Consider the following 56,888-nt stretch of genomic DNA (forward strand, 5'->3'; position numbering starts at 1 on the left):
GCCTGGCTGGGCCAGGCCCTCGGCCCGTGCAGCGACTGGCAGCAGAAGGGCCAGACCTACAAGTGCAAGGCCGGTAACGTACCTGTTACCTGGCTGCCCAAGGCTGTGGGCAAATGGAACAGCCTGTACCTGGAAAGCGACCAGACCCCGTGGGAGGACGACATCGCCTGCGCCCGCGCCGCATTCGCCGCACTCAATGTCGAAGTGCGCTGCGCGCCGGGTAGCTGGGTGGAAGAGGAAGGTGAAGAAGACGCCGACCGCTGGATCCGCATCAGCGCCGATGGCGAGGAAGAGATCACCTGGCGTACCAGTTGAGCCGTTGACCGGCTTTGCTTAGGCGCCAGCCTTGCTGGCGAAGCCCGGCATCGCCGGGCCAAGGGGCTGCTGCGCAGCCCATCGCCAGCAAGGCTGGCGCCTGCCGCTTTACAGCCCCACTACGTCTTCGGCCTGCAGGCCTTTCTGGCCCTGGGTCAGGTTGTACTCGACCTGTTGCCCTTCCAGCAGGGTGCGATGCCCTTCACCGCGGATCGCGCGGTAATGCACGAACACATCCGCACCGCCCTCACGCTGAATGAAGCCATATCCCTTGGCGTCATTGAACCACTTCACACTTCCAGTCTCACGAGACGACATCTGAACTACTCCGGATTTTTATTTTGGAATCGCCTTGTCGGCAGGGCCTCACCAGGCCCCACCTACGCCGCTTGCGGATTTGTCCTGCAAGTGGCGGACCGACTATAACGCAGCCATTCAACAATTTTCATGACCGGGGCGCTTTTTGCTGAACTTGCGCGGATACGGCACACTAACCTACTGAGCATCTGCTCGAATCCCATTACCCAGGGCACCTACCGAATGACCCGTTCCCCCTTGCGCCGCCTGATCTTCGGCGCCCTGCGCCGACTGCTGTACCTGTGGGTGCGCTCCGAAACCATCAACCAGTCATCCTTCTCGCTGAACCTGGACCGCAGCCGTCCGGTGTTCTACGTGCTGCAATCACCCGCGCTCACCGATCTGGCCGTGCTCGACCGCGAATGCACCAAAGCCGGGCTTCCGCGCCCGGTGCTGCCCGTGGCGGTAGGCCCGGTGATGGAGCCGGCGGCGTTCTTCTACCTGACCCCCGAGCCCGACTGGCTGGGCCGCCACGACAAGCGCGGCGCACCGCCGACGCTGACGCGCCTGGTCAACCTGGTCAGCCAGCACGCCGAACAGGACGCGCAGATCATTCCGGTCAGCGTGTTCTGGGGCCAGTCGCCGGCCAGCGAATCGAGCCCGTGGAAGCTGCTGTTCGCCGACAGCTGGGCCGTCACCGGGCGCCTGCGCCGGTTGCTTACCGTGCTGATCCTGGGGCGCAAGACCCGCGTGCAGTTTTCCGCGCCGATCCATCTGCGTGAGCTGGTCGAGCACAACAAGGGCCACGAACGCACCGTGCGCATGGCCCAGCGCCTGCTGCGGGTGCATTTTCGCAACCTCAAGACCGCCGTCATCGGCCCCGACATCTCGCACCGGCGCAACCTGGTCAAGGGCCTGATCCACGATCCGCTGGTACGCCAGGCCATCAGCGACGAGGCCCAGCGCGAGAACATCCCGCTGGCCAAGGCCGAGGCCCAGGCCCTGCGCTATGGCAACGAGATCGCCTCGGACTACACCTACACCGCCATCCGCTTCCTCGAAGTGGTGCTGAGCTGGTTCTGGAACAAGATCTACGACGGCATCAAGGTCAACCATATCGAACAGGTGCAAGGCATCGCGCCGGGGCACGAGGTGATCTACGTGCCCTGCCACCGCAGCCACATCGACTACCTGCTGCTGTCGTACCTGCTCTTTCGCAACGGCCTGACGCCGCCGCACATCGCCGCCGGCATCAACCTCAACATGCCGGTGATCGGCAGCCTGCTGCGCCGCGGAGGTGCGTTCTTCATGCGCCGCACCTTCAAGGGCAACCCGCTGTACACCGCGGTGTTCAACGAGTACCTGCACACCCTGTTCACCAAGGGCTTCCCGGTGGAGTACTTCGTCGAGGGCGGGCGCTCGCGCACCGGGCGCATGCTGCAGCCCAAGACCGGCATGCTGGCGATCACCCTGCGCAGTTTTCTGCGTTCCTCGCGCACCCCGATCGTGTTCGTGCCGGTGTACATCGGCTACGAGCGCGTGCTCGAAGGCCGCACCTACCTGGGCGAGCTGCGCGGGGCGAGCAAGAAGAAGGAATCGATCTTCGACATCTTCAAGGTCATCGGCGCGCTCAAGCAGCGCTTCGGCCAGGTGGCCGTGAACTTCGGCGAGCCGATCCGCCTGGCCAGCTTCCTCGACCAGCAGCAACCGGGCTGGCGCGAACAGGACCACAGCCCGCAGTTCCGACCGGCCTGGCTCAACGAAACCACCTCGCGCCTGGGCGAGAAGGTCGCGCAGCACCTGAACGAGGCCGCCGCGATCAACCCGGTCAACCTGGTGGCCCTGGCGCTGCTGTCCACCAGCCGCCTGGCCCTGGACGAACGCGCCCTGGCGCGGGTACTGGACCTGTACCTGGCGCTGCTGCGCCAGGTGCCCTACTCGGCCCATACCACCCTGCCCGAAGGCGACGGCCTGGCGCTGATCGGCCACGTGCGCGGCATGGACCTGCTGGCCGAGCAGCAGGACGCGCTGGGGCGCATCCTGTACCTGGATGAAAACAACGCGGTACTGATGACCTACTACCGCAACAACGTACTGCACATCTTCGCCCTGCCGGCGCTGCTGGCAAGCTTCTTCCAGAGCAGCTCGCGCATCAGCCGCGAACTGATCGGCCGCTACACCCACGCGCTGTACCCGTATCTGCAGTCGGAGCTGTTCATCCGCTGGGATGCCCAGGAGCTCGACGGGGTGATCGACCAGTGGCTGGAGGCATTCGTCGAACAGGGCCTGCTGCGTTTCGAGAACGGCGTGTACCTGCGCCCGGCCCCGAGTTCGCGCCAGTTCGTGCTGCTGACCCTGCTGGCGCGGGCCATCGCCCAGACCCTGCAGCGCTTCTACATGGCCACCGCGCTGCTGCTCAACAGCGGCCAGCACACCCTCAGCGCCGAAGAGCTGGAAGACCTGTGCGTGGTCATGGCCCAGCGCCTGTCGATCCTGCATGGCCTGAACGCCCCGGAATTCTTCGACAAGAGCCTGTTCCGCCACTTCATCCAGACCCAGATCGAACAGGGCGTGCTGCGCCCGGATGCGGCGGGCAAGCTCGGCTACCATGAAAAACTCAGCGAGCTGGCCGAAGGCGCCGCCAAGCGCGTGCTGTCGGCCGAGGTGCGCCTGTCGATCCGCCAGGTGGCCTTGCAGCGCAGCGACGAAACCACCGAACACACCGAGCAACAAGTCTGAACAGGAGTACACGATGAAGAAATTGACCCTGGCTGTGCTGGGCAGCCTGCTGGCCGCCTGCAGCAGCACCCCGTCACCCTCCAAGGCCAGCCTGGACGGCGAGGTGTTCTACCTGCAGCGCATCGCCCTGCCACCGGCAGCCACCCTGAGCGTCAGCCTGCAGGACGTGTCGCTGGCCGATGCGCCAGCCGTCACCCTGGCCAACCAGAGCGGCCCGGTAAAAGGCCAGGTGCCCCTGCCGTTTCACCTGAGCTACGACCCGGCACAGGTCAAGCCGGGCCACCGCTATGCCGTGAGCGCGCGCATCGAGCTGGACGGCAAGCTGCTGTTCATCAACACCGAACACCACGGCGTGCAGCTGGACGGTAGCGACGCCCAGCCTGTACGAATCAAGGTCGACGCCGTTCGCTGATCCCCTTTTTGCCTTTGGATAAGGATGCTGCCATGTTCCGCCCTGCTCTTACCTTTACCGGCCTGTGTGCCGGCCTGCTGTTGTCGGCCAGTGCGCTGGCCCTGTCACTCGGCGACCTGTCGCAGAAGGACGCCACCGGCGGCCTCAAGGATGCCCTGACCCAAGGCGCGCAGATTGCCGTCAAGCAACTGGGCACCCCAGGCGGCTTCAGCAACAACCCGGACGTGCGCATCGAGCTGCCGGGCAACCTGGGCAAGGCTGCCAAGGCCATGAAGAAATTCGGCATGGGCGCCGAGGTCGACCAGCTCGAGGCCAGCATGAACAAGGCGGCCGAGGCGGCAGTACCGCAGGCCCAGGCGTTGCTGGTGGATGCGGTCAAGAAGATGAGCGTGGCCGACGCCAAGGGTATTCTCAGCGGTGGCAACGATTCGGCCACCCAGTACCTGAACAAGACCAGCCGCGAGCAGATCCGTGCCAAGTTCCTGCCCATCGTCAAGCAGGCCACCGACCAGGTCGGCCTGGCCAAGCAGTACAACAGCTTTGCCGGGCAGGCCTCGTCGCTGGGCCTGCTGGACAGCAAGAACGCCAACGTCGAGGGTTATGTGACCGAGCAGGCGCTGGATGGCCTGTTCGAGATGATCGGCAAGCAGGAAGCGACGATCCGCCAGAACCCGGCGGCCGCGGCTACCAGCCTGGCCAAGAAGGTCTTCGGCGCCCTCTAGGGCCCTTCGCCGGCAAGGCCGGCTCCTACAGGATGCGCAGTGCCCCCGTAGGAGCCGGCCTTGCCGGCGAACGCCTTCTCAGGGCTTGCGCACCTTGAACCACGCCGCATACAGCGCCGGCAGGAACAGCAGCGTCAACGCCGTGGCCACGATCAGCCCGCCCATGATCGCCACCGCCATCGGCCCGAAGAACACGCTGCGCGACAACGGAATCATCGCCAGCACCGCCGCCAGCGCGGTCAGCACGATCGGCCGGAAGCGCCGCACCGTGGCCTCGATGATCGCCTGCCAACGGTCCAGCCCGGCCGCGATGTCCTGCTCGATCTGGTCCACCAGAATCACCGAGTTGCGCATGATCATCCCCGACAGCGCAATGGTGCCCAGCATCGCCACGAAGCCGAACGGCTGGCGGAACACCATCAGGAACAGCACCACCCCGATCAGCCCCAATGGCGCGGTGAGGAACACCATCACCGTGCGCGAGAAGCTGCGCAACTGCACCATCAGCAAGCTCAACACCACCACGATGAACAGTGGCACCCCGGCATTCACCGAGTTCTGCCCGCGGGTCGAATCCTCCACCGTACCGCCCACTTCCAGCAGGTAGCCATCCGGCAGCTCGGCACGCACCGGCTCCAGGGTCGGCAGTATCTGCTTGACCAGGGTCGCCGGCTGCTCCTTGCCATAGATGTCGGCACGTACCGTCACCGTCGGCAGGCGATTACGGTGCCAGATGATGCCTTCCTCGAAGCCGTACTCCAGCGTCGCCACCTGCGACAGCGCAACGCTGCGCCCATTCTCGGTGGGCACCGCCAGGCTCGACAGGTTGGTCAGCTCGGTGCGTTCCTGGCGCGTGCCGCGCAGCAGGATCTCGATCAGCTCGTTGTCTTCGCGGAACTGGCTGACCGACGAACCGGTCAGCGAGCTTTGCAGGAACTTGGCCAGGTGCGCGGTGCTGATCCCCAGGGCCCGGGCACGGTCCTGGTCGATACTCAGGTAGATCACCTTGCTCGGCTCTTCCCAGTCCAGGTGCACGTTCACCACATGCGGGTTCTCGCGCACCCGGGCCGCCACCTTGCGCGCCAGTGCACGCACTTCCTCGATGTGCTCGCCGGTGACCCGGAACTGCACCGGGTAGCCCACGGGCGGGCCGTTTTCCAGGCGCGTGACCCGCGAACGCAGGTCCGGGAACTGCTCGTTCAGGGTCTCGATCAGCCAGCTGCGCAGCGCCTCGCGCTCCTCGATGGTCTTGGCCAGCACCACGAACTGGGCGAAGCTGGTTGCCGGCAACTGCTGGTCCAGGGGCAGGTAGAAGCGCGGCGAGCCGGTGCCCACGTAGGCCACATAGTTGTCGATGCCGGCGCGCTCCTTGAGCAGGGCCTCCAGGCGCGTGACCTGCTCGGCGGTGTTGCTCAGCGAGGCGCCCTCGGCCAGCTTCAGGTCGACCATCAGCTCCAGCCGTCCGGAGGCCGGGAAGAACTGCTGGGGCACGAAGCGAAACGACAGCACGCTGAGCACGAACAGGCCCAGGGTCGCCACGATCACCGTCTTGCGGTGCGCCACGCACCAGCCCACCAGCCGCCGTACACGCTGGTAGAACGGCGTGCCATAGGGGTCGGTGGCGCCATCGGTGGTGCCGTGCTTGGCCGCGTGCAGCTTGGCCAGGTCTGGCAGCAGCCGCTCGCCCAGGTACGGCACGAACACCACGGCGGCGATCCACGAGGCAATCAGGGCAATGGTCACCACCTGGAAGATCGAGCGGGTGTACTCGCCCGTGCCCGACTGCGCCGTGGCAATCGGCAGAAAGCCCGCCGCGGTGATCAGGGTGCCGGTGAGCATCGGGAAGGCGGTGCTGGTCCAGGCGTAGCTGGCGGCCTTGAAGCGATCGAAGCCCTGCTCCATCTTGATCGCCATCATCTCCACCGCAATGATCGCGTCATCCACCAACAGCCCCAGCGCCAGCACCAGCGCCCCCAGGGAAATCTTGTGCAGGCCGATCCCGAGGTAATACATCGCGGCAAACGTCATCGCCAGCACCAGCGGAATCGCCAGCGCCACCACCAGGCCGGTGCGCATGCCCAGCGAGAAGAAGCTCACCAGCAGCACGATGGCCAGTGCTTCCACCAGCACCTGCACGAACTCGCCTACGCCGGTTTTCACGGCGGCCGGCTGGTCGGACACCTTGCGCAGCTGCATGCCGGCCGGCAGATTGGCCGAGATACGGGCAAACTCGACCTCAAGGGCCTTGCCCAGCACCAGGATGTCACCACCGGCCTTCATCGATACCGCCAGGCCGATGGCGTCTTCGCCCATGAAGCGCATGCGTGGCGCGGGCGGATCGTTGAAACCGCGGCGCACATCGGCCACATCGCTGATACGGAAGGTGCGCTCGCCCACCCGAATGGGGAACTGCTCGATCTGCTCCACCGTCTCGAAACGCCCGCTCACGCGCAGTTGCAGGCGCTCGCTGGGAGTTTCGAAAAAGCCTGCGGTGGTCACCGCATTCTGTTCCTCCAGCGCCTGCTGCACCGCTTCAAGCGGCAGGCCCAGGGTCGCCAGCTTGAGGTTCGACAGCTCGATCCAGATCTTCTCGTCCTGCAGGCCGAGCAGCTCGACCTTGCCCACATCCTTTACCCGTTGCAGCTGGATCTGCACGCGGTCGGCGTAGTCCTTGAGCACCGCGTAGTCGAAGCCTTCACCGGTCAGTGCATAGATATTGCCGAAGGTGGTGCCGAACTCGTCGTTGAAGAACGGCCCCTGGATACCCGGCGGCAAGGTGTGGCGAATGTCCGCGACCTTCTTGCGGATCTGGTACCACAGCTCGGGAACATCCTTGGAATGCATCGAGTCGCGGGCCATGAAAGTGACCTGGGACTCACCAGGGCGCGAGAACGAGACGATCTTCTCGTACTCGCCCGTCTCCATCAGCTTCTTCTCGATGCGTTCGGTGACCTGGCGCGAGACTTCCTCGGCGCTCGCCCCCGGCCAGTTGGTCTTGATCACCATGGCCTTGAAGGTGAACGGCGGGTCTTCGCTCTGGCCCAGCTTGGTATACGAAAGCGTGCCGACCAGGGCCAGCAGCACCATCAGGAACAGCACGATCTGGCGATTGCGCAGCGCCCAGGCGGAAAGGTTGAAACCCATCGGGACTTACTCCTTGGCCGCCAGATTCACCACGCGATTGGACCGGTCCACCGGTCGTATCTGCTGCCCCTCGTGCAGCACATGACCGCCAGCCGCCACCACCCAATCGGTGGGCTTGAGGCCTTCGAGCACCGGCACGCTGGCCTGGCCGTAGGCGCCAACCCGCACCACGGTGCGCTTGAGCGTATTGTCAGGCTCCACCCGCCACACGTAGGTCTGGCCGTTCTCGGCGCTCAGGGCCGACAGCGGCACCGCCAGCGGCACCTGCTCGGCGTGCTGGATGAACACCCGTGCGCTCTGCCCCAGTTCTGCGGGCACCTTGCCGGCCGCGAACGCGATGCGCGCAGCGAAGGTACGTGACCGCGGGTCGGCGGCCGGCGACAGCTCGCGGATGCGACCCTCGAAGCGCGTATCCGGTTGCGACCACAGCTCCACCGACACCGGCTGGCCGACCTTGAAGCGCCCGAAGTTCTGCTCCGGCAGGCTGATCAGCACCTCGCGCTCGCCATCGGCGGCCAGGGTGAACACGGTCTGCCCGGCAGCCACCACCTGGCCCACCTCGACCTGACGCTTGGCCACCACCCCGTCCTGTGGCGCGCGCAGCACCGAATAGCCGGCCTGGTTGCCGGCCACATCGAATTCGGCGCGCACCTGGTTGGCTCGCGCCAGGCCTGCGCGGTACAGGTTTTCGGCGTTGTCGAACTGCGAGCGGCTGACCATCTGGCGTTCCAGCAGGGTCTGGTAGCGGTCGCGCTCGGCCTTGACCAGGCTCAGGTTGGCCTGGGCCGCTGCCATCTGCGCGCGGCTGGCCTCCAGCTGCAGGCGCACGTCCTGCGGGTCGAGCTCGGCCAATGGCTGGTCGGCCTTGACCCGCTGGCCCTCCTCCACCAGGCGCTTGCTGACCTTGCCGGGAATACGAAACGCCAACTCCGGCTCGAGCCGGGCGCGCACTTCGCCGGGGTAGCTGTCGACCGCCGCCGTGGACAGCTGCGGCTGCACCACCATGGCCGGGCGCAGGGTGCTTGGCGGGGGACTCTCCTGCCCGCAGCCGCTCAGCAGCAAGGCAAGGGTAAGCGGGAATGCAAGGGGCAAGGCATGGCGCAACATGATCGAGAACCTTCCGTGAGTAGCGCATCTAATATTTATACCGGCGGGTATAGTAAATCAGCGCAACGGCGCCGGGAAGCGATTGTCGGACAGAAATTTCAGGGTCGTCGCACGCATCGAACTGACACCTGGACCTGCCGCTCGGGCCCTCCGTGGAGCCGAAAAAGCCACCTCCACCCGCCATCACTGGCGCTGATAGGCGTTCAAAGCGCAGATTGCAGCCCCCCGGTGGCGACCACGGTGTACCCTGTACCCCTTAACGAACCTGTACGTGTCATTCATGCCAAACGAAACCAGCGCCCCCAACGGCCCCGGCCGGCCCAAGGACCTCGCCAAGCGCCAGGCCATCCTCGAGGCGGCCAAAGCCCTGTTTCTCACCCACGGTTACGCCAACACCAGCATGGATGCGGTCGCGAATGCGGCAGGGGTTTCGAAACTGACGGTCTACAGCCACTTCAACGACAAGGAGACACTGTTCTCCTCGGCGATCGTGGCCACCTGCACGGCCCAGTTGCCCGAACTGTTCTTCGAACTGACCGAAGGCACGTCGGTGGAGCAGGTCCTGCTGAACATCGGGCGCGGCTTCCAGGCGCTGATCAACAGCGATCAATCGGTCAAGCTCAGCCGCCTGATCATGGCCCTGGGCACCCAGGACCCCAAGCTCAGCCAGATCTTCTTCGAAGCCGGCCCGTTGCGCGTGCTGCGCGAGATGGAAGCACTGCTGCAGCGCGTCGACCAGCATGGCCTGCTGCGTATCGAGCAGCCGGCCAGGGCGGCCGAGCACTTCTTCTGCCTGCTCAAGGGGGCGCCGAACTATCGCCTGCTGCTCGGCTACTCCCCGGCGCTGGACGCCGAGGCTGCCGAGGCACATGTGCAGGACGTGGTGGCGGTGTTTTTGCGGGCCTACCGCCCCTAGTCAGGGCTTGAGGGCTTTCTTGGGGTAGATGTCGTAGCGGCTCGACTTGCCTTCCAGGCTATGGCTGGGCTTGGGCCCGTCGATGATCGGCGCCTTGCGCGGGCGCTTGACCACCACCCGGTGGCTGGCCAGGGCCAGGGCGGCCTCCAGCAGTGCCGGGGCATCCAGGTCATCGCCCACCAGCGGGCGGAACACGCGCATCTCCTTTTTCACCAGGGCGCTCTTGTCGCGGTGCGGGAACATCGGATCGAGGTAGATCACCTGCGGCGGTTCGCCCTGCCAGTCGCGCATGCGCTCGATGGAGTTGCCTGCCAGCAGCTGCATGCGGGCCACGATGGGGCCCACCTCGGCATCCGCTGCCGCACGCGCCAGGCCATCCTCGAGCAGCGCCGCCACCAGCGGCTGGCGCTCGATCAGCTGCATCTGGCAGCCCAGGCTGGCCAGCACGAAGGCGTCCTTGCCCAGCCCTGCCGTGGCATCCAGCACCCGTGGGCGCACGCCCTGGGCGATGCCGACCGCCTTGGCGATCATCTGCCCGCTGCCCCCGCCGAACACCCGACGATGGGCCGCCGCGCCCTCGACGAAATCCACCCGCACCGGGCCCGGTGCCTGCGGGCCCAACTGCTGGATCTGCAGGCCGGTCTCACCCACCTGCACGGCAAAGGCCGCCGACGCATCCTGCAGCGGCAAGCCCAGGCGCACCGCCCAGTGCTCGGCCTGTGCCTGATACTCGGCAGCCAACGCCTCGACCCGGATACCGCCGTCCGCCAGTTGCTCCACCGCTCACCTTCCCCACACAAAAAAATTAAATGATTGCCGGCCTGTGCCGATAACCGCAGTAATCGCTATTTTGCCAGACCCGGACAGCCTTCGACTGCCATGTCAGACATTCTTCAGCTCCCTTCCGGTTATTTGTCGCCCGTCGGCGACTTTGCCCGGCACAACACCCAGACCCTCGGCGGCGTCAGCCACCTGTGGCAGGACTTCTTTGCCCAGGCGTTGGCAGAGCAGCAGGGTGAAGGTGCGCAGGAAGGTCAGCTGGCGGTCCCCGAGGTCGACACCGTCACCGGCGAACCGATTGCCGGCAGCCAGACCCTGGCGCAGATCCACAGCCAGCGCCTGTGCGACGTGCACGACACCATCGTCGCCCCGCCCGAGCCGCTGTTCCTGCCGATTGCCGAATTCGAACTGGACCTGCTGGACAAGCCTGCGCCGCCATTCAGCGCGCTGGAACTGGTGGAGCAGCAGCGCCAGCTGGACATCAGCAACAACTGGGTGCGCCCGGTGGTGATGAGCCAGGGTCATCCGCTGCCGCAGCCAGGCCCGGCGCCGCAGCCCTACCCGCTGCACCTGCCGATCGCGGAGCTGGAAGCCAGCCTGCTCGACCCGGCGCCGGAGCCGTTCGACCAGGCCACGCTGCTCAAGCAGCAGTCGGACCTGGAGTTCGACTTCAGCTGGGCCCGTCCGGTGGTACTGAACAACGTGCGCATCGCCGCCTAACGGCAGATCTGCCAGAAGCCCATATCCAGGTGGAAGTGGTTGCGGTGGGCAGCGTTGTAGTCAGGCCCCAGCACCGTGTTGAAACTGTCGCAGCCGCCAGCCTGCACCTCGCGTAGAAACTTCGCCTTCACCCCCTCACCCGGCCAGTCGCGCAGCACCTCGATGCGCTGCCCATCGGCCAGCCTGAACCCGGCGATGTCGAGCGCATTGGCGCTGGCATGCTGGCTGCGCCGCCCTTCCTTGCGCCCGTACACATTGCGACAGGCAAAACTGCCCAGGTGATCGACCTGCACCACCGCCTGGCCGAATGCACGCTGCGCGGCCGGTTGCAGGCCGTGGCGCTCGAACAGCGCGAAGGCTACCGCGACTGGGCAACTGGCCAGAAAACTGCTGCTCAGGCGCACGCCCGAGCCCTGCACCCGCACCACGTTGTGCAGCGGGCAGGCCACATCTGGCGCGCTGTCGGCCTGCTTGCTGTAGCGCAGCGTCGAGGTGGCCAGGGCCTGTTCGCAAAGCCTGGGGTCATCCTGCAGGCGGCTCAGCTTGTAGGGGGTCAGCAGGTTCGGGGGCGCCTTGACGTCCAGCACCGCCCACGGGTTCCAGGCAGCCGGCAGGCGCCAGCCCTGTTGCCAGGCCACCAGCCCCGCCGCCATCGCTATCACCAGGAAAATGCCCACTCCCCGCATGGACGATCAGCGCCTGAACAACTGGTTGAGCTGGTCGAACGGCAGCGCCTGTTCGGCATAGTCGAAGCGGCCCTGCTGCTGGATCCGTTCGGCGGCGTGGAAGAACGCGCCGTAGGCCGCACGCGCCAGCGACGAGCCGACGCTGATGCGCTTGACCCCGAGCGCCTGCAGGTCGCTTACGCTCAGGTCCACCCCGCTCAGCCCCATCAGCACGTTGACCGGCCTGGGCGCCACGGCCTGCACCACCTGGCGAATCTCCTCGGCGCTGCGCAAGCCCGGCGCGTACAGCACATCGGCACCGGCCTCGGCAAAGGCCTGCAGGCGCTTGATGGTGTCGTCCAGGTCCAGGCGCCCGTGCAGCAGGTTTTCGGCGCGGGCACACAGGGTGAACGGGAACTCCAGGCTGCGCGCCGCCGCAACGGCTGCCTCGACGCGCTCCACTGCCTGATGAAAGCCATAGATCGGCTCTTGCGGGTTGCCGCTGGCATCCTCGATGGAGCCGCCTACAAGGCCCACAGCGGCGGCCTGCAGGATGGCCTCGGCGCAGCCCTTGGGTGTATCGCTGAAGCCGTTCTCGAGGTCTGCAGCCACCGGCAGGGCGGTGGCATCGACGATGCTGCGCGCGTTGCCCAGGGTTTCCTCCAGGCTCATGGCGCCTTCGGCATCGGGGCGCCCCAGCGAGAACGCCAGGCCGGCGCTGGTGGTGGCCAGCGCCTCGAAGCCGAGGCTGGCCAGCAGCTTGGCCGAGCCTGCATCCCAGGGGTTGGGGATGACAAAGGCGCCATCACGTTCATGCAGCGCCTTGAAGGCTTCGGCACGCAGGGTTTGCACATCCATGATCACGACTCCAGAGCAGGCGGTACGGGGCGGTCAGAGCAGGCCAAGCTGCTCGGCTGCGGGCGCCCTGTGCAGTTCAGGCAAGGCCGGCAAGCCGGGCAGGCGCTCCATCAGGCCCTGATGAAAACGCTGCGCCAGCGCGGCTGCCAGGCGGTTGTCGGCAGTATGCAGGAAAACGTACGGGGTGCGCCCCTCCTCGATCCAGGCCGCGACCTTGTCCAGCCACGGCAGCAGAAACGGCTCGTTGGCCGCCAGTTCCGGGTGGCCGATGAAGCGCACCTGCGGGCTCTGGCTGAAGGCGGCAGGGCGTGGCGGCACCCGCGGTTTCTTGGACTGGGCATGCAGCACGCCCGGATCGCGCGAGGTGCAACTGAACAGGGCACGCGGGTCCAGGCAGATGCGTTCGACGCCGCGATCGAGCAACAGCCGATTGAGCAGACGTTCCTCCTCACCCTTGGCGAAGAAGGCCTTGTTGCGCACCTCCACCGCCAGCGGCACGTCCACCTCGTCGATGAACGCCACCAGCTCGCCCAGGCGTGCCGGACCGAAGCTGGCAGGCAGCTGCAACCAGTAGGGCGCCACACGGGCGCCTAGCGGCTTGAGCAGGTTGATGAAGGTTTGCGCGGCCACGCATTGCTGACGCAGGTCGTCTGCATGACTGATGTCGCCGGGGAACTTGGCGGTGAAGCGAAAGTGCGCGGGCATGATCTGCGCCCAGCGTTCGAGGGTGGCTGGCGCGGGGCGCGCATAAAAGGTGGTGTTGCCCTCCACCGCATTGAACACCTGGCAGTAGAGGCCGAGAAAGTCGCTGGGTCTGGCCTCGGCGGGGTACAGGTACTCGCGCCAGGCGTTTTCACTCCAGGACGGGCAACCGAGAAAGTAAGGTAAAGGCGTCATGCCTCAAATGTACAGGTCCAACCCCAGCACTTCCATCTCCCAGTCCACGAAGCCGGCAGTGGTCAGGTAGCTGGCCAGGGCCTGGGCGGTGCGCTTGTTGCGCGCCCGCGGGAAGATCATGTCCTGCTGGCGCACCGGCAGGCCGCTGCGGCTGGCGCCGCCTGCAGCACCTGATGGCGACGGCTGCGCCTCGAACTCGCCCGGCAGGTCTTCGTCCACGTCCTCTTCGCGCACCGGCGGCTTGCGCAGCGGGCGCTTGATCGGATAGGACTGGGAAGAGAAGCCGTCGACACGCATGAACGATTACTCAGGAGCAATGATGGCAATTTAGCGGCACCTGAGAGACTTCGCAAATGCCCGACTGATAACTGGACCACATATCGAGCAAAAGGTTTATGCGCAACGGCGATAGACGACCAGCGGTTTACCGCGCCTTGGGCGTGGCCACCTTGTCGCGCAGGTACACCGGTTGGGCGAGATCGGGCGCAATACCTTCGCCCCGGTCCCAGGCGAACCGCGCCAGGGTCAGCAGGTCGAGGGCGTGGGGCAGCATGCCGGCGTCCTGGCCACTGACGGCCACCGGCAGGCGCTCGGCGTAGCCCCAGCCGGTACCGGCACCGAACCAGTCGCCGGCCGCGCCCGGCGGCAGGCTGACCTGTTCGGGCGCCAGCACCGCCTCGCTGCCCAGCAGGCGCATTTCGCCGGCCTGCTGCTGGTAGCAGCCCCAGTACACCTCGTCCATGCGCGCATCGATCGCCGCCGCCACCTGCTCGGCGCCGTGCTCGCGCAACGCGCGCTGGGCCAGTAGCGCCAGGTTGGACACCGGCAGCACCGGACGCTCGAGGGCGAACGCCAGGCCCTGCACCACGCCGATGGCGATCCTCACCCCGGTAAAGGCGCCGGGGCCGCGGCCGAAGGCAATCGCATCGACGGCCGACAGGGCGATGCCCGCTTCGGCCAGCATCGTCTGGATCATCGGCAGCAGCTTCTGCGCGTGCAGGCGCGGGATCACCTCATAGTGGCTGAGCACCTTGCCGTCATGCAGCAGGGCAACGGAGCAGGCTTCAGTGGCGGTATCCAGGGCCAGCAAGGTGGTCATCGAGGGTTCCAGGGGGCAAGAAAAAAGAACGGCATTATAAACAACAACGGCCCGCAAGCGGGCCGTTGTGTGCACATCCGAGCGGTGATCAGCTCAGAGCGGCCAGCACCTTGGCGGTGATGGCATCGACCGAGCCCACGCCTTCGATGTGGCTGTACTTGGGCTTGCCACCGTTGGCAGCCGACAGCTTCTGGTAGAAGTCCACCAGCGGCTTGGTCTGCTCGTGGTAGACCGACAGGCGATGACGCACGGTTTCTTCGGTGTCGTCCTTGCGCTGGATCAGCGGCTCGCCGGTCTCGTCGTCCTTGCCTTCAACCTTCGGCGGGTTGTAGACCACGTGGTACACGCGACCCGAACCTTCGTGCACGCGGCGGCCGGCGATACGCTGGACGATCTCTTCGTCGGCAACGGCGATCTCGACCACGGCATCCAGCTCGACGCCGGCGCTCACCAGGGCTTCAGCCTGGGGAATGGTGCGCGGGAAACCGTCGAACAGGAAACCCTTGGCGCAGTCGGCCTGAGCGATGCGGTCCTTGACCAGGTTGATGATCAGCTCGTCGGACACCAGCTTGCCGGCGTCCATGATCGCCTTGGCTTCCAGACCCAGCGGGGTGCCGGCCTTGACCGCGGCACGCAGCATGTCGCCGGTGGAAATCTGGGGAATACCGAACTTCTCGGTGATGAACTTTGCCTGAGTACCTTTACCGGCCCCGGGAGCTCCCAGCAGAATTACGCGCATCTTGTGCTCCTCAATTTTTTATAAGCAAATCAATGGATTCGCCACTCAGGGCCAATCCCAAGAATCGGGTGATGACCGCAAATCGGTCAAAAGGCTGCTCAAGATACACAGCGCACCCGGACCACACAAGCGGTCGAAAGTCGGAAAAAAATACTGCGTGAGGCCCGTTCGTGCCCGGGTTGCGCCCGGCGCAACCGGGGGCGAAACCGCTTCGCCCGGGTGCTCGGGGCGCGCGCCAGGCACTGGCGCGCCACCCCTGCCCCGCCCTCAACCGGTGTTGCGCAGACCTGCCGCAATACCCGCCACAGTCACCAGCAGCGCCTGTTCCAAGGGGCTGTCCAGAGCGGCTTCGCGTGCGCGCGAGCGTGCCAGCAGCTCGGCCTGCAATAGATGCAGCGGGTCCAGATAGGTGTTGCGCAGGCGGATGAATTCCAGGGTGTCTGGGCTGTGCGCCAGTAGCACCGGCTGCCCCGTGAGGCCCAGCACCACCTGGCACGCCTGCGACAATAGGTCGCGCAGATGGGCACCCAAAGGTCGCAGTTGCGGTTGCACCAGACGTTCGTCGTAGAAGCGCGCGATGTCGGCGTCGGCCTTGGCCAGCACCATCTCGAGCATGTCGATGCGGGTGCGGAAGAACGGCCACCGTTCGCGCATCTCGGCCAGCAGTTCGCCCTGGCCACGGGCCAGCGCATTGTTCAGCGCCGCCTCCCAGCCCAGCCAGGCGGGCAGCATCAGGCGCGTCTGGGTCCAGCCGAAGATCCACGGGATCGCCCGCAGGCTCTCGATGCCGCCCGCGCGCCGCTTGGCCGGGCGACTGCCCAGTGGCAGGCGGCCGAGTTCCTGTTCCGGGGTGGACTGACGGAAGTACTCGACGAACTCGGGGTTGTCGCGCACCACGCCACGGTAGGCCTTCACGCCATCGGCAGCCAGCTGGTCCATCAGTTCGCGCCAGGCCGGTTGCGGCGGCGGTGGCGGCAGCAGGGTCGCCTCCAGCACCGCAGCCAGGTACAGGTTGAGGTTCTGCTCGGCGATGTCCGGCAGGCCGAACTTGAAGCGGATCATCTCGCCCTGCTCGGTGGTACGGAAGCGCCCCGCCACCGAGCCCGGCGGCTGCGACAGGATCGCCGCATGCGCCGGGCCGCCACCACGCCCCACGGTGCCGCCGCGACCGTGGAACAGCAGCAGTTCGACCTGTTCTTCACGGCAGATGCGCACCAGGGTTTCCTGGGCACGATACTGCGCCCAGGCCGCCGCGGTGGTGCCGGCATCCTTGGCCGAATCGGAATAGCCGATCATCACCTCCTGCGGCCCGTGCAGGCTGGCGCGATAGCCCGGCAGGCCGAGCAGGCGTTCCATCACCGGGCCGGCGTTGTCCAGGTCGGCCAGGGTTTCGAACAGCGGCACCACGCGCATCGGCCGGCGCACGCCGGCTTCCTTGAGCAGCAGTTGCACGGCCAGCACGTCGGAAGCGGCGCCGGCCATCGAGATCACGTAGGAGCCCAGCGAAGCGGCAGGTGCGGCGGCCACCTCGCGGCAGGTGGCGAGCACCTCGGCGGTATCGGCCTGGGGCTTGAAGTCGCCAGGCAGCAGCGGCCGGCGGTTGCTCAGCTCCTGCTGCAGGAAACGGATACGCGCGTCTTCATCCCAGTCGGCGTAGCGCCCCAGGCCCAGGTACTCGGTGATCTCGCTGAGTGCGTCGGCGTGCCGGGCGGCGTCCTGGCGCACGTCCAGGCGCACCAGAAACAGCCCGAAGGTAACGGCCCTGCGCAGGCAGTCGAGCAGCGGGCCATCGGCGATCACGCCCATGCCGCACGCGTGCAGCGATTCGAAGCACAGCAGCAGCGGCTCGAACAGGTCGCGGTTGTCGTGCAGCACCTCGGCGGGGGCCGGCTGCGGGCTGGCCAGCGAGCTCTGGGCCCAGGCCCGCGTCACCCGCAGGCGATCACGCAGTTGCTTGAGCAGGGTGCGGTAAGGCTCGGCCGAATCACCGACCTTGGCACGCAACGCCTCGCTGGCCTGCTGCATCGAAAGTTCGGCGGCCAACGAATCGATGTCGCGCAAAAACAGGTCGGCGGCCATCCAGCGCGCCAGCAGCAATACTTCGCGGGTGACCTTGGCGGTGACATTGGGGTTGCCGTCACGGTCGCCGCCCATCCACGAGGCGAAGCGGATCGGCGCAGCCTCCAGCGGCAGGCGCAGGCCGGTGGCCTCGTGCAGCGCCTTGTCGGCCTTGCGCAGGTGATGCGGGATGGCGTGCCAGAGCGAGTGCTCGATCACCGCGAAGCCCCATTTGGCTTCGTCCACCGGGGTCGGCCGGGTACGGCGGATCTCTTCGGTGTGCCAGGCCTCGGCGATCAGCCGTTGCAGACGCTGGCGCACCTGGTCGCGTTCGGCGGGGGTCAGGTCGCGGTGGTCCTGGGCGGCCAGTTGCGCGGCGATGGCGTCGTACTTCTGGATCAGCGTACGGCGCGCGACTTCGGTCGGGTGGGCGGTCAGCACCAGCTCGATGCTGAGCTTGCCCAGCTGGCGAGCCAGGGCGTCGTCGCTGTGCCCGGCGGCCTTGAGCCGGGCCAGCAGCTCGGGCAGCACGCGCGACTCGAACGGCGCGGGCTGGTCGGCATCACGACGGCGAATCAGCTGGTACTGCTCGGCGATGTTGGCCAGGTTGAGGAACTGGTTGAAGGCCCGCGCCACCGGCAGCAGTTCGTCTTCGGCAAGGTCGTTCAGGGTCGAACTCAGCTGCTCGGCACTGCCGCTGCGGTCGGCCTTGGCGCTGCGACGTATGTCTTCGATCTTTTGCAGAAAGGCTTCGCCGTACTGCTCGCGCACGGTGTCGCCCAACAACTCGCCCAACAGGTGAACATCTTCTCGCAAGCGCACATCGATATCGGTCATCAGCCTTGCCTCCGCATCCTGGGAAAACAGCTCTGGGTCCAGAGTGCCCCGTCGAGGTTGGGCTTTCAAGCCGGGTGGGCGATGCAACCAAACTATGTGCGGTGGCGATGCTCTAACGAACACATCCACCTGTGGGAGGCCACCATGAAGATCCGTGATTTAGCCGAGCATTGGGAACACAGCGCCAAGGGCCCGTTGAGCGCCACCGGCCACGTCCTGCACCTGGACGTCGAAGCGGCGGCGCGCCTGGCGGCGCTGAGCGAAATGTACCCCAAGCGCCGGCCCGAAGAGTTGCTGGGCGAGTTGCTCGGCGCGGCGCTGGAGGAGCTTGAGGCGAGCTTTCCGTATGTGAAGGGCCAGCAGGTGATCGCCACCGACGAGGAAGACAATCCGCTCTACGAAGACGTCGGCCCCACCCCTCGGTTTCTGGCGTTGTCACGCCGTTACCTGCGCGACATGAGTGAGCGCAAGGACGGGCCGGCGCACTAGTGATCCGCTGGCCGACTGCGGGCTGCGCTGTGGAGCGCCACAGCCCGCAGGCCTCTGCGATGGGCCGTGCAGCCGCCTCGAGAACCCCGCATTCAAGGCCCTTTGATGGCCCGAACCACAAACTCCGTCTATACCCATACAGGCACGCGTACTACGCACGCGCTGCAAAGTTCCCCCGAAAACCTACTGACCGATCAGTCAGATAAAAACACGATAAGGCGAGACTTTTTTCTGAACTATTCAAAAAACGCTTCGGTCACAGCCAATAGCCATTACGGCAAAACCCCTAAGCTACGGGCATATCGTGTTCCCCAGGCTGACGGGCCATGCCGATGGATTGTTACGGAATTCGTTGTTCATCAGGAGTGATCCAATGGAGTTGACCACCATGAAGACCCGCACCGAAAAAACCTCCTTCACCCAACTGCGCGGGCTCAAGCTGGCTGCGCTGGCATTGGGCAGCAGCCTGGTTCTGGCCGGCTGCGCAGGCAATCCGCCAACCGAGCAGTACGCCGTAACGCAGTCAGCGGTGAACTCCGCCGTCAGCGCGGGCGGTACCGAGTTCGCGGCGGTGGAAATGAAGGCGGCTCAGGACAAGCTCAAACAAGCTGAAATCGCCATGCATGACAAGAAGTACGACGAGGCCAAGCGCCTGGCCGAACAGGCCGAATGGGACGCTCGCGTCGCCGAGCGCAAAGCCCAGGCGGCCAAGGCCGAAAAAGCGGTGCAGGACGCCAACCAGGGCGTGCAGGACCTGCGTGAGGAAGGCATGCGCAGCGTGCAGTAAGCCGCTCGCCTCACCGACCCATGCATTCGTAATCGATAAAGGATGACCCACTATGCGTAAACACGTGATGATCCCCGCCCTTCTGGCCTTGAGCGTTGGTCTGGCTGCCTGCTCCACGCCGCCTAACCCGAACCTGGAATCCGCCCGCACCAACTTCTCCGCCCTGCAGAGCAACCCGCAGGCGAGCAAGGTTGCGGCGCTGGAAACCAAGGACGCGCAAGACTGGCTGAACAAGGCCGACCAGGCCTACATGAACAAGGAAGACGAGAAGAAAGTCGACCAGCTCGCCTACCTGACCAACCAGCGCGTGGAAGTGGCCAAGCAGACCATCGCCCTGCGTGATGCCGAGAACAACCTGAAAAGCGCTGCCGCCAAACGCGCCCAGGCCCGCCTGGATGCCCGTGATGCGCAAATCAAGCAGTTGCAGAACAGCCTCAACGCCAAGCAGACCGAACGCGGCACCCTGGTGACCTTCGGCGACGTGCTGTTCGACTTCGACAAGGCCAACCTGAAAAGCAGCGCCCTGCCGAATATCACCACCCTGGCGCAGTTCCTCCAGGAAAACCCTGACCGCAAGGTGATCGTCGAGGGCTACACCGACAGCAAGGGCTCTGCCAGCTACAACCAGTCGCTGTCCGAGCGTCGCGCCAACGCGGTTCGCACCGCACTGGTACGTGCCGGCGTAGACCCATCGCGCATTGTCGCCCAGGGCTACGGCAAGGAGTTCCCGGTGGCTGACAACTCCAGCAACTCGGGCCGTGCGCAGAACCGTCGCGTGGAGGTCACCATCTCCAACGACAACCAGCCGGTAGCGCCACGCTCGGTAAGCAAAGCCTACTGACAGGCTGAGCAACCCGCAGAATCCCGCCTGTCACAGGGCGGGATTTTTTTTGCCTGCCCCTTGCGCAAATAACTACCACCGCCACCTGCCGGGCCTCTGGATCAATGCCACATTCCCCCTCCACAAGGACTGTGCACCATGCCCACTTCCAACACCGACGCGCGGGTGCGTCAATTCGATACCCTGTTCTCGCCGCTTGAAACCCTGGAGCAACCGGCCTGGCTGCAGCAGGCCAGCCCCGAGCAACGACGCCAGCTGCACCAGTACCAGGTACTGGGCCGGCTGGCCCGACGGCGGGCAACGCAGGCATTCGCGCAGGTTCAGAGCCTGTACACCTACAACCTTCTGGACCTGTCTGCGAAGGACTTCGCCACCGTCACCGCACAGGTGCTCCATCGCGTGCAGCAGCGCAGGAGCCTGGACGAGGTCTACCTGACCTACCTGCAGGCCATGCTCCAGCGCCGTACGCTGCTTGACGCCAAGCAGGATGCCTACCTGGCGACCCTGCGCGAGGAATACAGCATCGCGCACATCCGGGGCCACCTGGGCAGGCAAGGCAGGCAACTGCTCGAGTGGATCATCGGCGCCTATCCGGACGGTTCGGTGGAGTTCCCGCAACAGGGCCCGTACTTCGGCCCGGATGTAACGGTGTGCGCATCGCTCAGGCTGTTCGACGACCTGCTGGTGCCCGGCATCCTTCTGTTCGGCCCGCCGGTGGACGATGCCCCGTGCGTCGCGTACATGCCGGGCCACCCGCAGCACCCGCTGAAGCAGTACCCCTCGCGCACGCACTTCTTTTCCAACCTGCGTGGCGCGCTGGCGAGCACCGCCTTCCAGCAGTACTTTCTGCGCTTCATCCCCCTGCGTCACCAGCAGCGGGTGGTGAGCAGCTGGCAGGCCAGCGACGCGATGCTGGACCTGCCGATGGACACCAGCGCCCTGGACCAGGGGCTGCGCTGGTTCGTGCAGAAGCACATGATCGAGCGCCTGCTTGACGATGCGCGCCTGCTGATCCCGACCACACCGCAGCAGGCCGACAGCCTGAACACCCTGTGCACCCCGTTCGCCAGCGCTCTCGAAGCGCATCTGCTGATCGGCGCCGGCGCGGGCCTGTGCTGCACCGAGGAAGACGAAGGCCAGGCACCTTCGCAGTGGATCACACCGCTGCGTGTGATCAAGCCGGCACCCGCCGACTATCGGCGCTGGCTACCCGACCTGAGCAGTTACCGCCTTGACGCCGCCAGCTCCCCGACCGGGCAACCGGATGCCATGGGGCTCTACACCCAGGGCGTGCACAAGGCGATCATGATCAACCAGGCGTTCTACCGGGTGGAGCAGGCCCCCGAGGGCCACTGGCAGATACGCCACCCCACCGACAAGAATGCCTACTGCCCGCCTCTGTACCACAACGGTGCCGGAGCCTGGCACCATCGCCACGAGCAGCCCCAGCGCTGGGAACGCCTGTCGCTGCTGCGTCGCATGGGGCCGCTCGCGGCCGGCTTCGACGATGCGCGCCTGCTGGAGCTGGGTCGCGTCAGCGGGGCTGACAATTCAAGCCTGCGCCAGATGTACCTGCGCGACCGACCCGCGCCCGCGCTGCTGGTGCATGTGCTGCAGCGGGCACGCATTCAGGACCAGGTAACGCGCAGCATGGCCCTGATCGCCCAGGGGCTGGCGGTACCCGCAATCGATGATGTGCCCCAGCTGCAGGCCTTCTACCAGGCCGTGGCCGTCTATCTGGGCAAGGAACCGGCATCGAGGCGAACCCGTCGCAGCGGCGATTCGACCCCTACCCCCGGCGACACCGTCCCCCCCTGCACCACTGGCTGCAACCCGCCGCCGGCCGACCTGTACGATGCCTGGTCACCTCGGCTCAATCGGGCGATCGCCTTGCACCGCTTCGAACTGGCACAACTGGATACCGATCATGCTGTGCTGGAGCTCCAGCAACGCTATCCGAACCTGCCACTGAGTGTCGCGCAACGATTGCTGGACGAAAACCGCCAGCGCATCTATGCCCCGCTGCAGGCGACCCCGCCGCTGCCCCTGCCTCTGGACGTGGCCGAGCAGGCGCGTGCCCTCGACCATGACGCGCGCCTGAGCAATGCCCTGGAGGGCTTTACCCAGCCGGCCTCGATCAACCAGGACACCTTCATCCTGGCCGTGCGCCTGCTCGAACACCTGGACCACTGGCCGGCCGGTACCGCGCTGCTGCTGCGCAGCGGCGCACGGTTCGGCACCCCGCTTGCAGCGCTGGGCCAGACCGATGTCGATACCACCTCGGTGTACCTGGATGAAGACGAGGGCTGGCACGCGATCAGCGCGACCCAGGTGCTGCTGGCCCAGGACACCAGCGAGTTCGGGTTCTACCGCGCATTGCTGCATGCACTGGGCGAGTCGCGCAGCGCACGCCTGGGCTTCGGACTCAACGAGCCGCAGCGCCTGCACCAGCGCCTGATGGAAATGGCGCTGGCGCGCCCCACCCGCGCCCGCCTGCTGCTGGGCCTGCCGGTGCAAAGAAGCTGGTTGACCACCACCGCCAATGCCCCGGCCCAACGCAGCCCCAGTCGTGGCGAGCAGAACATGTTCAATCGCGAACCACTGCATACCCGCCTCGAACGCCTGATCAGCCACCATCGGCTGCCCATTGCGCGCCGCTACGTCAATGCCTACATCGCCCACCTGCTCAGCCAGAACCAGCCCATCGGCGCGCACGTGACGCAGCTGGAACAGGAGCGCCTGCAACTCGATGGCAGCCTGGACCGGTGGGTCGAGCAAAGTGCCGATGCCACTGCCCACGCCGAGCGCACAGAGGTGGCGCAGCAGCTGGTGCGGGCCTGGGAATGTCGCATTCTGCGCCGGCGGGACGAGGTTCGCATCGACAGCCAGCAGGCGTTGCCACCGTTGTCGGTGACGTTGCCGGCAGTGGTGGCGCTGAGGGTCCTGGATACACCGCGCATCGACGGCCTGGCAGCCTTCGTGCAGCACTTTCCGAACCTGCACAGGCTGGAACTGGTCAATCTGCCCCTGACCGAGCTGCCGCAAGGTCTGGAGAACCTGCACCGGCTCAGCCACCTGAACCTGTCGCGTACCCGGCTGACCCCGACCCGCCTGGCCGAACTGGGCACCTTGGGCGGCTTGCAGACCCTGATCCTGAACGACATCGACGTGCCCGACTTCAGCTGGACGGCCCAGCACATGACCCGTCTGCTGACCCGCGACTCGCTGCGCATTCTGACCCAGCAGGGCTCGAGCGCGCGCTTCGAACAGGGCGTTTTCGCCGCACTGCAGCAGGCAACGCACCTGCACACCCTGAACCTGGCACAGAACCTCATCAGCTTGAGCGAACAGGACATCATCGATCTGGGTGGCCTGCAGCGCCTGGTCAGCCTCGACCTGTCCGCCAACCCGCTTTCACGCATGCCGGACGTGACCCGCCTGCAGGCCCTGGAAGAGCTCGACCTGTCGTACCTGGCCTCGCCCGTCGACCAGTGGCCCACGGGCCTTGAGCGGCTGCCCCGGGTGCACAGCGCCGACCTGCGCGGCCTGGCCATTGCCAGCGTGCCCGAAGGGGCCGGCCTTGTCCGCGGCCTGCGCATGGCATACGAGTACCTGCCCGAATCACAGCGCCAGCGGTTCGAGGACGACATGATCGCCACGGGCAACACGCTGCAGGACTCCGATGCATCCAGCGCCGGGAGCTCCGACTCGCAGGGCTCCACCGACGTCGAACCGGCCTCGGTGCGCCACGCCACGGCACTGCGCGACGCACCGCGCCTGTTCGAAGGCATGTCCGCTGACGATCAGGCACGGGCCCGGCAATTGCTCGAAGACAACGGCTCGGCGGTGATCGAGTTCTTCGCCTTGCTGCTGCGCCAGGATCGTCTGCACGCCTTGCCGCCAAGGCACACGGCAATGCGCACGCGAATCCAGGCATTGATCCGGGGGGCTTTCGGCCAGGACCTGCGCAGAACCCTGTATGAGGTGGCGCTCGAGGCAGTGAGTTGCATCGACCGCGATGCGGTGGTGTTCTCGCAACTGGAAAACCTGCTGCACGCCGACCTGGCGCTGGCGAGCGTGGGCGATGCGGCAGCCGAGGGCGAACTGATCGACATGGCGATCAGCCATTGGCGCGCACTGCGCCTGCGCGAGCATGTCAGCGCCAACCTGCCGGGCTGGCGCCGCCTGGGGCACCAGATCGACTACAGCGAAATCGAACTGCATTTCAGGATCGCGTTGACCACGCGCCTGGGGCTGCGCGACCAACCGGCCACCCAGGCCTTCACCGGCTACACCCGCTGGGTTACCCCGGCAATGCTCGATGAAGCCTGCGAGGCCGTGTTGCGCTCCCAGATGAGCCAGTTGCCCGACTACCTCTATGGGCAGGCCTACTGGCAGCGCTACCTGGATTTTGCCGCGTCACCGCAACTGGAGCAGGTCAACCGCTGGCGGGATCGAATCAGCGAATACCTGGACGCCGTCAGCAACGAAGAACTGCCGCCGCCCTTGAGCGAGGATGAACAGGCGCGCCTGCGCGACATCCTGCACCTGAGTGGTCGGCTGGGCCTGCACGAAGCGCTGCCGGACATGCTGTCGCTCAACAGCAGCGAATACCGCGCGGCCTACCAGGCCTTGATGAAACGGGTCGAACAGGCCCGCATGGAACTGACCAGGACCATTCTGCGCGAGCCGCGCCCGGGCCCTTCGTCACGTAGCTGACGCGTGCCCGGTACGCCGCAGGTATTCACGCGGCGTACCGGGAACCGCTTACTGCTGGACCTGCTGGGGCGTCTCCTGCCCCATGCAGCGCACCGCCTGCTTGCGGTTGTCCACCAGCACGCCGGTCAGGCCCTTCTGTTCGGTGTCGAACAGCACCAGCACGCCATCGATGCACTGCGCCACCTGCGCCGCCGGCTTGAGCGAGATCTTGTAGTCCTCCCCCGGCACCGTCTTGAGCATGGTGTAGTCGGCCAGCAACAGTGCATCCTGGGGCTTGGCGAAATGCAGGTAGCCGTAGTACCAGAGCACGCCCACCGTACCGATGATGCTGCAGATACCGGTAATGATCAGCGGGATGGCGTTGCGTTCTTCACTCATTGCGACTTCTCGTCAGGGTAATTGGGGACTTCGGCCAAGCGCCGCAGCCCGTTGAAATGCTCGGGGTCATCCAGAAAGCGCAGCATCACCTGGCGCCAGGTCTTGTCGGCGAAGGTCTGCACATGCCCGCCACGGGTCAGTTGCAGAACCCGCGGTGGCGGCGCGGCGCGGTACAGCGCCAGGCCGTTGGCCAACGGCACGATCGGGTCGTCGATGCTGTGGAAGAACAGCTTGGGCGGTGTGCTCAGCTGGTCGATCGACCCGATGGCGCTGTCGCCATCGGGTACCAGCCACGACAACGGCACCTGGAACGGCCAGGTCAGCCAGGAAGTGCTCAGGGCAAACTGGCCCACCTTGCGGTAGCTGGCCGGCACCCCGTCGAACACCAGGGCCTTGAAGCGCTGGCGCTGCTCGGGATGCTGCGCCAGGTAGTGAATGCCCATCGCCCCGCCCAGGCTCTGCCCCAGCAGCACCAGCGGCTTGCCCTGCACTTCGGGAGCCTGCTGCAACCAGTCCAGAGCCGCGGCGATGTCCTGGTACACCGCCGGCAGGGTCGGTTCGCCCTGGGACACCCCGTACCCCCGGTAGTCCACCAGCAGCACCTGGTAGCCCTGCTCGGGCAGCCACCAGCTGGCGCCCAGATGCCAGGCCAGGTTGCCGCCATTGCCATGCAGGTGCAGTACCGTGCCCTTGACCGGCACCCCGGCCTTGGCCGGCAACCACCAGCCGTGCAGGCGCGTGCCGTCCTCGGTGGTCAGGCTCACGTCGCGGTAGGCCAGCCCGGCCTTCTCGGGCGTGAGCGGCAGGCCACGCTCGGGGTAGAACAACAGCGAACTGCAGCCGGCCAGGCTCAGCAGCGCGGCCAGCAGGCCGACCCGCCAGTGCTCAGAGAATGTTCGAATAATCGGCTTCAATCCGGTCCAGGCTCAGGTGGTTGAGGAAGTTGGAAAAACACATCCAGGCCGACAGCGCGTTCAGGTCGCGGAACTGCTCGGGCAGGTACTTGGGTGGCTCCACCAGGCCTTCATCGACCAGTTGGCGCAGGGTGCGCATGTCTTCCAGGGTGGTCTTGCCGCAGAACAGCAACGGAATCTGCTCCAGCTTGCCCTTGCGCACGGCCAACTGAATGTAGTTGTAAACCATGATGAAGCCCTTGAGGTAGGACAAGTCCTTGGTGAATGGCAGGCCATTGGGCACCGAGCCGCGGAACACGCGGCTGGCATTGCCATAGCTTTCGGCCATTTCAAACCCCTGGGCACGGAAGAACTCGTACACCTGCATGAAGTCCGCCCCCTCCTCGACCATGTGGATGGCGCGGGTGCGGTTGGTGAGCTTGCGCAGGCGGCTGGGGTAGGAGGCAAAGGCGATCACTTCCATCAGGATCGCCAGGCCTTCCTGGGTCACCGTCGACGAGGGCGGGCCCTTGGCCAGGAAGGTGCAGATCGGCTGGTTGAGGCCGTTGAGCGTGGTGCCCACGTGCACCAGCCCTTCATGCACCTCCAGCGCGCGCACGTCGCGGCTGTTGAACATCGCGTCGCTGCGGATCTTGATGTAGTCGGCGCCCGCCGCCGCGTCGGCGACGATACCGTCGGACTCGAACACGCGGATGGTTTCCTCGGCCTCGCCGAACACCTTGTTCAGGCGGCCCTGGAGCAGCTCCACGGCCTGCTTGGCGGTGAGGTCCTTGGGTTCGTCCTTGAGGTCGCCGCGCCCGTCTATGTTGTTCAGGTAGTCCGAGAGCATCAGGCCCAGGTCGGCCAGGGTCGGGTCGCCGGCATGGAAGGCGTCGGAGGCGGCGCCGTAAAGCTCCTGGGAAATCAGGCCGAAGTCTTCGGTGCCGCGCGCCTCGAGCATGCGCACCACCATGCGGTATTCCTTGCACATGCGCCGCATGATCTGCCCGACCGGGTTGAACTGGCCGAGCTGGCGGGTGATGTCGCGCTCGATGTTCTGGAACTCGAGCTTCACCGCGCTGGAGTCGAACGACAAGGGCCTGCCCTGATAGTAGGCGCGGTCCACGGCCGGCATTTCCCGGCCCTTGGCCTTGAGGAAACCCTGGCGAATGCTGTCGTCCCATTTCACCGCATCGAGTACGCGAATGGGGGTTTGCGCCAGGACAATGCGATCAGACAGGGTGCGTATCGTCTGCTGGTACTCGTCCACCCGAAACTCCTTGTGTTGGCCAGCCTACTTGCCGGCCCGCTGAAAACGTGCGACTTCGATGAACAGGTCGGAGTTGGCCGGGTCGTCCAGGTAGGCCAGCACCCGCGCCGCCGGGCTGTCGATGAGCACGCCCTGGCCGTTTTCCTCCGGTACCTCGATGGCGCGACCGCTCAGTTCCTTGTTCTTCAGGGCCTGGTTGATCTGCTCGACATCCAGGTTGTAGATCACCAGTTGCTTGTTGTCGATCACCTCGAACCCGCCGATCAGGAAGTTGCCCCCCAGGCGCTTGGGCACGGCGGCCGAGAGGTACCAGCGGTTGCCATGGCGGGCCACGGTGAAGGCGTAGGTTTCAGGCTTCTTGCCCTTGGCGGTGGCCACCGCCTTGTAGGCGTTGTCGCCCCTGCGGCTGATCTGCAACGTCAGCGGCTCGCCCCAGGCGTCCTTGCTGGTCCATTTGCCGAGCAGGGCCTTGGGCGCCGGCTGGTTGGTCGGGATCGGCTCGTTGAACGTCACCAGGCAACCACTCAACAGCACAAACGACAGGGCCAACAGCACACGCCAGGCTTTCATCCGATACTCCTTGAATTAGGTAGAGCCTCAGGCCGATGCCAGCACCAGATGCAGGTATCGGGTAAGGATAGCGAGCATCTGCGCTTCGGCCTGGGGTTGTGCAGCATCGAGCAGGCCCTGATATTCCATCTGCTCGATGATGGCCGTCAACACTATGGCATCTTGCTGTGGCTGGCGCGAACCCACCACCTGCAACAGCTGGCAGGTGCCGCGCAGCAGGATCTGCGCATGCAGGCGCACCAGTTCGGCCAGCCGCGGGCACAGCAGCGCTTCCTGGCGAAACGCCTGCTCGGCCATCAGAAAGTCGCGGCGGTTGTGCAACTGGCGCTGCACGTACTCGGCGCCCATCTTCGCCACTTCGTCGGCCAGCTGCGCGCGGGCGCCGGGGCTGCCGTCGCCCTTGGCGATCAGCTGGCGCAACAGCACCTCGGTGTTTTCCCACAGCTTGGCCATGTAGGCCGCGCTGCGTTCGACATACTGGGCGAAGGTGTCGGTGAGCAGGTCTTCGATGTCCTTGAAATAGTAGGTGGTGGCCGACAGCGGCACACCGGCCTCGGCGGCCACCGCACGGTGGCGCACGCCGCGCACGCCATCGCGCACGATGATGCGCATGGCCGCGTCGAGGATCTGCTGACGGCGCTGCTCGCTGCCCTGGCGGCTGGCCTTGCGCCCCTGGTACTGAACACTTTCGGCTACCGCTGTGGCCACGCCAGCAGCACCTTGTTGAGCCATTGCAGTCGTCACTGGGGTCTACCTCGTTGAATGCTGACTGATCGATCAGCTTGTCGCAGACATGAAAAAGCCGCCCCTAGAGGCGGCTTGTTCAAGACACTCAGGCCTGCGGGCGCATGTGCGGGAACAGGATCACGTCGCGGATCGACGGCGAGTTGGTCAGCAGCATCACCAGGCGGTCGATACCGATGCCCTCACCGGCAGTGGGCGGCATGCCGTACTCCAGGGCGCGCACGAAGTCGGCATCGTAGTGCATGGCCTCGTCGTCGCCGGCGTCCTTGTCGGCCACCTGGGCCATGAAGCGCTCGGCCTGGTCCTCGGCATCGTTGAGCTCGGAGTAGGCGTTGGCGATCTCGCGGCCGCCGATGAACAGTTCGAAGCGGTCGGTGACGTTCGGGTTCTGGTCATTGCGACGGGCCAGCGGCGACACTTCGAACGGGTACTGGGTGATGAAGTGCGGCTGCTCCAGCTTGTGCTCGACCAGCTCTTCGAAAATCATCACCTGCAGCTTGCCCAGGCCTTCGAAGCCCAGCACCTTGGCGCCGGCCTGCTTGGCGATGGCGCGGGCCTTGTCGATGTCGTTGAGGTCGTCGGCGGTCAGCTCGGGGTTGTACTTGAGGATCGAGTCGAACACCGACAGGCGCACGAACGGCTCGCCGAAGTGGAACACCTTGTCGCCGTACGGCACGTCGGTGCTGCCCAGCACCAGCTGCGCCAGCTCGCGGAACAGCTCTTCGGTGAGGTCCATGTTGTCTTCGTAGTCGGCGTAGGCCTGGTAGAACTCGAGCATGGTGAACTCGGGGTTGTGCCGGGTCGAGACGCCTTCGTTACGGAAGTTGCGGTTGATCTCGAAGACCTTCTCGAAACCACCGACCACCAGACGCTTGAGGTACAGCTCCGGCGCGATGCGCAGGAACATCGGCATGTCCAGCGCGTTGTGGTGGGTTTCGAACGGCTTGGCCGCAGCGCCACCGGGGATGGTCTGCAGCATCGGCGTTTCCACTTCCAGGAAGTCGCGCTGGATGAGGAAGTTGCGAATATGGTTGATGACCTGCGAGCGCACACGGAAGGTGTGGCGGGTTTCCTCGTTGACCATCAGGTCGACGTAGCGCTGGCGATAGCGCTGCTCGGTGTCGGTCAGGCCGTGGTGCTTGTCCGGCAGCGGGCGCAGCGACTTGGTCAGCAGGCGCACGTTGGTCATCTCGACGTACAGGTCGCCCTTGCCCGAACGAGCCAGGGTGCCTTCGGCGCTGATGATGTCGCCCAGGTCCCAGGTCTTGACCGCTGCCAGGGTTTCCTCGGGCAGGGTCTTGCGGTTGACGTAGACCTGGATGCGCCCGGTCATGTCCTGGATCACCATGAACGAGCCACGGTTGAGCATGATGCGACCGGCAACCTTGACCGGGATCGCTGCAGCTTCCAGCTCTTCCTTGGTCTTGTCGACATACTGTTTCTGCAGGTCGTTGCAGTAGCTGTCACGGCGGAAGTCGTTGGGGAAGGCGTTGCCCTTGGCGCGCTCTGCGGCAAGCTTTTCCTTGCGCAGGGCAATCAGGGTGTTTTCTTCCTGTTGCAGGTCTTGCGGGTCGAGTTTGAGGTCGCTCATGTGGTCACATTTTCCATCAGGGGTTCATTGCCCCCGCCCGCAGGCGAGGGTCTTGTAGCGGGTCGCGAAACTTACAGCCCCTGCTTGAGGCTGGCTTCCAGGTACTCGTCGATATCGCCGTCGAGCACCTTGTCGCAGTCGCTGCGTTCGACGTTGGTGCGCAGATCCTTGATCCGCGAGGCGTCGAGCACGTACGAACGGATCTGGTGACCCCAGCCGATGTCCGACTTGCTGTCTTCCAGGGCCTGCGACGCGGCGTTGCGCTTCTGCATCTCCAGCTCGTACAACTTGGCCCGCAGCATCTTCATGGCGGTGTCCTTGTTGGCGTGCTGGGAACGTTCGTTCTGGCAGCTGACCACGGTGTTGGTCGGCACGTGGGTGATACGCACCGCCGAGTCGGTGGTGTTCACGTGCTGGCCGCCGGCACCCGAGGAGCGGTAGGTGTCGATACGCAGGTCGGACGGGTTGATCTCGATTTCGACCTTGTCGTCGATCTCGGGGGACACGAACACCGCCGAGAACGAAGTATGGCGGCGTGCGCCGGAGTCGAACGGGCTCTTGCGCACCAGACGGTGCACACCGATCTCGGTGCGCAGCCAGCCAAAGGCGTACTCGCCCTTGATGTGCACGGTGGCGCCCTTGATGCCGGCCACGTCGCCTTCGGACAGTTCCATGATGGTGGCGTCGAAACCACGCTTGGACGCCCAGCGCAGGTACATGCGCAGCAGGATGTTGGCCCAGTCCTGGGCCTCGGTGCCGCCGGAACCGGCCTGGATGTCCAGGTAGGCGTTGTTCATGTCCATCTCGCCGCTGAACATGCGACGGAATTCGAGCTGGGCCAGGGAGTCTTCCAGGCCCTGGAGCACTTCGACGACGTCATTGACGGCGCCTTCGTCGTTCTCCTCGACAGCCATGTCGAGCAGCTCGCGGGCGTCGACCAGGCCGCCGGACAGTTCGTCCAGGGTGTCGACGATCTGCGCCAGCATGGCGCGTTCGCGGCCCAGTTCCTGGGCGTACTCGGGCTTGTTCCAGACGTTCGGGTCTTCGAGCTCGCGGTTGACTTCGATCAGGCGGTCATGCTTGTGATCGTAGTCAAAGATACCCCCGAATGGATTCGGAGCGCTCGGTCAGGTCCTTGATGGTGTTCAGGATCGGTTGGATTTCCATGGGCGGGCAGCTCTCGTGCGTATTCTGTGAAAAGCCGGAGAGTATAAACGAGTCTGCAGGTGCGCGGCAGCCCGTCGGGCGGCCTTTGGAGAAGCCGGCGCCTGATCGCGGATCAGCCGCCCCCACAAGGGCGGCACGATGCCCGTGGGAGCGGGCTTGACCCGCGATGGCGGTCTGTCAGGCCACCCCGACCTGGTTGCGCCCGCCATTCTTGGCCTGGTACAGGCCCTTGTCCGCCGCCGAGATCAACTGTCGGCAATGGCTGCCGACTGCCGGCGTGTGGGTGGCCAGGCCGATGCTGATGGTCAGCACGCTGCCCGCCTGCGGCATGTTGTGCGCGATGGCCAGGCCCACCACGGTCTGGCGCAGCTTCTCGGCCACCAGCCGCGCCCCGCCCGGCGAAGTGTTGGGCAGCACCAGGGCGAATTCCTCGCCACCGTAGCGTGCCGGCAGGTCGCTGGGGCGGCTGCACGAGGCACGAATCGCCTCGGCCACCTGGCGCAGCGCCTCGTCCCCGGCCAGGTGGCCGAACGAGTCGTTGAAGGCCTTGAAATAGTCGACGTCGATCATCAGCAACGACAGCTGCGACTGGTCACGCATGGCCCGGCGCCATTCCAGTTCCAGGTACTCGTCGAAATGCCGGCGGTTGGACAGCCCCGTCAGGCCGTCGGAGTTCATCAGCCGCTGCAGCACCAGGTTGGTGTCCAGCAACTGCTGCTGGCTGACCCGCAGCGCCCGGTAGGCTTCGTCACGCTGCAGCAGGGTGAGGTAGGAGCGCGAGTGGTACAGGATGCGCGCGACCAGCTCGATGTTGTCGGGCAGCTTGACCAGGTAGTCGTTGGCCCCGGCGGCGAACGCGGCGCTCTTGACCAGCGCGTCTTCCTTGGACGACAGCACGATGATCGGGATGTCCTGGGTGGCCGGGTTGCTGCGGTACTCGCGCACCAGGCTCAGGCCATCGAGGCCGGGCATGACCAGGTCCTGCAGGATCACCGTGGGCTTGATCCGGATCGCCTGCGCGACGGCCTGATGCGGGTCGGCGCAGAAGTGAAAGTCGATGTTGGCCTCGTTGGCCAGGCCGCGACGCACGGCTTCGCCGATCATCGCCTGGTCGTCGACCAGCAGCACCATCGCCGAGTTTTCATTGGTGGTCGGGAACCCCACGAGCGGTAGATCATTCATGCGCGCCCTGCTCCCTGGCGAACGACCGGTTTGGTTCATTACACATCGTCATTTCGAAAAAATCTCCATCAGGCGCGGCGCAATGCGCTCCAGCGCACGTATCTCGACGGCGGCATCGATGGCCGCAGCCGCCTTGGGCATGCCGTAGACCGCACTGCTCTGCTGGTCCTGGGCGATGGTCAGAAAGCCCTGCTCGCGCATCAGCTTGAGCCCCTGTGCGCCATCGCGGCCCATGCCGGTCAGCAGTACGCCCACCGCATCGCCCTGCCAGAAGCGCGCCACGCTCTCGAAGAACACATCGATCGAAGGGCGGTAGATCGCGTTGACCGGTTCGGCGGTGTAGGCCAGGGTGCAGTCCTTCAACAGGCGGATATGGTGGTTGGTGCCGGCCAGCAGCACCTGCCCGGGCTGGGGTGCTTCGCCCTCGCGGGCCAGGCGTACCGGCAGGCCGGAGGCGCTGCTCAGCCACTCGGCCATGCCGGCGGCGAACACCTGGTCGACGTGCTGGACCAGCACGATGGCCGCGTTGAAATCCTGCTCCAGGCTCTTGAGCAGCACCTCAAGCGCCGCCGGGCCACCGGCCGAGGAACCGATCGCCACCAGGCGCTGGCGTTGTGCGCCCTGGCGTTGCGGGGCTGCCACTGCCCGCACGCGGTTGCTGCCGTGCTGGCCGATCAGCCAGCTGATATTGAGGATCTTGCGCAACAGCGGCGCGGCCGCCTCACGCGGGTTGCCGGCGCCTACCGCCGGGGTATCGACCACGTCCAGGGCGCCGTGGCCCATGGCCTCGAACACGCGGTGCACGTTCTGCTGGCGGTCGACCGTGACGATGACGATGGCGCAAGGGGTCCGGGCCATGATCTGGCGCGTGGCCTCCACGCCGTCCATGACCGGCATGATCAGGTCCATCAGGATCAGGTCGGGGGTGTGCTCGGCGCAGCGCTGCACCGCCTCGGCGCCATTGCCGGCCACCCAGATCACCTCGTGCTGCGGCTCGAACGCCAATGCCCGGCGCAGGGCTTCCACGGCCAGGGGCATGTCGTTGACGATGGCGATCTTCATCCCTGGGCTCCCCCGATAAGCTCCACCACGGCTTCCAGCAAGGCATCATCATGAAAACTGGCCTTGGCCAAATAGTAGTCGGCCCCGGCGTCCAGTCCACGACGACGATCTTCCTCGCGGTCCTTGTACGACACCACCATCACCGGCAACGACTGCAACCGGCTGTCGCGGCGCAGCAGGGTGACCAGTTCGATGCCGTCCATGCGCGGCATGTCGATGTCGGTGATCAGCAGGTCGAAATCCTCGCTGCGCAAGGCGTTCCAGCCATCCATGCCGTCCACCGCGACGGCCACTTCGTAACCGCGGTTGGTCAGCAGCTTGCGCTGCAACTCGCGCACGGTCAACGAGTCATCCACCACCAGCACGCGCTTGCGCGTCGCTTCGCGGGCGGCGCGCTGGCCGCGCTCGATACGTTCCAGGCGGCCGGTGCTGAGCAGCTTCTCGACCGAGCGCAGCAGGTCCTCGACGTCCACGATCAGCACCACCGAGCCGTCATCGAGCAGGGCCCCGGCCGAGATGTCCTGCACCTTGCCCAGCCGCGCGTCCAGCGGCATCACCACCAGCACGCGCTCGCCGATCAGACGCTCGACGGCCACGCCATACAGGGTGTCGCGCTCACGGATGACCACCACCTTGATGGCCTGTTCCGCCGCCTGGCTGGGCGGCCGGTTGAGCAACTGGGAGGCGGCCACCAGGCCGATGTGCCGGCCTTCATGCCAGAAATGCTGGCGCCCCTCGATCTGCACGATGGCCTCGGCGGGCAGGTCCAGGGTGCGTTCGATATGCGCCAGCGGGAAGGCGTAGGCCTCGCCCCCCACCTCGACCACCAGGCTGCGCACCACCGACAGGGTCAGCGGCACCTCCAGGTGAAAGCGGCTGCCCTGCCCGCTGTGCTGGCTGAGGTCGATGAAGCCGCGCAACTGGCGCACGCTGTGCTGCACCGCATCGAGCCCCACGCCGCGCCCGGAAACCTCGGTGACCTTGTCGCGCAGGCTGAACCCCGGCAGGAACAGGAACGTCAGCAGTTCGGCTTCGCTCATCTGCGCCACGGTGTCGGCCGGCGACAACTGGCGCTCGACGATGCTGTGGCGCAGGCGTTGCAGGTCGACGCCGCCACCGTCATCGCTCAGTTCCAGTACCAGCAGGCCGGCCTGGTGCGAGGCGCGCAGGCGGATCAGGCCCTCGGCCGGCTTGCCTGCCAGCAGGCGTTGCTCGGGCAGTTCGATACCGTGGTCCACGGCGTTGCGCAGAAGGTGGGTGAGCGGCGCCTCGAGTTTTTCCAGCACGTCACGGTCGACCTGGGTCTTTTCGCCCTCGATCTCCAGACGCACCTGCTTGCCCAGCGACCGCCCCAGGTCGCGAACCATGCGGCTCTGCCCGTTGAGCACGTCGGCGAACGGGCGCATGCGGCAGGCCAGCGCGGTGTCGTACAGCAGTTGCGCGCGCTGGCTGGCCTGCCAGCCGAACTCGTCCAGGTCGGCGGCCTGCTGCTGCAGCATCTCGCGGGTTTCGCCGAGCAGGCGCTGGGCCTGCGCCAGCGCTTCCTGCACCTCCGGTCGCTGGCCGCCGGTGTCCAGCTCGGCCTTGAGCGTATCGAGGGCGCGAATGCTCTGGCCGTGCATGCGCTTGAGGCGCTGCAGGGTGGCCAGGTAGGGCTTCAGGCGCTGGGTTTCGACCAGCGACTTGCTGGACAGGTCGAGCAGGCTGTTCAGGCGCTCGGCCGTGACCCGCAGCACCCGCTCGCCGCCTTCGCTGCGCTTGCCCGGCGCAAGGGCCACGGGCTCGGCAGACGCCTCCGGTTGCGCGAGCGCCTCAGGCTCGGGCGCCGGGGGCACCAGCTGCGGCGCAGCCGGTGCGGGTTCGGGATTCTGCGTCGGCTCGGGCGCGTCGCCGATTGCCGGCCCCGTCGCCATCAGCGCACTGGCCGGATCGAGCAGCACGGCCATCTGCACCACGAAGGCCTGGACCGCCGCCTCGGTGGCCGCACCGCCCAGGGTGGCGATGCGCATCAGCAGGTCGGTGCCCTGCAGCAGCGCATCGATGTGCTCGGGGCGCAGGCGCAGGCGGCCTTCCTGGGCCTCGACCAGGCAGTCTTCCATCACGTGGGCGACGCTGACCCCGGCGTCGATCCCCACGATGCGCGCCGCGCCCTTGAGCGAGTGGGCGGCGCGCATGCAGGCTTCGAGCTGGTCACCCTGGGTAGGGTTGCGTTCCAGGGCCAGCAGGCCGGCGCTGAGCACCTGGGTCTGCGCCTCGGCCTCCAGGCTGAACAGCTCGAGCAGCGAAGCGTCGCGCATTTGCTCTGGGGTCATGACAGGCTCCGGTTCACGGCAGACAACAGCTGTTCTTCATCCAGCACCCGCACGCTGCGACCGCGCCACTGCAATACCGCTTCGGTGAAGCGTGCATCGGTGGCGGTGTCGCTGGCCGGCTGCCCGGGGTCGAGGGCATGGATGCCGTCCACTTCATCCACCGGCAGCACCACGGCGCCGCCGCTGGCACCCAGGATCAGCATGCGCGGCATGACCCGCGCCGACACCGCCACCGGGCTGCCGGGCTCGAGCCCCAGCAGGTCGCCCAGCGACAGGCACGGCACCAGCGCACCGCGCACATTGGCCACCCCCTGCAGCACCCGCGAGCGCTGGTGCGGCAAGGAGTGCACCGGCTGCAGCGGCGCCACCTCGACCAGGCAGCGGGTCGCCAGGGCCAGCCATTCCTCGCCCAGGCGAAACAGCAACAGCGAGCGCCCGACACTCACCGGTGCCTGCACATGCGTCTGCGCATGGGCGTCCTGGGCCAGCGCATAGCGGTCCAGCAGGCGCGTGGCCGCTGCCGCGTACACCTGGCAGTTGCGACAGTGAATATGCTCGGCCAGCAACGGGCAGCTCTTGTCGCCGTGCACACCGATACGGTTCCAGCAATCGTCGATGGCCTCGACCGTGGCGGCCATCACGCCCAGCTCTGCCTGGCCGCTCATCGTTCAGGCTCCCGCTCGCTGCGCTCTCGGCGCGCCGCACGCTCCTGCAGGCGCCGGGCGCCCACCTCATCGCCCTGGGACGCCAGCAGCGCCGCCAGGTGCGCCAGGGCCTCGGGGTGCTGGGGTTGCAGGTACAGCACCTTGCGGTAGTGGCTCACGGCCTGGGCCGCATCGCCGGCGGTATCGCTGAGCAGGCCCAGCCAGTAATACACCTGCGCATCCGGTGCATGCTGCTGCAGGTAGCGTTCGCAGGCCGCGCGTGCCTCGTCGCTGCGGCCCTCGTTGGCCAGCGTGGCGATCTGCGCCAGCAGCTGTTCGGCGCCGGGCTTGCCGGCGGCTGGGGGCGCAACCCGGGCAGGCTGCGGTGCCGGGGCTGGCGCACGGCGCGCCAACGGCGCAGGCGCCCGCCGTGGACTGGGTGCAGGCATCGGGGGCGGCGGCGAAAGCACTGGGGGCGGCTCCTGCGGGATATGCCGTACATAGGCGAACGACTGCGCGATACCCAGCGGGCGCATGCCCATGCGTGCCAGCAGGCTGCCTTCGGCCGGGCCGATGAACAGTACGCCGTCTTCATGGGTGAGGCTTTTCAGTACGTCGAACACCCGTTGCTGGGTGGGTACATCGAAATAGATCAGCAGGTTGCGGCAGAAGACGAAGTCGTAGCTGCCCCTGCGGGTGCGCAGCGCCGGGTCGAGCACGTTGCCCACCTGCAGCTCGACCTGCTGGCGAACCCGCTCGTCGAGGCGATGGCCCTGCTCCACCTCGCTGAAGTGGCGCTGGCGGAAGGCGATGTCACTGCCGCGAAAGGAGTTGCGGCCATACACCGCCTGTTCGGCGCGGGCGATCGAGTTGGGGCTGATGTCGATGCCGTCGACGCGAAACCCGGGGCCGGCGATACCGGCATCGAGCAGGGCCATGGCAATCGAATAGGGCTCTTCACCGGTCGAACACGGCAGGCTGAGCACCCGCAGCGGCCGGGTGCCATTGAGCTCGGCCAGGCGCCTGAGGGCAAGCCCGGCCAACGCGCTGAACGACTCGGGATAACGGAAGAACCAGGTTTCAGGCACGATCACCGCTTCGATCAGCGCCTGCTGCTCCGGGGTCGACTGCTGCAGGCGCACCCAGTAGTCGTCCAGGTCGCGGGCCTGCAGGGCAGCACAGCGCTGGCGCAGGGCCCGCTCGACCATCGGCGCGCCAACCGAGGCGACATCCAGGCCGATACGCTCTTGCAAGAATCGAAAGAACCGCTGCTCGTCGCTCATGGCTGCACCTCCACGGGCGGGTACAGCAAGGCGCGGGCCTGGTCGGTCAGCAGGTCCTGGACGCTGATGCGTTGCATCAGGCCCTGGGCATCTTCGCGCACCGGCCCCAGGTAGGGGGCCTGCTGGTTGTCGACGCCATAGGGACGAAACTCGTCGGGGTGGCAACGCAGGGTGTCGCTGGCCTGCTGCAGGATCAGGCCCAGCAACTGCGGCTCGGCCTGCGCCTGGCCCCGGTAGTGCACCAGCACCAGCCGGGTGCTGGTACGCAGCGGCGCCGGGGTGCCGAACCCCAGGTCGCCCACGTCGATCACCGGCACCAGCGCACCGCGATGCGCCAGCACCCCCGCCACCCAGCGCGGGGTGTGGGCGATGGGCTTGAGTGGCAGGCGCGGCAGCACCTCCACTACCTCATGGGTGTCCAGGGCAAAGCGCTGCTCGCCGATACGAAATACCAGGAACAGGCGCCCTGGCGTAGGCACCGAAGTGACGCGGCGTGACTGAAGGTCGCTCATCGGGGCTTCAGACTTTGAACCGCGACACACCACCACGAAGGCCGACCGCTACCTGGCTCAGCTCGTCGATGGCGAAACTGGCCTGGCGCAGCGACTCCACGGTCTGGCTGCTGGCATCGCCCAGCTGCGCCAGTGCATGGTTGATCTGCTCGGCACCGGTGGCCTGGGCCTGCATGCCTTCGTTGACCATCAGCACCCGTGGCGCCAGCGCCTGCACCTGGTGGATGATCTGGGTCAGTTGCTCGCCCACCTGCTGCACCTCGGCCATGCCGCGACGCACTTCCTCGGAAAACTTGTCCATGCCCATCACCCCGGCCGACACCGCCGACTGGATCTCGCGCACCATCTGTTCGATATCGTAGGTGGCCACGGCGGTCTGGTCGGCCAGGCGGCGCACCTCAGTGGCCACCACGGCAAAGCCGCGGCCATATTCGCCGGCCTTCTCGGCCTCGATGGCGGCGTTGAGCGACAGCAGGTTGGTCTGGTCGGCGACCTTGACGATGGTGACCACCACCTGGTTGATGTTGCCGGCCTTCTCGTTGAGGATCGCCAGCTTGTTGTTGACCAGGTCGGCCGCGCCCATCACCTGGTGCATGGTCTCTTCCATGCGCGCCAGGCCCTGCTGGCCGGAGCCGGCCAGTACCGAGGCCTGGTCGGCAGCGCTGGTGACCTCGGTCATGGTGCGCACCAGGTCACGGGAGGTGGCGGCGATTTCCCGCGAGGTGGCACCGATTTCGGTGGTGGTGGCGGCCGTTTCGGTGGCGGTGGCCTGCTGCTGCTTGGAGGTGGCGGCAATCTCGGTCACCGAGGTGGTGACCTGCACCGACGAGCGCTGGGCCTGGGACACCAGGGTGGTCAGCTCGCTCATCATTTCGTTGAAGCCGGTTTCCACCGCGCCGAATTCATCCTTGCGGTCCAGGCTCAGGCGCACGCTGAGGTCACCGCCGCGCAGCTTGTCCAGCGCCCGCACGATCAGTTGCATGGGGCCGGTGATGGCGCGCATCAGCATCAGGCCGCAGATGCCGGCTGCAATGATCGCCAGCACCAGCGAGATCATCATGCTGACCTTGGCCGTGGTCACCGCGCTGACGATGGCACCGGTGGCCTGCTCGGCCGACACCCGGTTGCCTTCGATCACCGTGTTCAGGTGCTTGCGGCCCTCGTTCCAGGCCGGGGTCATGCTGTCCTGCAGCAGGCGCTGGGCCTCGGCGTAGTTCTTCTGCCGGTAGGCCTCCAGCACGCTGTCGAGCAGCTTCAGGTAGCCCTGCTCCAGGCGCACGAACTCCTCGTAGCTGGACTGGTCTTCGGAGGACTGGATGGTCTTCTGGTAATCGGCCATGTTCTGCTTGAGGCGATCCTCGAAGCTCTTGTACAGCTCGGCGTCGGCATTGGTCAGCTCGCGATGGTTGCTCAGGCCGAGCAACTGCTGGGTGTTGACGTAGCTGTCGACCCAGGCGCTGCGGATCATCGAGCTGTAGTACACGCCAGGGATGCTGTCCGAACGCACCGCCTCCTCACTGGACTCGATCGCCACCAGGCGCGAGTAGGCAGCGACCACCATCAACAGCATGATGGCAATGATCATGGCGAAGCTCGCCAGGATGCGTTGGCGCAATGTCCAGTTCTTCACAGTCAGCCCTCAAGGATTCTACGCGAGCAGAAAAATGCGCAGATTATAGCCCACGCACCTTATCTGCACGCGCTCTGGATCAAGACGGCTCGGGCAAAATGGCCTGCGCGATGGCCATATGCCCGCATTTGCTGACTCAGGCCTGGCGAACCTGTTTTTCCAGCTCGGCCTTGAGGGCCGGGTCGAGCTTGAGCTGCTTGGCCAGCTCGTCGAGGTAGGCGCGCTCCATGAAGTGTTCCTCGTCCACCAGCATGACGCTGGCGATGTACATCTCGGCCGCCATTTCCGGCGTTGTGGCAGCGCGGGCGACGTCGGCCGGGTCCAGCGGTCGGTTGAGTTCGGCATGCAGCCACTGTTGCAGCTCGTGGTCGTTGTCGAGCTTGACGAACTCGCCTTCGATCAGCGCCTTCTCGCGCTCGTCGACATGCCCGTCGGCCTTGGCCGCAGCCACCAGCGCCTTGAGGATGGCCTGGCTGTGCAATTCGACCTGGGCGGCAGGCAGGCGGTCGAGGGTCTGCGGTTCGCGCTGCGGCGCACTGCCCTGCTGGGCCTGCCAGTTGCCGTAGGCCTTGTAGGCCAGCACACCGAGGGCGGCCAGGCCACCATAGGTGAGCGCCTTGCCCCCCAGGCTGCGCGCCTTCTTGTTGCCCAGCAGCAGGCCCATCGCGCCCGCCGCCAGCGCACCACCGCCGGCACCGGAGAGCAGCCCGCCCAGGCCACCGCCACCGGCGCCGCCGAGCAACCCACCCAGCCCGCCACTGCCCCCTGGCTTGGCGCTGGCACCTTTGCCGGCCTGGTTCTGCAGCAGCTCCTGGCCGGACTTTAGCAACTGGTCGAGCAAACCTCGGGTGTTCATCTGAACGTCCTCAACAAGGAAATGAAACGCCAGAGTAAAGCCTGACCTGCGTCGTCACGCTGCGCATTTGCTTCTGGATGTTGCATTCGCGGGAACGCACTACGCTAGTAGGGAATGCACCGCTGCAGCACCGTCATCACTGCCCCTGCACAATTCCAATAAAAGAGGGAACATCATGCTTGTGCACACCACCGCATTGCTTGGCGCCCTGGGCGCCGGGATCCTCGCCAGCGCCAGCCTGCAGGCCGCCGAGCCGCTCAAGGCCGTGGGTGCCGGCGAAGGGCAACTGGACATCGTGGCCTGGCCCGGCTACATCGAGCGCGGCGAGAGCGACAAGGCCTACGACTGGGTCAGCGGTTTCGAGCAGGACACCGGCTGCAAGGTGAGCGTCAAGACTGCCGCCACCTCCGACGAGATGGTCAGCCTGATGACCAAGGGCGGCTACGACCTGGTGACCGCGTCGGGCGATGCCTCGCTGCGCCTGATTGCCGGCAAGCGTGTGCAGGCGATCAACACCGACCTGATCCCCAACTGGAAGCACCTCGACCCGCGCCTGAAGGACGGCCCCTGGTACGTGGTCGACGCCAAGGTCTACGGCACGCCGTACCAGTGGGGGCCGAACGTGCTGCTGTACAACACCGAGGTGTTCAAGCAGGCGCCCACCAGCTGGGGCGTGGTGTTCGAGCCGCAGGACCTGCCGGACGGCAAGCCGAACAAGGGCCGTGTGCAGGCCTATGACGGGCCGATCTACATCGCCGATGCGGCGCTGTACCTGAAGACGGCCAAGCCGGAACTGGGCATCGACAACCCCTACGAGCTCAACGAAACCCAGTACAAGGCGGTGCTCGACCTGTTGCGCCAGCAACGCCCCCTGATTCACCGCTACTGGCATGACGCAACCGTGCAGATGAGCGACGTCAAGAACGAAGGTGTGGCGGCTTCAAGCTCCTGGGGCTACATGGTCAACGGGCTCAAGGCCGACAAGCAGCCGGTGGCCTCGACCATCCCCAGGGAAGGCGCCACCGGCTGGGCCGATACCACCATGCTGCACGCCGAGGCCAAGCACCCCAATTGCGCCTACAAATGGATGGACTGGTCGCTGCAGCCCAAGGTGCAGGGCGACGTGGCGGCGTGGTTCGGCTCGTTGCCGGTGGTGCCGGCGGCGTGTTCGGGCAGTGAACTGCTGGGGGCCGACGGGTGCAAGACCAACGGTTTCGACCTGTTCGACAAGATCGCGTTCTGGCGCACGCCGCAGGCGCAAGGGGGCAAGTTCGTGCCCTATAGCCGCTGGACCCAGGACTACATCGCGATCATGGGCGGCCGTTAGGGCCTCTTCGCCGTCAAGGCCGGCCCCTGCAGGCGACTCGCACACCTGCAGGGGCCGGCCTTGACGGCAAAGCGAGCGCACCGCCCTCGCAGAACCGTGGAGTACCTCGCATGCCCCCAGCCGTACAGTTCACCCAAGTGTCCCGCCTGTTCGGCGAGGTCAAGGCCGTCGACCGGGTCTGCATCGACATCGAAGACGGCGAGTTCTTCTCCATGCTCGGCCCTTCGGGCTCGGGCAAGACCACCTGCCTGCGCCTGATCGCCGGGTTCGAACAACCCAGCCACGGCTCGATTCGCATCCACGGCGTGGAAGCCGCCGGCCTGCCGCCCTACCAGCGCGACGTCAACACGGTCTTCCAGGACTACGCGCTGTTCCCGCACATGAACGTGCGCGACAACGTGGCCTACGGGCTCAAGGTCAAGGGCGTGGCCAAGGCCCAGCGCCATGCCCGCGCCGAAGAGGCCCTGGGCATGGTGGCCCTGGCCGGCTACGGCGAGCGCAAGCCGGTGCAGTTGTCCGGCGGGCAGCGCCAGCGCGTGGCCCTGGCCCGCGCGCTGGTCAATCGTCCCCGGGTACTGCTGCTGGACGAGCCCCTCGGCGCGCTGGACCTCAAGCTGCGCGAGCAGATGCAGGGCGAGCTGAAGAAGCTCCAGCGCCAGCTGGGCATCACCTTCATTTTCGTCACCCACGACCAGACCGAGGCGCTGTCGATGTCCGACCGCGTGGCGGTGTTCAACCGCGGGCGCATCGAACAGGTCGACACGCCGCGCAACCTCTACATGCAACCGGCCACCCCCTTCGTTGCCGAGTTCGTCGGCACTTCCAACGTGCTGCGCGGCGAGCTGGCCCAACACCTGGTGGCCAGCCCGCAGCCGTTCTCGATCCGCCCGGAACACATTCGCCTGAGCGCGTCGGCCATCCCGGGCGACGTCCTCCAGCTCAGCGGCGTGCTGCACGATATCCAGTACCAGGGCAGCACCACCCGCTACGAACTGCAGCTGGACAACGGCCAGTTGCTGGCGGTGAGCCAGGCCAACAGCCAGTGGCATGCCGACGCCGCCCCCTGGCAGCCCGGCCAGCGCCTGCACGCCCACTGGCCGCGCGAGGCCATGACCGCGCTGCGCGAAACCGTGCTCGACGAGGGCCGCTGAGATGATGCGGCGCCTGGCCACCCTGCTCTACCGTCGCTCCAACCTGTACCTGGCGATGCTGTTGATACCGCCGCTGATCTGGTTCGGTGCGATCTACCTGGGCTCGCTGCTGGCGCTGCTGTGGCAAGGTTTCTACACCTTCGACGACTTCACCATGGCGGTGACGCCCGAGCTGACCCTGGCCAACTTTGCCGCGCTGCTGCAGCCATCCAACTTCGACATCATCCTGCGTACCCTGGGCATGGCGGTGGCGGTGTCGATCGCCAGCGCGGTGCTGGCGTTTCCCATCGCCTACTACATGGCCCGCTACACCCGCGGCAGCACCAAGGCGTTCTTCTACATCGCGGTGATGATGCCGATGTGGGCCAGCTACATCGTCAAGGCCTATGCCTGGACCCTGCTGCTGGCCAAGGGCGGGGTGGCCCAGTGGTTCGTCCAGCAGCTGAACCTGGAGCCACTGCTGCAATGGCTGCTCGGCATTCCCGGGGTGGGCGGCAGCACCCTGTCGACCTCGCACCTGGGGCGCTTTATGGTGTTCGTGTACATCTGGCTGCCGTTCATGATCCTGCCGATCCAGGCCGCGCTGGAGCGCCTGCCGCCCTCGCTGCTGCACGCCTCGGCCGACCTTGGCGCACGCCCGCACCAGACGTTCGTGCAGGTGACCCTGCCGCTGGCGGTGCCGGGCATCGCCGCCGGCTCCATTTTCACCTTCTCGCTGACCCTGGGCGATTTCATCGTGCCGCAGCTGGTGGGCCCGCCCGGCTACTTCATCGGCAGCATGGTGTACGCCCAGCAAGGCGCCATCGGCAACATGCCGATGGCCGCCGCCTTCACCCTGGTACCGATCATGCTGATCGCCGTGTACCTGACCCTCGTCAAACGCCTGGGAGCCTTCGATGCACTCTGACAACGCCTCGCCGGGGCTGCGCCTGGCCGCCTGGGGCGGGCTGCTGTTCCTGCACTTTCCGATCCTGATCATCGTGCTGTACGCCTTCAATACCGAAGACGCGGCCTTCAGCTTTCCGCCCCGGGGCCTGACCCTCAAGTGGTTCGGCGTGGCGTTTTCGCGCCCCGACGTGCTCGAGTCGATCAAGCTGTCGCTGCAGGTGGCGTGCCTGGCCACGCTGATCGCCCTGGTGCTTGGCACCCTGGCCGCCGCGGCCCTGTACCGGCGCAGCTTCTTCGGCAAGGAGAGCCTGTCGCTGATGCTGATCCTGCCCATCGCCCTGCCCGGCATCATCACCGGCATCGCCCTGCTGTCGGCGTTCAAGACCCTGGGCATCGAGCCCGGGATCTTCACCATCGTGGTGGGCCACGCCACCTTCTGCGTGGTGATCGTCTACAACAACGTCATCGCGCGTCTGCGGCGCACCTCGCAGAACCAGATCGAGGCGTCGATGGACCTGGGCGCCGACGGCTGGCAGACCTTTCGCTACATCGTGCTGCCCAATCTGGGGTCGGCCCTGCTGGCGGGCGGCATGCTGGCGTTCGCGCTGTCGTTCGACGAAATCATCGTGACCACCTTCACCGCCGGCCACGAACGCACCCTGCCGATCTGGCTGCTCAACCAGCTCAGCCGCCCGCGCGACGTGCCGGTGACCAACGTGGTGGCCATGCTGGTGATGCTGGTGACCATGCTGCCGATTCTGGGCGCCTACTACCTGACCCGTGGCGCCGAGAACGTGACCGGCAGCGACGGCAAATGACCTGAACCAGGAGGATCGAACACCATGCAAACCCGACTGCTGATCAACGGCCAGCTCGTCGCCGGCGAAGGCCCGGCCCACAGCGTGCTCAACCCCGCGCTGGGCAGCGTGCTGGTGGACATCAACGAGGCCAGCGAAGCGCAGGTGGATGCGGCGGTGCGCGCCGCCGACCATGCCTTCGACGGCTGGTCGCAGACCGCACCGAAAGACCGCGCCGCACTGCTGCTCAAGCTGGCCGACCTGATAGACGCCCATGCCGGGGAGCTGGCCAGGCTGGAATCGGACAACTGCGGCAAGCCCTACCCGGCCGCGCTGAACGACGAACTGCCGGCAATCGCCGACGTGTTCCGCTTCTTTGCCGGGGCCAGCCGCTGTCTGGGCGGCTCGGCGGCGGGCGAGTACCTGGCGGGGCACACTTCGATGGTACGCCGCGACCCGCTGGGTGTGGTGGCGTCCATCGCGCCGTGGAACTACCCGCTGATGATGCTGGCATGGAAGATCGCCCCGGCCCTGGCCGCCGGCAACACCGTGGTGCTCAAGCCTTCGGAACAGACCCCGCTGACCGCCCTGCGCCTGGGCGAACTGGCGGCCGAGCTGTTTCCGGCCGGGGTGCTCAACATCCTGTTCGGCAAGGGCCAGAGCGTAGGTATGCCCCTGGTCACCCACCCCAAGGTGCGCATGGTGTCGTTGACCGGCTCGATCGCCACCGGCAGCCAGATCATCACCGGCACCGCCGACAGCGTGAAACGCCTACACATGGAACTGGGCGGCAAGGCCCCGGTGATCATCTTCGACGATGCCGACATCGACGCTGCGGTGGAAGGCATTCGCACCTTCGGCTTCTACAATGCCGGGCAGGACTGCACCGCGGCCTGCCGGATCTATGCCCAGGCCGGCATCTACGACACCTTCGTGAACAAGCTCGGCGAGGCAGTGGCCAGCCTCCGGCACGGGTTGCAGGACGACCCGGACACCGAACTCGGGCCGCTGATCAGTGCCGCACACCGCGACCGGGTGGCAGCGCTGGTGGAGCGCGCCGTGGCCCAGCCGCATATTCGCCTGGTCACCGGCGGCAAGGCGGTGACGGGCGACGGGTTCTTCTTCGAGCCGACGGTGCTGGCCGACGCCCAGCAGGATGACGAGATCGTGCGCCGCGAGGTATTCGGGCCGGTGGTGTCGGTGACCCGCTTCGAAGACGAAGCGCAGGCGCTGGCCTGGGCCAACGATTCGGACTACGGCCTGGCCTCGTCACTGTGGACCGCCGATGTCGGCCGCGCCCACCGGGTGTCCGCCCGGTTGCAGTACGGCTGCACCTGGGTCAACACGCACTTCATGCTGGTCAGCGAAATGCCCCACGGCGGGCAGAAGCTGTCGGGCTACGGCAAGGACATGTCGATGTATGGGCTGGAGGACTACACCTGCGTGCGGCATGTGATGTTCAGGCATTGAGGCCCACGGCGCAGGCAGGCGTTACCTGCGCAGGAGGGCCGCTCGGCGGCCCTTTGGCATAGCCTTCAGTCGCGCAGGTCGGACTCGTGGATCGGCTGGTCGCGGTGGGTCGCACGCTGGTACTGCGCCGGCCATATGGCCTTCTGCCCGCCCAGGTCGTCGTCGGCATGCAGCGGCCAGTACGGATCGCGCAGCAGCTCGCGGGCCAGCAGGATGATGTCGGCCTGGCCGGTGCGCAGAATGTGCTCGGCCTGGGCCGGCTCGGTGATCATGCCCACCGTGCCGGTGGCGATCCCCGATTCCTTGCGCACCCGCTCGGCAAAGCGTGTCTGATAGCCAGGCCCGGTGGGAATCTCGGCATTCATCGAGGTGCCCCCCGACGACACGTCGATCAGGTCGGCGCCCAGGGCCTTGAGGCGCTTGGCCAGCTCGACGGTTTCATCCGGGTTCCAGCCATCCTCCACCCAGTCGGTGGCCGATACCCGCACGAACAGCGGCAACTCCGACGGCCACACCTCGCGCACCGCCTCGGTCACCTGCAAGGTCAGGCGAATGCGGTTCTCGAACGAGCTGCCGTACTGGTCGCGACGCTGGTTGCTCAATGGCGAGAGAAACTGGTGCAGCAGGTAGCCATGGGCGGCATGCACTTCCACGACCTTGAAGCCGGCCACCAGTGCACGCCGGGCGGCTTCGACAAAGGCCTGGATCACCTCGTGGATCTGCCCTTCGCTCAATTCGGTGGGCGCCGTGTGCTGCGGGTCGAAAGCGATTTTCGACGGCCCCACCGGCACCCAGCCACCGTCCTCGGGCTTGACGCTGCCGTGCTTGCCCAGCCACGGCCGATGCGTGCTGGCCTTGCGCCCGGCGTGCGCCAGCTGAATGCCGGGCACCACGCCCTGGGCTGTGATGAAGCGGGTGATGCGTTGCAGGGGGGCGATCTGTTCGTCGCACCACAGGCCCAGGTCCTGGGCGGTGATGCGGCCATCGGCCGTGACGGCGGTGGCTTCCGTGAAGATCAACCCGGCACCGCCGACCGCGCGGCTGCCCAGGTGGACCAGGTGCCAGTCGTTGGCCAGGCCGTCGACGCTCGAATACTGGCACATCGGCGAGACCGCAATGCGGTTGGGCAGCGTCAGTTGACGCAGGGTATAGGGCTCAAGCAGCAGGCTCATGGGGCACCTCTCCAGTCTCCGAATGGTGGACCGGACCGAGCGCCTTGGCTTCCCCGCGGCTCAGTGCCGGTCTCTGAGAGACTAGACCAGTTTGCCCACCCAGGGGTTCAGCGCGGCTCGATGTGGGCGATCATCAACTGCACCGTCTCGTTGCCGCGAAACTCGTTGACGTCCAGCTTGTAGGCCAGCTCCACCCAGCGCACGGTGGGGTTGGGCCATACCTCGCGGTCGATGCCGAAGGCGATGCCGTCGAGGGTCACCGAACCGCATTCGCTCTTGAGCACCACCTTCAGGTGACGCTCGCCCACCACCCGCTGCTGCACCAGCTGGAACACGCCATGAAACAGCGGCTCGGGAAAATGCTGCCCCCACGGCCCGGCGTTGCGCAGGGCGCGGGCCAGCTCCAGGTGGAACTCCTCGACCGCCAGGCTGCCGTCGGACAGCAGCCGGCCGGTGAGGTCGTCCTCCTGCAACTGGCGGCGGACTTCTTCGTCGAACGCCTGGGCGAACGCCGGGAAGTTCTCGGCCGGCAGCGACAGCCCCGCCGCCATGGCGTGCCCGCCGAACTTGCTGATCAGCTCCGGGTTGGCCGCCGCCACGGCGTCCAGCGCATCGCGAATGTGAAAGCCCGGCACCGAGCGCGCAGAGCCCTTGAGCATGCCTTCGCCGGCATCGGCAAAGGCGATGGTCGGGCGGTGATAACGTTCTTTCAGACGCGAGGCCAGAATGCCGATCACGCCCTGGTGCCAGTCAGCCTCGTACAGGCACAGGCCGAACGGCATCGACTCCAGCGGCAGGTCCTTGAGCTGGGCCAGCGCCTCGCGCTGCATGCCCTGCTCGATGGACTTGCGGTCCTGGTTCAGTTCGTCCAGCTGCACCGCCATCTCGCGAGCCAGGGTCGGGTCGTCGCTGAGCAGGCATTCGATGCCCAGGCTCATGTCGTCCAGGCGCCCGGCAGCATTGAGCCGCGGGCCCAGGATGAAGCCCAGGTCGGTGGAGGTGATGCGCGCCGCTTCGCGCCGGGCCACCTCGAGAATCGCCTTGAGCCCCGGGCGCGCACGACCGGCACGGATGCGCTCCAGGCCCTGGTGCACGAGGATGCGGTTGTTGGCGTCCAGCGGTACCACGTCGGCCACGCTGCCCAGCGCCACCAGGTCGAGCAGCTCGCCGATGTTCGGCTGCGGGCGGTCGTCGTAGCGGCCCAGGCTGCGCAAGCGCGCACGCAGCGCCATCAATACGTAGAAGATCACCCCGACCCCGGCCAGTGCCTTGCTCGGAAACTCGCAGCCCGGCTGGTTGGGGTTGACGATGGCATCGGCCGCCGGCAGCGCATGGCCCGGCAAGTGGTGGTCGGTGACCAGCACCTTCAGGCCGGCCGCCTTGGCCGCCGCCACGCCTTCGACGCTGGAGATGCCGTTGTCCACGGTGATCAGCAGCTGCGGCGTGCGCTGCAGTGCCACCTCGACGATTTCCGGGGTCAGCCCGTAACCGTATTCGAAACGGTTGGGCACCAGGTAGTCGACGTGCGCGGCGCCCAGCAGGCGCAGGCCCAGCACGCCCACGGTGCTGGCCGTGGCACCGTCGGCGTCGAAGTCGCCGACGATCAGGATGCGCTGGCGCTGGTCCAGTGCCTCCACCAGCAGGTCTACCGACGCGTCGATACCCTTGAGCTGCTGATAGGGCAGCAGGCGTGCCAGGCTCTTGTCCAGCTCGACGGCGCTCTGTACACCACGGGCGGCGTACAGGCGGGTCAGCAGGGGCGGCAGGTCGCCAAGAAACGGCAGGGTGGACGGCAGTGAACGCGGTTCGATACGCATGGAGTGATCAAGGCTTCTCTGGTTTGAAAAAGGTCGGCGGGCGGATCAGCCGCGCTCGCCCAGCAGCCATTGCAGCTGGACTTCGTGCTGGCCGCGGTCGTCGGTGACGAACACCGTGCCTTCGCTGATCATCACATCCCACTTGATGGCGCGTGGCATGTCCTTGGCCAGGACTTCCAGCACCTCTTGCGGCACGGCGGCGATGTTGAGGTTCTTCAGGTTCTTGACCGCCGGGATCACCTTGGTTTCCCATACCCGCAGGCTGCCGTAGGCCAGCAGGCTGGTGCGCTCGGTGCGGCGCGAGCACCAGGTCAGGCGGTCGGCATCGGGCTGGCCGACTTCGATCCAGTGCAGCACCCGGTCATCCAGGCTTTTTTCCCACAGCGCCGGCTCGTCGACGTCCGACAGGCCGCGACCGAACGACAGCTGCTCGTTGTACCAGAGGGCATAGGCCAGCAGGCGCACGGCCATGCGCTCTTCGGTTTCCGAAGGGTGGCGGGCGATGGTCTGCTTGACGCTTTCGTACACGCCGCGGTCGAGATCGGTGAGGTTCAGTTCAAACTTGTAGGTGGTGGACGGCTGGGCCATGGACGGGCTTCTGGTAACAGGAAAAGTCGCCCAGTCTAACCGATGCGCTGGCAATCAACGAACCGAACCGTACAATCTGCGGCCAACAGCAGTATCTGCCGCTGCCGCCCTGTGATAAAAACTAGCGCTCTGCCCTGCTGCCACGGAAGCCCCATGTCGTTGCCCACCAAACCGCTTGCCGGCCTCAAAGTCATCGAACTCGGCACCCTGATCGCCGGCCCCTTCGCCTCGCGCATCTGCGCCGAATTCGGCGCCCAGGTGGTCAAGGTCGAATCGCCCGATGGCGGCGACCCGCTGCGCAAATGGCGCAAGCTGTACGAGGGCACCTCGCTGTGGTGGTTCGTGCAGGCGCGCAACAAGCAGTCGCTCACGCTCAACCTCAAGCACCCCGAAGGCCTGGCCATTCTCAAGCAGCTGCTGGGCGAGGCCGACATCCTGATCGAGAACTTCCGCCCCGGCGTGCTGGAAAAGCTCGGCCTGGGCTGGGAGGTACTGCACGCGCTGAACCCGAAGCTGGTGATGGTACGCCTGTCCGGCTTCGGCCAGACCGGGCCGATGAAAGACCAGCCCGGCTTCGGCGCGGTCGGCGAGTCGATGGGCGGGCTGCGCTACATCACAGGTTTCGAGGACCGCCCGCCGGTACGCACCGGCATTTCCATCGGCGACTCGATTGCCGCGCTGTGGGGCGTGATCGGCGCACTGATGGCGCTGCGTCATCGCGAGGTCAACGGGGGCCAGGGCCAGGTGGTCGACGTGGCCCTGTACGAGGCCATCTTCGCGATGATGGAGAGCATGGTGCCGGAGTTCGACGTGTTCGGCTTCATCCGCGAGCGCACCGGCAACATCATGCCGGGCATCACCCCCTCCTCCATCCATACCAGCGCCGATGGCAAGCATGTGCAGATCGGCGCCAATGGCGATGCGATCTTCAAACGCTTCATGCAGGCCATCGGGCGCGACGACCTGGCCGCCGACCCGGCGCTGGCCAGCAATGACGGGCGCGACCTGCGCCGCGACGAGCTGTATGCGGTGATCGACCGCTGGGCCCGCAGCGTGCCGCTGGACACCCTGATGCAGGTGCTCAACCAGGCCCAGGTGCCGGCCAGCCGCATCTATTCGGCCGAGGACATGTTCAGCGACCCACAGTTTCTCGCCCGCGAGATGTTCCTCCAGGCCAGGCTGCCCGACGGCAAGCCGTTCAAGATGCCGGGCATCGTGCCCAAGCTGTCGGACACCCCAGGCTCCAGCGAATGGGTGGGGCCGGCGCTGGGCGAGCACACCGCGCAGTTGCTGGGCGAGCTGGGCTATGACGCGGCGCAGATCGCCCATCTTCGCGAACAGGGCGCGGTCTGAGTCGCGCCATGTGCTGCAACCTGCACGGCGCACTGCTGGCTGTGCTGCTGAGCCTGCTGCCTGCCTCGAGCTGGGCCAAGGAAACCCTCACCTGGCTGTTGCGCGACCTGCCGCCGCTGACCGTGTTCGAGGGCCCCAAAACCGGCCAGGGCGCCATGGACCAGCTGCTGCCGCTGCTCATCGCGCAGATGCCCGAGTACCAGCACAGCATCGTGCGGGTCAACCGCGCGCGCGGCATGCAGATGCTCCAGGAGTCCTCCTTCACCTGCGACCCCACGCTGCTGCGAACCCCGGAGCGCGAGCGCTTCGTGAAGTTCTCGATACCGGCGCTGGCTGCGCAGAGCAACATGGTGATTGCCCGCCAGAGTGACCAGGCAAGCCTTGCGCCGTACCTGCACGATGGCGAAATCGACCTGGACGCCCTGCTGGCAAGCAACACGCACAAGCTCGGTGTCGTCGGCCAGCGCAGCTACAGCCCCGCCGTGGACGCGATACTGGCCAACGCCCCGCCCGCCACCATCAGCCGCCATTACGGCAACGATGCGGTGGGCAGCCTGCTGCAGATGCAGCAGCTGGGGCGCCTGAACCTGCTGCTGGCCTACTGGCCGGAAGTGCGCTACATGAACGAAAAGCAGCCGCAGCCCCAGGCCCTGACGTACTTTCCGATCAAGGGCGTGGCGCGCTACCAGCTGACCTACGTGGGTTGCTCCGACACCCCGCTGGGCCGCGAGGCCATCAGCCACCTCGACCAGTTGCTGCGCAACCTGCGCCTGCAGACCCTGGCACCGCTGTATGCACAATGGCTAGAGCCCGACCAGCGCAAGACCTACCTCGATGCGGCGCGCGAGCTGCTGAGCCAGCACTGACCCCGGCACGCGCTTTTACGCAGGCAAAAAGAAACCCCGAGCGGTGGGGAGGCCGTCGGGGTTAAACGAGGGCTGCTTGGAGCCTCGCACGAACAGCCTGGCGGCATCGGAGCAAAATGCCGTTCAACTGTCCTTAAGCTGTCTGAGTACCTGTCTGGACAAAGGTTCCCGTCACGCCGCAACGATTTGCGCGCGGCCCTGGCGGGCATGTTTGAGGGCTGCGATCACGCAGGGTTGCAGGCGCCCTTCGTGGATGCGCAGGTCACGTTGGATACCGTCCACCAGGTCGATGAGCAGGCGCTGGTCATGCAGCTGGCTGGCCTTGACACTGCGCTGCAGCACGGTGTCGCCGGCAGGGTCGACCAGCTGCAGGTCGAAGTCGGCACTGGCATGCCGGGAGGTCAGCGTGACCTGATAGGGCGTCAATGCTTCACTTAGCAACAAGCTGATATTGTCCATCCATTCACCGTTCACGTTGTTGTTGAAGGGGGTCTTTCACTGACCCTCGGCACAGGCTGAAAGTTCTGCCGCGGCGCGCTGCACGTTCATCGAGCATGCCCGGTGCACATGACAGATTCATGCCACGGGCCCGGCCTCCGGGTGTTGCAGCAGCAACGGGTGCAACTGGCTGGGGCTGGCTGGCGCGGGGGTGCTGCCCAGCACCCGCAGGCCCGACAGCTCGATCAGTTCGACAACCCCCTGGAGCACGCTGCGTCTGGCGCCACTGAGGACAATCAGGGCACTGGCGAGGCCGTGCAGCGCCAGGTGCTCGATGAAGCCCATGCCATCGTGCTCGGGCGACAGCGGGTCGCAGATGACGATATCCACCGGCCCCCGTCGTTCGAGCACACCGTGCGCCTGGAGGGTCGTTTCAGCCACGCGCACGTCGTAGATGCCCAGGCCATTGAGCATCTGGTGCAGGTTCATCAGCCGATAGGCATGGGGCTCCAGAAGCAGAACCTTGAGTGAGCGCATGGGCGACTCCGGATTGGACGGGCGCCCACTCTAGGAAAGCCCGCGCGGGCGTCCCATAGGAAAAATCCGAAACCAGGGGGCGGCAACGTCCTCGTGTCGCCACGGTATCGACGCGTCGCGTCGGTTCGCCAGCAAGCCAGGTTCCTGCCGTGGCATGGCGGGCCGCGCAACAAAAAGCCCCGGGGCTTGCGCACCGGGGCCTGGTTCAACGCTGCATACCGCTGCCGTCAGAGCGGCTTGCCACGGTTGCCGTGCTGGCTGACGAAGGCCTGCACCGCTTTCAGGTCGTTGGGCAGTACCGTGCATTTCTCCTCGCGGGAGAACAGGTCGGTCAGGTGCGCCGGCAGCTCCAGGGCCTTGCCCACGCCCGCCTTCTCCACCGCCTCGGGGAACTTGACCGGGTGCGCGGTACCCAGCACCACCATCGGCGTGTCCAGGCTGCGACGGCACTCGCGGCCGGCCTTGACGCCAATCGCGGTGTGCGGGTCGAGCACTTCGCCGGTTTGCGCGAACACGTCGGCGATGGTCTCGCAGGTTTGCGCATCATCCACCGCCAGCGAATCGAACAGCTTGCGCGCCTCGGTCCAGCGGTCTTGCTCGACGCTGAAGCCGCCACCCTGCTTGAAGGTGTCCATCAGGCCGGCAATCTCGGCGCCGTTGCGACCGTGCAGGTCGAACAGCAGGCGCTCGAAGTTCGACGACACCATGATGTCCATCGACGGCGACAGGGTGGCGTGCAGGGTTTCCTTGACGTACTGGTTGCCGCTCATGAAGCGGTGCAGGATGTCGTTGCGGTTGGTTGCCACGATCAGCTGGCTGATCGGCAGGCCCATGTTGCGCGCCAGGTAGCCGGCGAAGATGTCGCCGAAGTTGCCGGTAGGCACCGAGAACGCCACCGAACGCGCCGGGCCACCCAACTGCAGGGCGGCGTGGAAGTAGTACACGATCTGGGCCATGATCCGCGCCCAGTTGATCGAGTTCACGGCCACCAGGCGGGTGCCCTTGAGGAAGCCCTGGTCGGCGAAGCTGGCCTTGACCATCTCCTGGCAGTCGTCGAAGTTGCCTTCGATGGCGATGTTGTGGATGTTCTCGCCGAAGATGGTGGTCATCTGGCGACGCTGAACTTCCGACACACGCTGGTGCGGGTGCAGAATGAAGATGTCGACGTTGTCGCAACGCCGACAGCCTTCGATGGCAGCCGAACCGGTGTCACCGCTGGTGGCACCGATGATCACCACGCGCTCGCCGCGCTTGGCCAGCACGTGATCGAGCAGGCGGCCGAGCAGTTGCAGGGCGAAGTCCTTGAACGCCAGGGTCGGGCCGTGGAACAGCTCCAGCACCCACTCGTTGCTGTTCAGCTGACGCAGCGGGGCAACCGCGGCGTGAGCGAACTCGCCGTAGGTTTCTTCGAGGATCTTCTTGAAGTCGGCATCGGCAATGGAGCCGGTGACGAACGGGCGCATCACCCGGAAGGCCAGCTCGTGGTACGGCAGGCCGGCCCACGAGGCGATTTCTTCCTGGGTGAAGCGCGGCAGGTTTTCCGGCACGTACAGGCCGCCATCGCTGGCCAGGCCGGCCAGCAGGACATCTTCAAAATTCAGGGCCGGTGCCTTGCCGCGGGTACTGATGTAACGCATGACCTATTCCTCTAACTCAAAGACGGCTCAGTTCAGTTGTTCGACGCGGATGCGCACAACGCTGCCAACCACATCCTGCAAGGCTTCCAGGGCGGTGATCGCGTCGTCCATGCGCTGCTCGAGCACGCTGTGGGTGAGCAGGATCATCGGCACCAGGCCATCGTGCTCCTCGACTTCCTTCTGCATGATCGACTCGATATTGATGCCGCGCTCGGACAGGATGCTCGCCACCTGGGCCAGCACGCCCGGACGATCCTTGGCCTGGATGCGCAGGTAGTAGGCGCTCTCGCAGGCTTCGATCGGCAGGATCGGGTGAGCCGACAGCGAGTCGGGCTGGAAAGCCAGGTGCGGCACGCGGTTTTCCGGGTCGCTGGTCATGGCACGGACCACGTCGACCAGGTCGGCGATCACCGACGAGGCGGTCGGTTCCATGCCGGCGCCGGCGCCGTAGAACAGGGTGGAGCCTGCGGCGTCACCGTTGACCATCACCGCGTTCATCACGCCGTTGACATTGGCGATCAGGCGGTCGGCCGGAATCAGCGTCGGGTGCACGCGCAGTTCGATGCCATTGGCCGTGCTGCGGGCCACGCCCAGGTGCTTGATGCGGTAGCCCAGCGCTTCGGCGTAGTTCACGTCGGCCGTGGTCAGCTGGGTGATGCCTTCGGTGTAGGCCTTGTCGAACTGCAGCGGGATACCGAAAGCGATGGACGCCAGGATGGTGAGCTTGTGCGCGGCGTCGATGCCCTCGACGTCGAACGTCGGGTCGGCCTCGGCATAGCCCAGCGCCTGGGCTTCGGCCAGCACGTCGGGGAAGGTGCGGCCCTTCTCGCGCATTTCGGTGAGGATGAAGTTGCCGGTGCCATTGATGATACCGGCCACCCAGTTGATGCGGTTGGCCGACAGGCCTTCGCGGATCGCCTTGATCACCGGGATGCCGCCGGCCACGGCCGCTTCGAAGGCGACGATGACGCCCTTCTCGCGCGCCCTGGCGAAGATCTCGTTGCCGTGCACGGCAATCAGCGCCTTGTTGGCGGTGACCACGTGCTTGCCGTTCTCGATGGCCTTGAGCACCAGCTCGCGGGCAATGGTGTAGCCGCCAATCAGTTCAATGACGATATCGATCTCGGGGTTGCTCGCGACCTCGAACACATCAGCGGTAATGGGGGTACCGGTAATCTGGCAGTTCGGGTTTGGCGTACGCATGGCGATTTGTGCCACTTCGATTCCACGCCCGGCGCGGCGGGCAATCTCCTCGGCGTTACGCTGAAGTACATTGAAGGTACCGCCACCGACGGTCCCCAACCCACAGATGCCTACTTTGACCGGTTTCACTGTGAACTCCCCATTGAACGACCGGCCATGCGCCGGTCGAAAAAACAGCCGTCTCCCCATGGTGACGGCTCACTGATTGAATTACTTGCTTGCGGTCAATGCCAGCTTGGCCACTTGCGGCGCCGGCTGATAACCCGGGATCACCTGACCGTCCTCGAGCACGATGGCCGGCGTGCCGTTGACGCCGATCGACTGCCCCATCTGGAACTGCTTGCTGACCGGGTTCTCGCACTTGGCGGCCTTGATTTCCTTGCCGTCGACCATCTTGTCCATGGCCGCC

Annotated in this window: 51 protein-coding genes (2 of these 51 running past the window's edge); 17 read left to right on the forward strand and 34 right to left on the reverse strand. The window is 66.1% G+C overall.

Translation table 11 applies throughout. From position 1 onward, the window contains the following. Positions 1-315 carry the 3' portion of a hypothetical protein gene (locus tag QMX96_RS01105; RefSeq protein WP_043863238.1) on the forward strand. 63 nt of this gene lie to the left of the window's left edge, so only the last 315 of its 378 coding nucleotides appear in the window; its start codon lies beyond the left edge, outside the window; it ends in the stop codon at positions 313-315. Positions 316-423: 108 nt separating this feature from the next. Here the strand turns inward: QMX96_RS01105 and QMX96_RS01110 are convergent, their stop codons facing one another. Then, positions 424-633 carry a cold-shock protein gene (locus QMX96_RS01110; protein WP_038996759.1) on the reverse strand — a complete coding sequence of 70 codons (210 nt, stop codon included), beginning with the start codon at positions 631-633 and terminating at the stop codon, positions 424-426. Positions 634-855: 222 nt separating this feature from the next. On the opposite strand from QMX96_RS01110, the gene plsB reads away from it, so the two are divergent. Genes plsB through QMX96_RS01125 form a run of 3 tightly spaced genes read left to right on the forward strand, consistent with a single transcriptional unit; the run spans position 856 to position 4,485 of the window. After that, positions 856-3,351 carry a glycerol-3-phosphate 1-O-acyltransferase PlsB gene (plsB, locus tag QMX96_RS01115; RefSeq protein WP_282360621.1) on the forward strand — a complete coding sequence of 832 codons (2,496 nt, stop codon included), beginning with the start codon at positions 856-858 and terminating at the stop codon, positions 3,349-3,351. 13 nt (positions 3,352-3,364) lie between these two features. Then, the gene (locus QMX96_RS01120) at positions 3,365-3,763 is read left to right on the forward strand and encodes a YbaY family lipoprotein (protein WP_043863236.1); all 399 of its coding nucleotides are present in this window, start codon (positions 3,365-3,367) and stop codon (positions 3,761-3,763) included. Positions 3,764-3,795: 32 nt separating this feature from the next. After that, positions 3,796-4,485, forward strand: a complete 690-nt coding sequence (locus QMX96_RS01125) for a DUF4197 domain-containing protein (RefSeq protein ID WP_043863235.1) — start codon at positions 3,796-3,798, stop codon at positions 4,483-4,485. Between the two features lie 78 nt (positions 4,486-4,563). Here the strand turns inward: QMX96_RS01125 and QMX96_RS01130 are convergent, their stop codons facing one another. Both QMX96_RS01130 and QMX96_RS01135 read right to left on the reverse strand, forming a co-directional pair. After that, entirely contained in the window at positions 4,564-7,629 is a 3,066-nt protein-coding gene (locus tag QMX96_RS01130; RefSeq protein WP_043863234.1) for an efflux RND transporter permease subunit, read from the reverse strand. Between the two features lie 6 nt (positions 7,630-7,635). After that, positions 7,636-8,736: an efflux RND transporter periplasmic adaptor subunit gene (locus QMX96_RS01135; RefSeq protein WP_043863233.1), complete on the reverse strand. Its 1,101-nt coding sequence runs from the start codon at positions 8,734-8,736 to the stop codon at positions 7,636-7,638. Between the two features lie 280 nt (positions 8,737-9,016). On the opposite strand from QMX96_RS01135, the gene QMX96_RS01140 reads away from it, so the two are divergent. After that, positions 9,017-9,652 (forward strand): TetR/AcrR family transcriptional regulator, encoded by a 636-nt coding sequence (locus QMX96_RS01140; protein WP_043863232.1) that lies wholly within the window; start codon positions 9,017-9,019, stop codon positions 9,650-9,652. Here the strand turns inward: QMX96_RS01140 and QMX96_RS01145 are convergent, their stop codons facing one another. After that, positions 9,653-10,432: a class I SAM-dependent methyltransferase gene (locus QMX96_RS01145; RefSeq protein ID WP_043863231.1), complete on the reverse strand. Its 780-nt coding sequence runs from the start codon at positions 10,430-10,432 to the stop codon at positions 9,653-9,655. A 99-nt stretch (positions 10,433-10,531) separates the two neighbouring features. On the opposite strand from QMX96_RS01145, the gene QMX96_RS01150 reads away from it, so the two are divergent. Next, positions 10,532-11,152, forward strand: coding sequence for an energy transducer TonB (locus tag QMX96_RS01150; protein ID WP_282360628.1), 621 nt, complete (start codon positions 10,532-10,534; stop codon positions 11,150-11,152). On the opposite strand, the gene QMX96_RS01155 is transcribed toward QMX96_RS01150, so the two are convergent. The 7 genes from QMX96_RS01155 to ppc all read right to left on the reverse strand — a co-directional run bounded on the left by QMX96_RS01155 (position 11,149) and on the right by ppc (position 18,305). After that, a complete protein-coding gene (locus QMX96_RS01155; protein WP_058541477.1) occupies positions 11,149-11,838 on the reverse strand; it encodes an extensin family protein in 690 nt (229 codons plus the stop codon). The genes QMX96_RS01150 and QMX96_RS01155 overlap by 4 nt on opposite strands. Before the next feature lie 6 nt (positions 11,839-11,844). After that, entirely contained in the window at positions 11,845-12,675 is an 831-nt protein-coding gene (locus QMX96_RS01160) for an isocitrate lyase/phosphoenolpyruvate mutase family protein (protein WP_043863228.1), read from the reverse strand. Positions 12,676-12,708: 33 nt separating this feature from the next. Beyond that, on the reverse strand, positions 12,709-13,572 hold the full coding sequence (locus tag QMX96_RS01165; RefSeq protein WP_054915011.1) for a DUF72 domain-containing protein: 864 nt from the start codon (positions 13,570-13,572) through the stop codon (positions 12,709-12,711). Between the two features lie 3 nt (positions 13,573-13,575). Beyond that, positions 13,576-13,869: a hypothetical protein gene (locus tag QMX96_RS01170; RefSeq protein WP_043863226.1), complete on the reverse strand. Its 294-nt coding sequence runs from the start codon at positions 13,867-13,869 to the stop codon at positions 13,576-13,578. Between the two features lie 127 nt (positions 13,870-13,996). After that, positions 13,997-14,671 carry a tRNA (adenosine(37)-N6)-threonylcarbamoyltransferase complex dimerization subunit type 1 TsaB gene (gene tsaB, locus QMX96_RS01175; protein WP_043863225.1) on the reverse strand — a complete coding sequence of 225 codons (675 nt, stop codon included), beginning with the start codon at positions 14,669-14,671 and terminating at the stop codon, positions 13,997-13,999. 88 nt (positions 14,672-14,759) lie between these two features. Then, positions 14,760-15,410, reverse strand: coding sequence for an adenylate kinase (gene adk / locus QMX96_RS01180; RefSeq protein ID WP_043863224.1), 651 nt, complete (start codon positions 15,408-15,410; stop codon positions 14,760-14,762). Between the two features lie 267 nt (positions 15,411-15,677). Next, the gene (gene ppc / locus QMX96_RS01185; protein ID WP_282360636.1) at positions 15,678-18,305 is read right to left on the reverse strand and encodes a phosphoenolpyruvate carboxylase; all 2,628 of its coding nucleotides are present in this window, start codon (positions 18,303-18,305) and stop codon (positions 15,678-15,680) included. A gap of 144 nt (positions 18,306-18,449) precedes the next feature. On the opposite strand from ppc, the gene QMX96_RS01190 reads away from it, so the two are divergent. The 4 genes from QMX96_RS01190 (at position 18,450) to QMX96_RS01205 (ending at position 25,141) form a co-directional block, all read left to right on the forward strand. Beyond that, positions 18,450-18,794 (forward strand): hypothetical protein, encoded by a 345-nt coding sequence (locus tag QMX96_RS01190; RefSeq protein WP_043863222.1) that lies wholly within the window; start codon positions 18,450-18,452, stop codon positions 18,792-18,794. A 373-nt stretch (positions 18,795-19,167) separates the two neighbouring features. Continuing rightward, a complete protein-coding gene (locus tag QMX96_RS01195; protein WP_043863221.1) occupies positions 19,168-19,581 on the forward strand; it encodes a DUF4398 domain-containing protein in 414 nt (137 codons plus the stop codon). Between the two features lie 52 nt (positions 19,582-19,633). Next, positions 19,634-20,422: an OmpA family protein gene (locus QMX96_RS01200; RefSeq protein ID WP_043863220.1), complete on the forward strand. Its 789-nt coding sequence runs from the start codon at positions 19,634-19,636 to the stop codon at positions 20,420-20,422. A 138-nt stretch (positions 20,423-20,560) separates the two neighbouring features. Then, positions 20,561-25,141 (forward strand): NEL-type E3 ubiquitin ligase domain-containing protein, encoded by a 4,581-nt coding sequence (locus QMX96_RS01205; protein ID WP_282360648.1) that lies wholly within the window; start codon positions 20,561-20,563, stop codon positions 25,139-25,141. Positions 25,142-25,189: 48 nt separating this feature from the next. On the opposite strand, the gene QMX96_RS01210 is transcribed toward QMX96_RS01205, so the two are convergent. From QMX96_RS01210 to QMX96_RS01280, 15 genes are all read right to left on the reverse strand, one after another. Continuing rightward, positions 25,190-25,519 carry a hypothetical protein gene (locus QMX96_RS01210; RefSeq protein WP_043863218.1) on the reverse strand — a complete coding sequence of 110 codons (330 nt, stop codon included), beginning with the start codon at positions 25,517-25,519 and terminating at the stop codon, positions 25,190-25,192. Continuing rightward, entirely contained in the window at positions 25,516-26,433 is a 918-nt protein-coding gene (locus QMX96_RS01215; protein ID WP_282360654.1) for an alpha/beta hydrolase, read from the reverse strand. The genes QMX96_RS01210 and QMX96_RS01215 overlap by 4 nt, the downstream gene beginning before the upstream one ends. Beyond that, a complete protein-coding gene (locus QMX96_RS01220; protein ID WP_043863216.1) occupies positions 26,405-27,682 on the reverse strand; it encodes a flavohemoglobin expression-modulating QEGLA motif protein in 1,278 nt (425 codons plus the stop codon). Before QMX96_RS01220 ends, QMX96_RS01215 begins: the two co-directional genes overlap by 29 nt. A gap of 24 nt (positions 27,683-27,706) precedes the next feature. Then, positions 27,707-28,252 carry a hypothetical protein gene (locus tag QMX96_RS01225; RefSeq protein WP_253086890.1) on the reverse strand — a complete coding sequence of 182 codons (546 nt, stop codon included), beginning with the start codon at positions 28,250-28,252 and terminating at the stop codon, positions 27,707-27,709. Between the two features lie 27 nt (positions 28,253-28,279). Continuing rightward, positions 28,280-28,984, reverse strand: a complete 705-nt coding sequence (locus tag QMX96_RS01230) for a TetR family transcriptional regulator (RefSeq protein ID WP_043863214.1) — start codon at positions 28,982-28,984, stop codon at positions 28,280-28,282. Positions 28,985-29,084: 100 nt separating this feature from the next. Continuing rightward, a complete protein-coding gene (gene lysS / locus QMX96_RS01235) occupies positions 29,085-30,587 on the reverse strand; it encodes a lysine--tRNA ligase (RefSeq protein WP_043863213.1) in 1,503 nt (500 codons plus the stop codon). Between the two features lie 71 nt (positions 30,588-30,658). Beyond that, a protein-coding gene (prfB, locus tag QMX96_RS01240; RefSeq protein WP_100633065.1) for a peptide chain release factor 2 occupies positions 30,659-31,754 on the reverse strand; the annotation gives its coding sequence in 2 pieces (ribosomal slippage) (positions 30,659-31,681 and positions 31,683-31,754; 1,095 coding nt in all). Positions 31,755-31,931: 177 nt separating this feature from the next. Further along, positions 31,932-32,936, reverse strand: coding sequence for a PleD family two-component system response regulator (locus QMX96_RS01245; RefSeq protein WP_043863211.1), 1,005 nt, complete (start codon positions 32,934-32,936; stop codon positions 31,932-31,934). Positions 32,937-32,984: 48 nt separating this feature from the next. Next, entirely contained in the window at positions 32,985-33,998 is a 1,014-nt protein-coding gene (locus QMX96_RS01250) for a chemotaxis response regulator protein-glutamate methylesterase (RefSeq protein WP_282360666.1), read from the reverse strand. Next, positions 33,995-36,310 (reverse strand): hybrid sensor histidine kinase/response regulator, encoded by a 2,316-nt coding sequence (locus tag QMX96_RS01255; protein WP_254997241.1) that lies wholly within the window; start codon positions 36,308-36,310, stop codon positions 33,995-33,997. The genes QMX96_RS01250 and QMX96_RS01255 overlap by 4 nt, the downstream gene beginning before the upstream one ends. Then, the gene (locus QMX96_RS01260) at positions 36,307-36,975 is read right to left on the reverse strand and encodes a chemotaxis protein CheW (protein WP_043863208.1); all 669 of its coding nucleotides are present in this window, start codon (positions 36,973-36,975) and stop codon (positions 36,307-36,309) included. Before QMX96_RS01260 ends, QMX96_RS01255 begins: the two co-directional genes overlap by 4 nt. Then, positions 36,972-38,237: a CheR family methyltransferase gene (locus tag QMX96_RS01265; protein WP_078480084.1), complete on the reverse strand. Its 1,266-nt coding sequence runs from the start codon at positions 38,235-38,237 to the stop codon at positions 36,972-36,974. Before QMX96_RS01265 ends, QMX96_RS01260 begins: the two co-directional genes overlap by 4 nt. Continuing rightward, complete coding sequence (locus tag QMX96_RS01270) at positions 38,234-38,749, reverse strand: chemotaxis protein CheW (protein WP_229589579.1); 516 nt, start codon at positions 38,747-38,749, stop codon at positions 38,234-38,236. Before QMX96_RS01270 ends, QMX96_RS01265 begins: the two co-directional genes overlap by 4 nt. 7 nt (positions 38,750-38,756) lie before the next feature. Beyond that, positions 38,757-40,379, reverse strand: coding sequence for a methyl-accepting chemotaxis protein (locus QMX96_RS01275; protein WP_043863205.1), 1,623 nt, complete (start codon positions 40,377-40,379; stop codon positions 38,757-38,759). Between the two features lie 136 nt (positions 40,380-40,515). Continuing rightward, positions 40,516-41,235, reverse strand: coding sequence for a tellurite resistance TerB family protein (locus QMX96_RS01280; protein WP_054915019.1), 720 nt, complete (start codon positions 41,233-41,235; stop codon positions 40,516-40,518). Between the two features lie 175 nt (positions 41,236-41,410). Here QMX96_RS01280 and ydcS point away from each other — a divergent pair, with 175 nt between their 5' ends. The 5 genes from ydcS (at position 41,411) to QMX96_RS01305 (ending at position 46,868) form a co-directional block, all read left to right on the forward strand. Beyond that, on the forward strand, positions 41,411-42,562 hold the full coding sequence (gene ydcS / locus QMX96_RS01285; RefSeq protein WP_058541467.1) for a putative ABC transporter substrate-binding protein YdcS: 1,152 nt from the start codon (positions 41,411-41,413) through the stop codon (positions 42,560-42,562). Between the two features lie 110 nt (positions 42,563-42,672). Further along, the gene (locus tag QMX96_RS01290) at positions 42,673-43,713 is read left to right on the forward strand and encodes an ABC transporter ATP-binding protein (RefSeq protein ID WP_043863202.1); all 1,041 of its coding nucleotides are present in this window, start codon (positions 42,673-42,675) and stop codon (positions 43,711-43,713) included. A gap of 1 nt (position 43,714) precedes the next feature. Further along, positions 43,715-44,620 carry an ABC transporter permease gene (locus QMX96_RS01295; protein WP_282360677.1) on the forward strand — a complete coding sequence of 302 codons (906 nt, stop codon included), beginning with the start codon at positions 43,715-43,717 and terminating at the stop codon, positions 44,618-44,620. Further along, on the forward strand, positions 44,610-45,419 hold the full coding sequence (locus tag QMX96_RS01300) for an ABC transporter permease (protein WP_043863200.1): 810 nt from the start codon (positions 44,610-44,612) through the stop codon (positions 45,417-45,419). Before QMX96_RS01295 ends, QMX96_RS01300 begins: the two co-directional genes overlap by 11 nt. Positions 45,420-45,443: 24 nt before the next feature. Continuing rightward, positions 45,444-46,868, forward strand: coding sequence for a gamma-aminobutyraldehyde dehydrogenase (locus tag QMX96_RS01305; protein WP_258662239.1), 1,425 nt, complete (start codon positions 45,444-45,446; stop codon positions 46,866-46,868). A 65-nt stretch (positions 46,869-46,933) separates the two neighbouring features. Here QMX96_RS01305 and QMX96_RS01310 read toward each other — a convergent pair whose 3' ends face one another. The 3 genes from QMX96_RS01310 to QMX96_RS01320 all read right to left on the reverse strand — a co-directional run bounded on the left by QMX96_RS01310 (position 46,934) and on the right by QMX96_RS01320 (position 50,445). Next, the gene (locus QMX96_RS01310; RefSeq protein ID WP_282360684.1) at positions 46,934-48,040 is read right to left on the reverse strand and encodes an NADH:flavin oxidoreductase/NADH oxidase; all 1,107 of its coding nucleotides are present in this window, start codon (positions 48,038-48,040) and stop codon (positions 46,934-46,936) included. Positions 48,041-48,147: 107 nt separating this feature from the next. Further along, on the reverse strand, positions 48,148-49,857 hold the full coding sequence (gene recJ / locus QMX96_RS01315) for a single-stranded-DNA-specific exonuclease RecJ (protein ID WP_282360685.1): 1,710 nt from the start codon (positions 49,855-49,857) through the stop codon (positions 48,148-48,150). A gap of 45 nt (positions 49,858-49,902) precedes the next feature. Then, positions 49,903-50,445, reverse strand: a complete 543-nt coding sequence (locus QMX96_RS01320) for a YaeQ family protein (protein WP_054915026.1) — start codon at positions 50,443-50,445, stop codon at positions 49,903-49,905. A 153-nt stretch (positions 50,446-50,598) separates the two neighbouring features. Between QMX96_RS01320 and QMX96_RS01325 the strand changes: the two genes are divergently transcribed. Both QMX96_RS01325 and QMX96_RS01330 read left to right on the forward strand, forming a co-directional pair. Beyond that, the gene (locus QMX96_RS01325; protein ID WP_043863195.1) at positions 50,599-51,798 is read left to right on the forward strand and encodes a CaiB/BaiF CoA-transferase family protein; all 1,200 of its coding nucleotides are present in this window, start codon (positions 50,599-50,601) and stop codon (positions 51,796-51,798) included. A gap of 8 nt (positions 51,799-51,806) precedes the next feature. Then, on the forward strand, positions 51,807-52,664 hold the full coding sequence (locus QMX96_RS01330) for a TIGR02285 family protein (protein ID WP_282360686.1): 858 nt from the start codon (positions 51,807-51,809) through the stop codon (positions 52,662-52,664). A 171-nt stretch (positions 52,665-52,835) separates the two neighbouring features. Here the strand turns inward: QMX96_RS01330 and QMX96_RS01335 are convergent, their stop codons facing one another. The 5 genes from QMX96_RS01335 to dsbC form a co-directional block, all read right to left on the reverse strand. Next, positions 52,836-53,123, reverse strand: coding sequence for a DUF3509 domain-containing protein (locus tag QMX96_RS01335; RefSeq protein ID WP_054915027.1), 288 nt, complete (start codon positions 53,121-53,123; stop codon positions 52,836-52,838). Positions 53,124-53,240: 117 nt separating this feature from the next. Continuing rightward, positions 53,241-53,639: a response regulator gene (locus tag QMX96_RS01340; protein WP_052504291.1), complete on the reverse strand. Its 399-nt coding sequence runs from the start codon at positions 53,637-53,639 to the stop codon at positions 53,241-53,243. Between the two features lie 227 nt (positions 53,640-53,866). Then, positions 53,867-55,276: a threonine synthase gene (gene thrC, locus QMX96_RS01345; RefSeq protein ID WP_054915029.1), complete on the reverse strand. Its 1,410-nt coding sequence runs from the start codon at positions 55,274-55,276 to the stop codon at positions 53,867-53,869. Positions 55,277-55,303: 27 nt separating this feature from the next. Next, on the reverse strand, positions 55,304-56,608 hold the full coding sequence (locus tag QMX96_RS01350; protein ID WP_043863191.1) for a homoserine dehydrogenase: 1,305 nt from the start codon (positions 56,606-56,608) through the stop codon (positions 55,304-55,306). An 81-nt stretch (positions 56,609-56,689) separates the two neighbouring features. Next, positions 56,690-56,888 carry the 3' end of a bifunctional protein-disulfide isomerase/oxidoreductase DsbC gene (gene dsbC / locus QMX96_RS01355; protein ID WP_282360690.1) on the reverse strand. It continues 539 nt past the right edge of the window, so only the last 199 of its 738 coding nucleotides appear in the window; the start codon falls outside the window, past its right edge; it ends in the stop codon at positions 56,690-56,692.

The sequence above is a fragment of the Pseudomonas sp. PS01300 genome (assembly GCF_029960155.1).
Taxonomy (GTDB): domain Bacteria; phylum Pseudomonadota; class Gammaproteobacteria; order Pseudomonadales; family Pseudomonadaceae; genus Aquipseudomonas; species Aquipseudomonas palmensis.

Excerpts from the sequence above, each read along its gene's own strand:
- QMX96_RS01130 (WP_043863234.1), bottom strand. The coding sequence starts at position 7,629 with ATGGGTTTCAACCTTTCCGCCTGGGCGCTGCGCAATCGCCAGATCGTG.
- QMX96_RS01210 (WP_043863218.1), bottom strand. The coding sequence starts at position 25,519 with ATGAGTGAAGAACGCAACGCCATCCCGCTGATCATTACCGGTATCTGC.
- plsB (WP_282360621.1), top strand. The coding sequence starts at position 856 with ATGACCCGTTCCCCCTTGCGCCGCCTGATCTTCGGCGCCCTGCGCCGA.
- QMX96_RS01140 (WP_043863232.1), top strand. The coding sequence starts at position 9,017 with ATGCCAAACGAAACCAGCGCCCCCAACGGCCCCGGCCGGCCCAAGGAC.
- QMX96_RS01325 (WP_043863195.1), top strand. The coding sequence starts at position 50,599 with ATGTCGTTGCCCACCAAACCGCTTGCCGGCCTCAAAGTCATCGAACTC.
- QMX96_RS01340 (WP_052504291.1), bottom strand. The coding sequence starts at position 53,639 with ATGCGCTCACTCAAGGTTCTGCTTCTGGAGCCCCATGCCTATCGGCTG.
- QMX96_RS01255 (WP_254997241.1), bottom strand. The coding sequence starts at position 36,310 with ATGACCCCAGAGCAAATGCGCGACGCTTCGCTGCTCGAGCTGTTCAGC.
- QMX96_RS01160 (WP_043863228.1), bottom strand. The coding sequence starts at position 12,675 with ATGGATGTGCAAACCCTGCGTGCCGAAGCCTTCAAGGCGCTGCATGAA.
- QMX96_RS01330 (WP_282360686.1), top strand. The coding sequence starts at position 51,807 with ATGTGCTGCAACCTGCACGGCGCACTGCTGGCTGTGCTGCTGAGCCTG.
- recJ (WP_282360685.1), bottom strand. The coding sequence starts at position 49,857 with ATGCGTATCGAACCGCGTTCACTGCCGTCCACCCTGCCGTTTCTTGGC.
- QMX96_RS01225 (WP_253086890.1), bottom strand. The coding sequence starts at position 28,252 with ATGAAAGCCTGGCGTGTGCTGTTGGCCCTGTCGTTTGTGCTGTTGAGT.
- QMX96_RS01190 (WP_043863222.1), top strand. The coding sequence starts at position 18,450 with ATGAAGATCCGTGATTTAGCCGAGCATTGGGAACACAGCGCCAAGGGC.
- ppc (WP_282360636.1), bottom strand. The coding sequence starts at position 18,305 with ATGACCGATATCGATGTGCGCTTGCGAGAAGATGTTCACCTGTTGGGC.
- QMX96_RS01110 (WP_038996759.1), bottom strand. The coding sequence starts at position 633 with ATGTCGTCTCGTGAGACTGGAAGTGTGAAGTGGTTCAATGACGCCAAG.
- QMX96_RS01125 (WP_043863235.1), top strand. The coding sequence starts at position 3,796 with ATGTTCCGCCCTGCTCTTACCTTTACCGGCCTGTGTGCCGGCCTGCTG.
- QMX96_RS01320 (WP_054915026.1), bottom strand. The coding sequence starts at position 50,445 with ATGGCCCAGCCGTCCACCACCTACAAGTTTGAACTGAACCTCACCGAT.
- QMX96_RS01195 (WP_043863221.1), top strand. The coding sequence starts at position 19,168 with ATGGAGTTGACCACCATGAAGACCCGCACCGAAAAAACCTCCTTCACC.
- tsaB (WP_043863225.1), bottom strand. The coding sequence starts at position 14,671 with ATGACCACCTTGCTGGCCCTGGATACCGCCACTGAAGCCTGCTCCGTT.
- QMX96_RS01260 (WP_043863208.1), bottom strand. The coding sequence starts at position 36,975 with ATGAGCGGCCAGGCAGAGCTGGGCGTGATGGCCGCCACGGTCGAGGCC.
- QMX96_RS01310 (WP_282360684.1), bottom strand. The coding sequence starts at position 48,040 with ATGAGCCTGCTGCTTGAGCCCTATACCCTGCGTCAACTGACGCTGCCC.
- thrC (WP_054915029.1), bottom strand. The coding sequence starts at position 55,276 with ATGCGTTACATCAGTACCCGCGGCAAGGCACCGGCCCTGAATTTTGAA.
- QMX96_RS01290 (WP_043863202.1), top strand. The coding sequence starts at position 42,673 with ATGCCCCCAGCCGTACAGTTCACCCAAGTGTCCCGCCTGTTCGGCGAG.
- QMX96_RS01305 (WP_258662239.1), top strand. The coding sequence starts at position 45,444 with ATGCAAACCCGACTGCTGATCAACGGCCAGCTCGTCGCCGGCGAAGGC.
- QMX96_RS01120 (WP_043863236.1), top strand. The coding sequence starts at position 3,365 with ATGAAGAAATTGACCCTGGCTGTGCTGGGCAGCCTGCTGGCCGCCTGC.
- QMX96_RS01250 (WP_282360666.1), bottom strand. The coding sequence starts at position 33,998 with ATGAAGATCGCCATCGTCAACGACATGCCCCTGGCCGTGGAAGCCCTG.
- QMX96_RS01165 (WP_054915011.1), bottom strand. The coding sequence starts at position 13,572 with ATGACGCCTTTACCTTACTTTCTCGGTTGCCCGTCCTGGAGTGAAAAC.
- QMX96_RS01170 (WP_043863226.1), bottom strand. The coding sequence starts at position 13,869 with ATGCGTGTCGACGGCTTCTCTTCCCAGTCCTATCCGATCAAGCGCCCG.
- lysS (WP_043863213.1), bottom strand. The coding sequence starts at position 30,587 with ATGAGCGACCTCAAACTCGACCCGCAAGACCTGCAACAGGAAGAAAAC.
- QMX96_RS01150 (WP_282360628.1), top strand. The coding sequence starts at position 10,532 with ATGTCAGACATTCTTCAGCTCCCTTCCGGTTATTTGTCGCCCGTCGGC.
- QMX96_RS01245 (WP_043863211.1), bottom strand. The coding sequence starts at position 32,936 with ATGAATGATCTACCGCTCGTGGGGTTCCCGACCACCAATGAAAACTCG.
- QMX96_RS01155 (WP_058541477.1), bottom strand. The coding sequence starts at position 11,838 with ATGCGGGGAGTGGGCATTTTCCTGGTGATAGCGATGGCGGCGGGGCTG.
- QMX96_RS01230 (WP_043863214.1), bottom strand. The coding sequence starts at position 28,984 with ATGGCTCAACAAGGTGCTGCTGGCGTGGCCACAGCGGTAGCCGAAAGT.
- ydcS (WP_058541467.1), top strand. The coding sequence starts at position 41,411 with ATGCTTGTGCACACCACCGCATTGCTTGGCGCCCTGGGCGCCGGGATC.
- adk (WP_043863224.1), bottom strand. The coding sequence starts at position 15,410 with ATGCGCGTAATTCTGCTGGGAGCTCCCGGGGCCGGTAAAGGTACTCAG.
- QMX96_RS01300 (WP_043863200.1), top strand. The coding sequence starts at position 44,610 with ATGCACTCTGACAACGCCTCGCCGGGGCTGCGCCTGGCCGCCTGGGGC.
- QMX96_RS01265 (WP_078480084.1), bottom strand. The coding sequence starts at position 38,237 with ATGAGCGACGAGCAGCGGTTCTTTCGATTCTTGCAAGAGCGTATCGGC.
- QMX96_RS01280 (WP_054915019.1), bottom strand. The coding sequence starts at position 41,235 with ATGAACACCCGAGGTTTGCTCGACCAGTTGCTAAAGTCCGGCCAGGAG.
- QMX96_RS01295 (WP_282360677.1), top strand. The coding sequence starts at position 43,715 with ATGATGCGGCGCCTGGCCACCCTGCTCTACCGTCGCTCCAACCTGTAC.
- QMX96_RS01205 (WP_282360648.1), top strand. The coding sequence starts at position 20,561 with ATGCCCACTTCCAACACCGACGCGCGGGTGCGTCAATTCGATACCCTG.
- QMX96_RS01200 (WP_043863220.1), top strand. The coding sequence starts at position 19,634 with ATGCGTAAACACGTGATGATCCCCGCCCTTCTGGCCTTGAGCGTTGGT.
- QMX96_RS01335 (WP_054915027.1), bottom strand. The coding sequence starts at position 53,123 with ATGGACAATATCAGCTTGTTGCTAAGTGAAGCATTGACGCCCTATCAG.
- QMX96_RS01135 (WP_043863233.1), bottom strand. The coding sequence starts at position 8,736 with ATGTTGCGCCATGCCTTGCCCCTTGCATTCCCGCTTACCCTTGCCTTG.
- QMX96_RS01270 (WP_229589579.1), bottom strand. The coding sequence starts at position 38,749 with ATGAGCGACCTTCAGTCACGCCGCGTCACTTCGGTGCCTACGCCAGGG.